Raw genomic sequence first — 55810 nt, 5'->3', positions numbered from 1 at the left:
CCGGGTACCCGTAAGGCTCGTTTGGTTGCTGGTATGCCTGGCCGGCGCCCTGTTGCGGGTAGGCGGGGTAGGCGTCCTGTTGCGGGTGGGCGGGGTAGGCGGGGTAGGCGCCCTGCGTGGACGGCGGCTGCTGGGAAGCCGCGGGCTCGGGATGCTCCCCGTGGCCAGTGGGAGTAGACATGTGGTTCCTCTCATCGGTGCGAAAACGATTTATCGTCCCCACCGAACACCCTATGTCCGGCGGCCGCGGATCAGCCCCGGCCCACCAGCGTGTCGACCTGTTCCAGCAAGGCGTCCATCTCGCCGTCGGCCAATTGGTATTGCTGCGCATCCGGCGAGAAGAAGGTTGCGCTGTAGTAGAGGCCGTCGCCGATCAGCTTCACGGCCTGCGCCAGCGGCCGGCTGCCAAGCGCCTGCTCCAAGGCATCCAGCCAGAGTTCCTGGATCCCGGCAAAGGTCCTCGCCGCGGACGGGTGGCCTTGCTGGACCAGGCGCGCCACGGCCACGATGGCCCGGTCCAGCGGCGAATCGACGAACCTGGACGTGCGCACGTAGTAGCGGGCCGCTCCTTCCGGGGCACTGATGATCTGCTCCGCGTCGGCGGCGGTCAGCGCGGAGAGCCGCTCGCACAGGGCGTCCACCATCGCCTCCTTGGACGGAAAGTGGTACAGCAGCCCGCCCTTCGACACCCCGGCCGCCGCCGCGACGGCGTCCATCGTGGCGGCTCGCTCGCCCTCTTTGATCAGGATGTCCTCGAAGTTGTCGAGGATCCGGTCTCTCGCACTGGCCATTTACCCATCCTAGGACTCCCCCCGCCCGCGGAGTTGCCGCTTTGCAGGTAAACCGTCCAGACGGTACAGTAGATCCGACTTCCCCGATTCCGAAAGACCCTCCATGCTTACCGTCACCCAGCGCGCCGGGCGCCGAGAATGGACCGCCCTGGCGGTCTTGATGCTTCCGGTCCTGCTGGTCGCCGTCGACAACACGGTGCTCAGCTTCGCGCTGCCCGCGATTTCCCTGGCGTTCAGCACCAGCGGCACCACCCTCCTGTGGATCATCGACATCTACCCCCTGGTACTTGCCGGCCTGCTGGTGGCCATGGGCAGCCTGGGCGACCGGTTCGGCAGGCGCCGGATGCTGATGATCGGCGCGGCCGGTTTCGCCGCACTGTCCGCGCTGGCCGCCTTCTCCCCCAGCGCCGAACTGCTGGTTGCCGCACGCGCCGGCCTGGGCATCTTCGGGGCCATGCTGATGCCGGCCACCCTGTCCCTGATCCGGAACATCTTCACGGACCGGGCGCAGCGGCGCCTGGCGATCGCCATCTGGGCCGCCGGCTTCTCCGCCGGCGCCGCCCTCGGCCCGCTGCTGGGCGGCCTGCTGCTGGAACACTTCTGGTGGGGTTCGGTCTTTCTGCTCGCGGTCCCCATGCTGCTGCCCATGCTGGTGCTGACGCCGGCGTTCGTGCCCGAGTCGCGCGATCCCGAGCCCGGCCCTATCGACGCGGCCAGCATCCTGCTCTCCGTCGCCGCCCTGCTCCCCGTGGTCTACGCCATCAAGCAGCTGGCCGGCGGCGGAAATCCCGCCCTTGCGGCAGCAACGTTCACCCTCGGCATCCTGGCCGGCTGGCTGTTCGTCCGCCGCCAGCTGGTCCGCGCGAACCCGATGCTGGATGTCCGGCTATTCCGCCACCGCCCCTTCACCGGCGCCGTGCTGGTCAACCTGTTGGCCGTGTTCTCCCTGGTCGGCTTCCTGTACTTCGTCTCCCAGCATCTCCAGTTGGTCCTCGGCCTCAGCCCGCTGCGGGCCGGCCTGGTACTGCTGCCCGGCCTGGCGGTCACCATAACGGCCGGCCTGCTCGCGGTGCCGCTGGTGCGCCGGATTGCCCCGCACCGGCTGGTGGCCTGCGCCCTGTTGCTGTCCGCGGCGGCCTACGCCCTGGTGGCGTCGTCCCCGGACGCCCCGGCGGTGACCCTGATGGCGGCCTTCGCGCTGCTCGGCGCCGGGGTCGGCGCCTCCGAGACGCTCTCGAACGACCTCATTTTGTCCAGCGTCCCCGCGGCCAAGGCCGGCGCCGCCTCCGCCGTGTCGGAGACGGCCTACGAAGTGGGCTCTGTCTTCGGGACCGCCGTGCTCGGCAGCATCCTGGTCGGTGCCTACCGACGGAACATCGCCCTGCCCGCCGGGCTGGACGCCGAACAGCAGCAAGCCGCCGGCGAGACCCTCGGCGGCGCCATCACCGTTGCCGGGCAGCTGCCCGAACGCACCGGGGCCGCCCTGCTGGATTCCGCGGTCCATGCTTTCGACAGCGGCGTGACCGTCACCGCCGGACTGGCCGCGGTTCTCATGGTCGCGGCAGCCTGGCTCGCCTTCAGAACGCTGCGCGTCCCGCAGCACCAGTGACTCGGGGCGCGGCCGGCGCCCTTGCGCGATACCCCTAGGGGGTATAGATTGGTGGCATAGCCCACCGAGTGAGGAAGCCATGAGCCACACAGCACTGCCTGAGGAAACCGAAACCGTCACCTCCCCCGCCGACGAGCACATCGGGCACGCCTACACGTCGGACAAGGAAGCGTACCTGCGCCGGCTCAAGCGCGTTGAGGGCCAGGTCCGCGGCATCGCCCGCATGGTGGAGGACGACAAGTACTGCATCGACATCCTGACCCAGGTCGCCGCCGTCAACAAGGCCCTGCACGCGGTGAGCGTTGGCCTGCTCGAAGACCATATCGGACACTGCGTCATCGGCGCCGCCAAGGAATCCGAACTCAGCGGCGACCCGCAAATCGTCGAGGACAAGGTCAAGGAAGCCTCGGACGCCATCGGCCGGCTGCTGCGCTGACCTTCCCCGCGAACCCAACCCCAAGGAGACAGTCATGAGCACCACCACCATCAGCATCGACGGCATGACCTGCGGCCACTGCGTGGACGCCGTCACGGAAGAACTGCAGGCCCTCGACGGCGTCCGCGGCGTCAGCATCGAACTCAACAAGGGCGGAATTTCCACGGCGACGGTCAGTTCCGAGGCGGATCTTGACCCGGCCCAGATTGGCGAGGCCGTCGCCGAAGCCGGGTACACCGTCGTCGCGCAGAACGCCTAGCTCCAGATCGCTTCAGGCCAGACGGCCTTTGGCCAGTGCGACGACGGTGCCCTCCGGCCGCCGTCGGCCCCCCTTTTTTCGCGAACCAGCGGACGCGCTGCCCCCGCACCGTCCCACGCAGAATTGAGACAACCAACCGATGTCCTCCCATCCCGGCACCATGGATCCTGAAGCAAAACCGAACCCGACCAGAACCGTCGAACTGGCGATCGAGGGCATGACGTGCGCCTCCTGCGTGAACCGGGTGGAACGCAAGCTCGGCAAGATCGAAGGAGTCCGGGCAAGCGTCAATCTTCCGCTGGAGTCCGCCGTCGTGCTCGTCCCGGACGGCGTCACGAACCAGCAGCTGGTGGACACGGTGAAGGCCACCGGCTACAAGGCCCGGGTGAAGCCGCAGCCGCACTCCGCGCCCGCCCCACGGCACGGGGATAGGGGCCACGGGCGCGACGGGAACCCAGAGGCGGACCACGGCACCGGCCCCGGCGACCAGGACCACCACGACCACTCCGGGGACGCCGGACACGGTGACGACGGCGAGCACGCCGCCCACGCCGATCACGTGGAGGGTGAGGACCACATGGCCCACGGTGGCACCGCCGGCCAGCTGCGTCCGCGCCTCTGGACGGCCGCCGTCCTGACCTTGCCGATCTTCATCATTTCGATGATCCCCGGCGCGCAGTTCCCGCACTGGGGTTGGGTGGCCTTCGCGCTCAGCATCCCGGTGGTGTTCTGGGCGGCCTGGCCGTTCCACCGCGCCGCGGCGATCAACGCCCGGCATTTCGCCTCCACGATGGACACGCTGGTGTCCCTCGGCGTGCTGGCCGCCTTCTTCTTCTCCGCCTGGCAGCTGGTCATGGACCCAATGCTGACCGAACACGTGGGCGGCAACATGTCCGAGCACGAACTGTACTTCGAGGTGGCCGTCGTCGTGGTCACCTTCCTGCTGCTGGGCCGCTACCTGGAAGCCAACGCCAAGCAGCGGGCCGGCGACGCCCTGAAGTCGCTGCTCAACCTGGGCGCGAAGGACGCTACCGTGCTACGGGACGGCGCCGAGGTGAAAGTGGCGGCCGCCGACCTGGTCCCGGGCGACATCATGGTGGTCCGGCCGGGCGAAAAGATCCCCACCGACGGCTACGTGGTGGACGGGCACTCCGCCGTCGACGCGTCGCTGCTCACCGGCGAATCCGTGCCGGTGGAAGTGGATGTGGACGACACGGTCACCGGTGCCACCATCAACACCTCCGGCCGGCTGCTGGTCCGCGCCACCCGGGTCGGCTCGGACACCACGCTGGCGCAAATGGGCCGGCTGGTCAGCCAGGCGCAGGCCGGCAAGGCCCCGATTGCCCGGCTGGCCGACCGGATCAGCTCCGTCTTTGTCCCGGTGGTGCTGGTCATCGCCGTCGTCACTTTCACCCTCTGGATGGTTTTCACCGGCGACCTGCAGGCGGCATTCACCGCGGCCGTCACCGTGCTGGTGATCGCCTGCCCCTGTGCGCTCGGCCTCGCCACGCCTACCGCCCTGCTCACCGGCACCGGCCGGGCGTCGCAGCTGGGCATCCTGATCAAGGGGCCGCAGATCCTCGAGGACACCCGGCACGTGGACACCATCGTGCTGGACAAGACCGGCACCGTGACCACCGGGCGGCAGGCAGTGGAGGGCGTGCTGGCCTTGGCGGACCGCGGCGAAGACGAGGTCCTGCTGCTGGCCGGGGCCGTCGAGGCCGGCTCCGAACACCCGATCGCGCTGGCCATCGTTGAAGCGGCCCGCGAGGTCGCGGCCCGCACCGCCACGCCGTCCGGCGCGACAGCCGGCGAGGATGCGCTGCCCGCCCTCTCCGACTTCCACAGCACGGCGGGCGGCGGAGTCCGCGGCACCATCACCGAACGCGACGGACGCGCGAGCACCGTCGTCGTCGGCCGCAACAACTGGATGGACGAGAACGGCATCGCCCTCACCGACACCCACCGCCGAACCCTGCTGGAGCAGCAGCAGGCCGGGTCCACGGCGGTCTGGGTCGCCGTCGACGGCACCATCGCCGGAATAGTCAGCCTGCAGGACACCGTGAAGGAGAACTCGGCGGCCGCCATCGCACGGTTCAAGAACCTGGGGCTGCACCCCATCCTGCTCACCGGCGACAACGCAGCGGTGGCCGCCGAGGTGGCCGCCGAGGTCGGCATCGCCCCCGGGGACGTCTTCGCCGACGTACTCCCCGAGGAGAAGGTGGCCGCGATCAAGCGGCTGCAGGACGAGGGCAAGACGGTGGCAATGGTGGGCGACGGCGTGAACGACGCCGCCGCGCTGGCCCAGGCCGACCTGGGCATCGCCATGGGCGCCGGCACCGACGTGGCGATCGAGGCCGCGGACCTGACCGTGATGGGCAGCGACCTCGGCCAGGTGGTGCAGTCCATCGAGCTCAGCCGCCGGACGCTCTCCACCATCAAGTCGAACCTGTTCTGGGCCTTCGCCTACAACACGCTCGGGATCCCGGTGGCCGCGCTCGGGCTGCTCAACCCGATGATCGCCGGGGCCGCGATGGCCGCCAGCTCGGTGCTGGTGGTAGCCAACTCCCTGCGCCTGCGCCGCTTCGGACGGTAGCGGGCGGGGGGGGGGCGACAGCCCGCCGGGCGGCACAGCAGCCTCCCGGCGGACCCGCCTCCCCGCGGGCCGCCTCCCGGCGCCGGGCCTAGACGGCGGCCCCGTAGCGGACGGCGGCGCGGGCACGGGCCTTCACGGCTTCTTCCTCACGGTTCTTCGGCGGCGCCGCGGTCACCAGGTCGTCGAGCAGGTGGGCGGTGATGTGCGCGATCTCGTGCACCGCCCGGTTGAAAGCTTCCTCGTTCGCCTTCGACGGCTTGTTGCTGCCGCTGACCTTGCGCACGTACTGCAACGCGGCGGCCTCAATTTCGGCGTTCGTGGCGGCGGGCTCGAAGTTGTGGAGCTGGCGGATATTCCGGCACATGTCGGGCCTCCGGTTCGGATCGTGGATGCTGGCTGGTTCCAGTTTGCTCCCCCGCCGCGGCATCGCACCACCCCGGCAGGGCACCGCCTCCGACTTCCTCGACCACTGGCCCGCCACCCTCGGAAGGAGCACAGTAAGTCGTAGGGAGTCAGACTCGACCGGGGCAACCCGAGCTGGACAGGAGACCATCATGAAAACAGCAGTCCTCGGAACCGGCAGGGTCGGCCAAACCATCGCGGTCCGCCTGGCCGAGCTCGGCCACGCCGTCACCATCGGAACCCGCGATCCCGAAGCCACGCTGTCCAGGACCGAGACAGATGCCATGGGCACCCCGCCCTTCACCGTCTGGGCGGCCGACAACCCCGGCATCGGAGTCACCCGCTTCGCCGACGCCGCAGCCGGGGCCGAGCTGATCATCAACGCCACCAACGGCAGCGCCTCCCTGGACGTGCTGACCCAGGCCGGGGCCGAGAACCTCGACGGCAAAGTCGTGCTCGACATCGCCAACCCCTTGGACCCCAGCACCGGGATGCCCCCGACCCTCTTCGTCAAGGACACTGACTCCCTCGGCGAACAGATTCAGCGCGCCTTCCCGGCCGCGCGCGTCGTGAAGTCCCTCAACACGCTCACCGCCGACCTCCAGGCCCGCCCCGGGCTGATCTCCGACCCCGGAACGGTCTTCGTGTCCGGCAACGACGCCGACGCCAAGAATACGGTCACCGAGCTCCTGAAGGCCTTCGGACATCAGGACGTGATCGACCTCGGCGACATCACTACCGCCCGCGGCGCCGAAATGCTCCTGCCGGCCTGGCTCCGCCTCTGGAGCGCGCTCGGCACGCCCCGCTTCAACTTCAAGATCGTTCGCTAGCCCGCTGGAGATACTTCCGGTTCACCGCCGGTTTAGGGCCGCGCAGCTCATCCGCCCGGACCAGCACCACGCCCGCCACGATCAGAGCGCCGCCGACCAACTGGATGGCCGCGGGCAGCTCGCCCAGCAGCAGCCAGGCCCAGATGACGGCGAAGAGCACCTCGGTCAGCGAGACGAAGGAAGCCACCTTGGTACCGAGCGCCCGGGCGGCCATGATGCCGGTGACATAGGACAACACCGTGGACAGCAGCACCAGCCCGACCAGCGGCACCCACCACTGAGTCTGCCAACCGGCCAGCTCGACGCCGGCCGTGCTGAAGGACATCGGCAGGATCTGCACCGCGCCCAGGACGACGATGGCCACACCGCCCACCAGCAGGCCGCCGGCGGCCAGCACCAGCGGCGGCAGCGAGTCGTTTTGCTTGGCGGTGATGAAGAAGTAGACCACCAGGCAGACGGCGGCGCCCAGCCCCCACAGTACGCCGGCAACGTCCAGCTTGACCGGCCCAAAGACGTCGAGGACGAGCATGAGGCCGGCCACCGCAAGCACGGTACCGGCGATGGTCGCGGGCCGCGGCAGTCGGCGGCTGGTCAGCCAGAGCCACAGCACAATCAGCACGGGCGCCAGGAACTCCAGCAGCAGCGCCACCCCCACTGAGAGGCTGGCAACGGCATTGAAGTAGAAAAGCTGGCAGCCGGCCACGCCGATCAGCCCGAACAGCCCGATGGTCTTCCAGTTTTGCCGCAGTTGGTCCCACCGGCCGCGCAGCATGAACGCGGCGGGCAGGGACAGCACCAGCGCCGCGGCCACCATCCGCACCGCCACCGCCGAGCCCGGCGTCCAGCCGGCCTCAAGAAGCGACTTGGCGAAGGGTCCCGAGAGTCCGAAGATCGCCGAAGAGGCCAGGGCGATGCCGACGCCGGCCACTGCGGAGCCGGGGCGCGGCGGGGCTGTCTGGGTACGCTGTTCGGCGGCGGTGGAGGCCATGACGGATCCTTGGGGAAGTGCGGGTTCGCTCCCGGCGCAGAACAGGTCTGTCAGGAGTCATGAGCGGTATACTACTGACAATATCGCCGCCACTGTCAGGGGTCAATATGGTCTTTGCTCATGACACCGAGCACTCGCTGGTGGATGCGGCCCGGCTGATCAATACGGCCGAGGTCTTCCCGGACACCCTCGCCAGCGTAGCGGATCTCGATGCCCTCGTGGCGGACTTCGGCTTCACCGGCTCGCGCACGCATACGACGGCGGAGCTGGAGGCGGTCCGCGCCCTGCGCCCCGTGCTCAAGGAGGTCTGGTCCGCGACGGAGGACCGCGCCGTCGTCGTTGTCAATACGATCCTGGCCGACGCCGGCGCCATCCCGCAGCTGGTCAAACACGACCAGTGGGACTACCACCTGCATGCCACCAGCCCGGACGCGCCGCTGGAGGTCCGTATGGCCGTGGAGGCGGCGATGGCGCTGGTGGACGTGATCCGCGAGAAGCAGCTGGACCGCCTGCGGACCTGCGCCGCGGACGACTGCACCGCGGTGCTGGTGGACCTGTCGAAGAACCGGTCGAAGCGTTTTTGCGATACCGGCAACTGCGCCAACCGCACACACGTGGCCGCCTATCGGGCCCGCAAGTCGGCCGCCAACGGTTGACCGGAGGACGGTACTAGCGGCTGCCGGCGGAGTAGGGCGGGCCGGGATCGAGGTCGATGACCGTCCGCAGCGGCGGCAGCAGCGAATCTTCCCAGCTGGCGGTGAACACCAGGTCGTCCGGGCCGTTCAGCCGGCTGTTGGATTCGATGACCGGCCCGTGTTCGTAAAGGTACGCTGCCACGTTGAAGGCCAGTTCCACCATCTGGTTCGGATCCTTGTCGCGGAAGTGCACCTGCACGTCCGGCAGGCCCAGCTGGTACATGCCCAGGCTGTCCACCACCATGGCGCCCTCGTCGTTGCTGACCAGGAAGAACCGCATGTTCACCGGGCCCGCCAGCGGGTGGGCCGCCTCAAGCTCCAGGGGATCCCGCCAGTGCGAGTTGTGCAGCCACCGGACCGCCGCCGGCCGCGTCTCGGCGGCCAGCAGGCGCAGCACCCGCTGGAAAGACTCGACCCGCGGCTTGGGTTCGAAGCCGCTGGCCACCACCTCCGTGACCAGGATGCGGTGCGTGCAGCCGGGAACCTGCTGCTCGGCGTCGGGCCAGGACCAGCTTTGGTCCGCGGGGGTTGCCGCCAGCGCCTCGGCCGCGGACAGCGGCCCGCGGGGAACGGCCACTCCGGTGCTCAGCCGGATCGTTTTCACGCCGGAGACGCCGTTGATGTCGAAGGAGTGCGCGGCGTGCGGCAGCAGGGCTACGCCGTCGGAAAAGGAGGCGCCGGGGAATTCCTCCGCCAACCGCGCTTGGAGTTCCTCGCTGAAGAGCAGGGGATCCGACCGGTACCACAGCTCCGCGGCCACCGTGGTCTTGGCCTCGGGCGGTTGTCCGCCGCTGGTCGCCGCGGTGTCGCCGGGATCTGCCGGGACGGGCAGGTGCGGGGAAGGCTGGCCGGAAGTCATGCTGCCATGCTCGTCAGGTCCGGCCGGGCCGGCGCCAGGCATCAGCGGCGCGCGTCGCCGTCGTCGTCGTTCCCCGAGAGGCGGTTGGTGGCCTCGGGGTTCGCGGCGGCCTCCGCCGCCTGCTGTTCTTCCACCTGGGCCCGGCTCTGCGGCGTGCCCGGGGCGGGGACAGTGCCGGCGCCGCCGGGGATCTTCGAGGAGACCCGATGGATCCCGGAGCCCTCGCTGAGGTGGCTCGGGTTCTCCTTGGTGGACATGGTCAGCACCGCCACAATCAGCAGCGAGGCGATGAAGGCGATGCCGGCCGCGGTCACGCCGAGGTCCCAGCGCAGCAGGTTTCCGGACCCGCCGGTGGCAAAGACCATGGTCAGTGCGCCCGCTATCACGGCCAGTACCGCCGAGAAGATCAGCGGGCCCTTGACGGACATCCGTCCTTCGTCCGGACGGCCAGACGCGTTCTTGCCCACGATGATTTCCTCCTGCTGACGGATAAAGCCTGCATCCAGTCTACCGACTGTAGAAGTTGCCGCGCAGGTGCCGGTGGCGGGGACCACACCCGCGGGCTGTATTCAGCCGGCCGCGGGCTGTCTGGCGTCGTGGCGCAGGCTGAGGGCGGCGATCAGCAGGACGACGGCAATGATGATCGCCGCCCCGCCGAGCACCCCCAGCAGCGCATGCGGGCCCAGGTGTGCGAAGAAGGGCAGCGCGAGGCCGAAGCCCACGGACACGGCACCGGTGATCAGCCAGTCGCGGGCCAGCACGGAGCCGGCCTCACCCGTCGCGGGCGGGGCAGCCGCCGGGTTCCCGGGAACCTCGCGGCCGCCGGTCGGGCGGTTGCTCCACCAGAGCATCAGCTCGGCCCCGCCGGCGACCAGCAGCGCCGCGGTGGCCAGCACGGTGAACATCGGCACCGTCTGCAGGGCGCAGGCCAGGATGCCGGCCACCGCGAGTACGGCGGCCTGCAGGAGCAGCAGCTGGCGGTGGGCCGCAGCGGCCGGCTTGCGCGCCAGCAGCCAGACCGCCCCGCCGCTGAGCAGCAGGAACAGCCCGCCGGCCAGTGCCATCACGGTGCGGTCGGGTTCCTGCCAGAAGATGGTGGTGGCGCCAAAGGCGGCGGCCACCAGGGCGCGGATCAGGACCGGCTGCCAGAATACGGCCGCCTGGGTAGTACTCGGGATCGTCACGGTTCAAGCCTAGTGTGCCCCGGTGACCATCCACGCATCGTTGCGGACCCGCCAGCCGAGCGTGACCGCGCGGGCCGCGGTGTAGCCGAGCCCGAAAGCCGCCCACAGCCAGACGAGTCCCGCCGTGCCGGTCAGCCCGGCCGTGGCCACCCACACCAGCAGGGGCGCGTATGCCAGCAAATTCACCACGCCGGCAATCGCCAGGTAGCGCGCGTCGCCGGCGCCGATCAGCACGCCGTCCAGGACGAAGACGAGACCGCAGATCGGCTGGCTCAGCGCCAGCAGCCAGATCGCGGCCGTGAACGCCTGGTGGACGGCCGGGTCGGAGGTGAAGACCCAGCCGAGCACCGGCGCCACCGCCGCCAGCAGCAGGCCGGTCACCACGCCGAATCCCACTCCCCAGACGATCATCCGGCGGGTCAGCGAGTGTGCCAGCGCCTTGTTCGAGGCCCCGAGCTCCTTCCCGATCAGGGCCTGCGCGGCGATGGCGATGGCGTCCAGCGCGAAGGCCAGGAAACTGTACATGGTCATCACCAACTGGTGGCCGGCCAGGCTAACCGGTCCCTGGGAGGTGGCCACAAAGACCGTCGCGAGCAAGGCAATCCGCATGCTCAGGGTCCGGAGCATCAGCCAGGAGCCCACGTGCGTGGTGGCCTTCAGGCCGACCCAGGTGGGCCGCAGCCGCACGCTGTGCCTGACGGCTCCGCGGTAAACGATGACGAGGTAGACCGCCGCCATGGCCCACTGGACCAGGCTGGTGCCCATGGCGGACCCGGCCACCGAGAGCCCCATCCCGTAGACCAGCAGGAAGTTGAGGCCGATGTTGGCCAGGAAGCCGATGCCGGCGACAAGCAGCGGAGTCTTGGTGTCCTGCAGGCCGCGCAACACCCCGGTGGCCGCCAGCACGATCAGCATGCCCGGCAGGCCGGGCATCGACCAGCGCAGGTAGTCCACCGCGAACCCCTGCACCTGCCCGCTGGCCCCCATGGCCGCGGTCAGGTCCGGGGCGAAAGCCCAGCCCGCGGCGGCCAGCACCACGCCGACGACCAGCGCCAGCCAGATGCCGTCCCGCCCGACGCCGTATGCATCCGCCATCCGGCCGGCGCCCAGCAGCCGCGCCACCGCCGGCGTGGTGGAGTAGGCGAGGAAGATCATCAGTCCGACGACGGTCTGCACCACGGTGGCGGCCAGCCCCATTCCGGCCAGTTCCGCCACCCCGAGGTGTCCCACGATGGCCGAATCGGCCGCCAAAAACAGCGGCTCGGCGATCAGGGCGCCGAAGGCGGGGATGGCGAGTGCAAGGATTTGCCGGTTCAGGCTCCGTCCCTGCCGCTGTACGGCTGTCTTCTCCGGGTTCACGCCCACCAGCTTAGGCCCCTTGCAGCCCGGATTCCGGCGTTCGAACCGGCAACGCGGCCCTGGAGCTTTTAGCCACCGTGCATGCATTATGCGTGCACTTGTGCAAGGCTTCCTGGCGCTCCCGTTATCCGGCGCCTCGCGTACGCAGGGCGAGCACCGCCGTCGTACCGGCGATGACCGCGAGCGCGGCGGTAAACGCGACGACGCCGGTCCAGCCGAACCGGCCGAAGAAGAGGCCGCCGGCCCAGCCGAACAGGCTGGAACCGGCGTAGTAGAAGAGGTTGTAGAGGCTGGATGCCTGGGCCGCGCCGACCGTCGCCAGCCGAGGCGTCCAGCCCGAAGCGACCGAATGGGCGGCGAAGAATCCGCCCGTGAACACGAGCAGCCCCAGCAGGATCAACGGAAGCGAGTCGACGAGGGTGACCGCCAGCCCGGCGATGCTGACCAGGATCCCGCCCAGCAGCACGGGCAGCCGGCCGGTCCGCGCCGTCAGGCCGCCGGCCACCCGGGAGCTCACGGTGCCGGCCAGGTAGGCCAGGAACAGCAGGGAGGCCAGCGACGCGGGCAGGGAAAACGGCGGCGCCTCCAACCGGAAGCCCAGGTAGTTGTAGACGGCGACGAATCCGCCCATGAGCAGGAATCCCTGGGCATAGAGCGCCAGTAGCGGCGTCGAGCGCAGGTTCGCCAGGATCCGCTGCCCCAGCCCGGGTCCCTGTCCGCGCACGACCGGCAGGAAACCGCGCGGGGCCGGTGCCAGCCGGACGAACAGCACGGCGGCGAGCGCGGCGGCGGCGCTGACAGCCAGCACGCCGGCGCGCCAATCGGCCCACTCCCCTACCGGCCCGGCGATGAGGCGGCCGGCCAGGCCGCCCACGGTGGTGCCAGCCACGTAGGTGCCGGCCGCGACCGCCGCGTGCAGCCGCTGCACCTCCTCGTTCAGGTAGACCAGTGCGACGGCGGGGATGCCGCCCAGCGCGGCGCCCTCCAGGAAGCGCAGCGCCAGCAGGGCGGGAAAATTCGGCGCCAGCGGCAGCGCCAGGCCCAGGATCACGGCGGCGCTGATCGCCCACGTCATGGTGCGCTTGCGGCCGGCTCGGTCCGCCACCGCGGACCAGGGCATGACGGCCAGGGCCAGGCCGATGGTGGCGGCGGAAAGACTGAGCGCGGCATCGGCCGCGCTGACCTGGAAGGTTCGGGCGATGCCGGGCAGCACCGCCTGCACCGAATACAGTTGGGCGAACGTGGCGAAGCCGCCGAAGAGCAGCGCCAGGAGCATGTTGCGGTATCCCCGGCTGCCTTTCGGGTGGCCTGCCCAAGGTTGTTCCGCGTCGCTCACGCCTTCGATGCTATGCCGGGTGCCACCGCCGGCAGGATTTGCACGGTCCCCTCCCGAGGTTGCAGTCCGCCTCAGCCGCCCCCTAGGCCGGAATGATGCGCACGGGAATGGATTGCCAGCCTCGCAGCGTGTTGTGCAGGAAGGGCACGGGTTCGGCGGTTAACTCGATGGTCTTCACACGTTTGGCCAGGGTGGTCAGCAGCACGTCCATTTCCAGCCGCGAGATAGGCTGGCCGACGCATTGGTGGATTCCCATGCCGAATCCCAAATGACCGCCGGCCTGCCGGTCAATCCGGTACTCGTGGGCGTCGGGTCCCCAGTGCTCCGGATCGCGGTTGGCCGCGCCGACGAAGACCGCCACCTTGGTATCGGCCGCCAGCTCGAGACCGTGCAAGACAGTATCGCGGCTGGTGGTGCGGAAGAAGGACTGGAAGGGTGACTCGTACCGGAAGGCCTCGTCGATGGCGAATTTGGTCAGCCGGGGATTCTCGTGGACCTTGGTCCACTCCCCCGGATGTTGTGCCAGCGCAGCCAGCGTGTTGCCGATCGAGAAGATGGTGGTGTCCAGCCCCGCCGAGAGCATGGCCCGCACGAGCAGCGCAGCCTGGGCTTCGGTGATCTCGCCGCGGTCGGCGTAGTCCCAGATCTGTGCCCCCAAGCTTCCCTCCGCCAGTCGCTCCCGGGCTGTATTGGCCATGGCCCAGTCATTAGTGCCGGCGCCCAGGCGGAAGAACTCCTTGGACCGCTCGTCGTCCGGGCCGAAAGTGCTGAAGTTCATCGCACCGAGCGCGAGCAGGTTCTCGGCCCGCCCCGCGCGGGGAATTCCCACCGCGTCGCCAAATACCCGCAGCGGGAAGACCTGTGCGAAGTCGGTCACGGCGTCGAACTCGCGTAGCTGCAGCACCTGCTCCACCAGCTCGTCGGCGAATTCCTGGAACTGCCCGCGCAGCGCCCGGGTCCCCTTGGGGGAGATCACGCCGGCCATCGCCTGGCGCATGGCGGTGTGGAGGGGCGGGTCGGACTCCATGATGCCCTGCGGACGCCATGACGGTTCGTGGTGCAGGTTTTTCGGCCCCGCGCCGGCACCGGAAATAAAGGTGGCGTGGTCGTCGAGGATGTCCTTACACGCACCGAAACGCGTGAACGCCGGCACACCGTACTTGTCCAGCCACACCCCAGGTCCGGCTTGGCGCATCCGCTCGAACAGCGGATACGGGTCGGTCAGGTTCGCGTCGGAATACGGATCGTCGGAAATGGCGGGGGCTGCTGCCACCGGCAAGTCGGTTGTCATTGGAGGCCTCACTCATCGTTGCGGCAGGGAATGGCCTCAACGTAGCGGTGTTTTGAGACTGAAGCGGAATCCCATTCTCATTCTGTGAGAATGGCAATTGCCGGTGGGGCCAGCCTCGGTGGAGCATCTCTGGAGTGCCCCGGATGCCGGAAGGTTTGTGAGGAGGTTGGGTTGACATCATTCGAGCGCGGACTGGCCATTTTGGCCGAGGTCGCTGCCGACGGCGATGCCACCATCGACGCGGTGGCCACCAAGCTGGGCATCCCGCAAAGCACCGCCTACCGGTACTTCAAAACGCTCAAGGACCGCGGCTTCGTCCAGGAAGACGGGGGGCGCTACCGGCCCGGGCGGGCCCTGCTGGAACTCACCGGGCGGCACCACGTTCAGTCCCACCTCGCAGAGGTGGGCACGGCAGTGCTCAAAGATGTGGTTGATGCGGTGGGCGAGACGGCCGTCTTGATCATCCGGGTAGGCACCCAGGCCATGTGCCTGCGACGGGTCGAGCCGGATAAGTCGCTCAAATACACCTTCGCAATTAACGAAATGCTGCCGCTGCATGCCGGGGCCGGGCAGCGGATCCTGTTGGCATGGGCGCCGCAGGACGTCGTCCGCCAAGTGCTGGACCGCCAGCTGCCGCGGTTCACGGACCACACTCCGACGGCCGAGCAGGTTCAGGCGGCCTTGCCGCAGATCCGCGCCGCGGGCCGCGCCGTCTCACGCGGCGAGCTCGATTCGGGCTCGGTATCCGTAGCAGTGCCGGTCTTCTGCCGCGGCGAGGTGGTTAGTTCGCTCAACGTCGCCGGCCCCGAAAGCCGTTGCGGCACCACAGCCTGGATCAATTCCGCGCTCAATGCCTTGGGCTGCGCCGCCCGGAACCTCACCGAATCGCTCGAGTCCACGACCAGTTTTCAATCAACCAGGGAGATCGCCGATGAACACCCAGACCGTCACTGAAACCCCCGTCGTAGTGGGGATCAGCCGCACTACGCTCGAAGATGTGATCCAGGTGGCGCGGTTCCGCCGGCCGGTGGAGATCTCCGACGAGGCGCTGGCCCGGATGGAACCAAGCCGGGCCTGGCTCGGATCGGTGGTGGAGCAGATGGAAGCCGGCCACCCTACCGCGCCGATCTACAGCATCAATACCGGTTTCGGTTCCCTCGCCGGACGCAGGGCCTTCGACGAGGCTTCCGACACTGCGGAGCTGTCCCGCCGGCTGGTCCTGTCAAACGCCGCCGGCGTCGGCCGCTATGTGGACGAGGAAGTGGTGCGGGCGACCATGTTCATCCGGATCGTGAGCCTGGTTCAGGGCCACTCCGGCATCCGGGCGGAGATCGTCACCACCTTGGCTGAAATGCTCAACCGCGGTGTCTGCCCTGCCATCCCCGAGTACGGCTCGCTGGGTGCCTCGGGGGACCTGATTCCGCTGGCGCACGTGGCCATTGTGATGACCCGCCCGCACACCGGCGAAGACGAGGAACTGGACTCCGGCGAGGCTTTCCTGGACGGCGCCATAACCAGCGGCAAGAACGCGATGGCCGCCGCCGGTTTGGACCGGCTGCCTCTGGGCGCCAAGGACGGCCTGGCACTGCTCAACGGCACCTCCTTCTCCTGCGCCCAGGCGGCTCTTGCCCTGTTCGACGCACAGAACCTGCTGGAAACCGCGCAGATTACGGCCGCCATGACCATCGAGGCGCTGATGGGCTTTGGCGACGCCTTCATCGCCGAACTGCATGAAGCCCGCGGCCAAAAGGGCCAGATCGAGGTGGCCGCCCGAATCCGGGAACTGCTGGCCGGCAGTTCCCTGGTCGATGGCAGCGCCGAGGCCGACCCTGTGCGCCAGCCGCCCCAGGACGCGTACTCGCTGCGCTGCGTGCCGCAGGTCTTCGGCCCGGTCAAGGACACTTTGGAGTTCGCTGCCGGGATCATCGGCAACGAAATCAACGCCGCCACCGACAATCCGCTGATCTTTCCGGCGCTTCCGGCCAGCCGCTCCCTCAAGGCAGTCTCCGGCGGCAACTTCCACGCCGAATACGTGGCCTTCGCCGCGGACTTTATCTCCATTGTGGTCACCGAGATCGGGAACATCACCGAGCGCCGGCTCTTCCGGCTTGACGACGGCACCCTCAACCGCGGGCTGCCGGACATGCTGATCGACAGCGAGCAGACCGGCATGGACTGCGGCTACATGCTTCCGCAGTACCTGGCCGCTGCTCTCGTCTCAGACTCGAAGACCCTCTCTCATCCGGACAGTGTGGATTCGATCCCCACCTGCGCCAACCAGGAGGACCATGTCTCCATGGCCAACAACGCCGGCAGGCACGCCCGGCAGGTCGTGGCGAACATCGAGACTGTGGTGGGGATCGAACTTCTCATGGCCTGCCAGGCCCTGGAACTGCGGTTGGCGAAGCCGGAGACCGCGTCCGCCACGCTGGCACCGGCCAGCCGGGCAGTGCTGGAGATGGTCCGTTCGTCCAGGTCGGCCGACGGCCGGGCGGTGGACCACATCAACAGGGACGTGGTGATGTACCCGCGCGTCCGCACCGCCCGGGAACTCGTCCACGGCGGCGCCGTCGTCACTGCGGTCAATGAGGTGCTGTCCGGCTCGGCCTAGGTTGGGAAGCCGTTCGGCCCGGCGGTGGGAATAGGCCGCCGGAACCGGACTTTATTTCGGAGAGCGGGAATCGCCGTGGATTGTTATTCCTCCCTATAAACCTTTGGTCAATGATGGGAATGCCCGGCGATAACAGGCGTTTTAATGCCTATTATCTTGATTGTTTTGCGCGCCTAAAAACAAGCGTTTACCCCGCCGGCCCGCGCTTCGAAAGCGTTTGCTACTGGGATTTATTGGACGAATAAAAGGGCTTGTATCAGTCTCCACCTTCTCCTTATGCTGTGGGGGCAACCGATAATTACCGGAACGGTTTCGAATATTTACCATTCATTTGCAGCAAGCCATACAACTATTTCAGGAGTGTAGGAAAATGGTATTTTCGACAGTCTCCCCACGTAAGCCCCTTCTGGCGGCATTGGGGCTGTCCGCGGCCCTCGCCTTGGCGGGCTGTGCCGGCAGTGCCGATGCCGGCAGCGGCGGGACCGGGGCAGCCACACCGGCCGCGGCCGCGGGGGCAAAGGCGCCCCTGTTCGGCGAACTGCCTGAGGCCATCCAAGAGGCCGGCAAGATCAACGTCGCCAGCAACGTCGAATACCCCCCGTTCGAGTCCTTCGACACCGATGGCACCACCATCGTCGGCATCGACCGCGAGATCGCCGACGAGCTTGAAAAACAGCTGGGCGTCACGCTGGAATTCAACAACATCGCCTTCGACGCGATCATCCCTGGCTTGGTCTCGGCCCGCTACGACATGGCCATGTCCGCCATGTCCGACACCGTGGAACGGCAGAAGCAGGTGGATTTCGTCGACTACTTCTCCGCCGGCGGCGGCATTATGACCGCCACCGCCAACGCCGAGAGCATTAAGACCCTCGACGACCTGTGCGGCAGGTCGGTCGGTATCGTCAAGGGCACCACCGAGGATGCCGACGCCGCCGAACAGTCGGAGAAGTGCAAGGCAGCCGGCAAGGACCCGCTGCAGGTCACCATCTTCGCCGGCCAGAACCAGGCTGTGCTGGCCGTGCAGAGCGGGCGTGTAGACGCCTTCCTGGTGGATTCCACGTCCGGGTCGGTGATTGCCGCCGAGAGCAACGGCCAACTGGTCCAGGGACCGCGCTACCAGGACTTGGCCTTCGGCATCGTCTTCCCGAAGGACAGCAAGCAGCTGACCGAAGCCGTGCAGAAGGCACTGGTCGCCATGAAGGACGAGGGCAGCTACGGGGAAATCCTGGCCAAGTACGAGATGTCCGACCACGCCATGGACGAGTTCCCGATCAACGGGGTCACCGAGTGACCGGGACCAAGCCGGGCGCGCAGGAGGAGGACCTGACCGTTCTGCCGGCCCGCTACACCGGCCGCTGGGTGGCTGCAGGGCTGGTCTTGGCCGGCGCCGTGCTGGTCGCGTATTCGATGGTCACCAACGAACGCTTCCAGTGGGACGTCGTCGGCCAGTACCTGTTCGCCCCGCCGGTGCTTGCCGGTCTGGGCAAGACCCTGCTGCTGACGGCGGTGTCCATGGCCATCGGCATCGTGCTTGGCATCGCCGTCGCCGTCTGTCGGCTCTCGGCGAATCCGATTCTGTCCTACGCGGCGTGGGCCTATTCCTGGTTTTTCCGCGGCACGCCTCTGATGGTCCAACTGCTGTTCTGGTTCTTCTTGGCCGCGCTGGTGCCCAAGATCGTGATCGGAATCCCGTTCGGTCCCAGCTTCTTCGAGATCGCCACCAACTCCGTCATCTCGCCTTTCACCGCCGCCCTGCTCGGGCTGGCCTTGAACGAGGGCGCCTACATGGGCGAAATCGTCCGCTCCGGCATCCGGGCCATTCCCCAAGGCCAGACCGAGGCCGCCAAGGCCATCGGCATGTCACGCACCCAGACCATGCGCCGGGTGGTGCTGCCCCAGGCCATGCGCGTGATCATCCCGCCGACCGGCAACGAAACCATCGGCATGCTCAAATACACCTCGCTGGTGATCGTCATCGGCTACAGCGAGCTGCTGACTTCGGTCTCGATCATTTACTCGCGCACCTTCCAAACCATCCCGCTGCTGATCGTGGCTGCCATCTGGTACCTGGCCGTCACCGCGGTGCTCTCCGTCGGCCAGTACTACGTCGAACGCCACTTTGAGCGGGGTTTTTCCCCGGTCCGGCCGACCAAGGGTGCCCGTCATAACGAGCCTGCCGGACTGGTGCCGGCAGGTGCCTCCCCCGCCGTCGAACTGGAGACCCTGAAATGAATGATCCGATCGTCAGCGCCCAAGGGGTACGTAAGTCCTTCGGCAACGTCGAGGTGCTCAAGGGCATTAGCCTGGACGTGCAGGCCGGCCAGGTTGCGTGCCTGCTGGGTCCCTCGGGTTCGGGCAAGAGCACCTTCCTGCGCTGTATCAACCATCTGGAGAAGATCGACGGCGGGCAGCTGTGGGTACACGGCGAACGAATCGGTTACCGGCGCACCGGCAACCGTCTGCGCGAAATGAAAGAGCACGAGACCTCCCGGCAGCGGGCGTCGGTGGGCATGGTGTTCCAGCAGTTCAACCTGTTCCCGCACCGTACCGCGCTGGAGAACGTGATCGAGGGCCCCACGATCGTCCAGCGCCGGCCCAAGGCCCGCGCCCTCGAGGAGGGGATGGCCCTGCTGGAGCGGGTGGGCCTTGCGGAGAAGCGCAACCACTACCCGGGCCAGCTCTCCGGCGGCCAACAGCAGCGGGTGGCCATAGCCCGCGCCCTGGCGCTGAAGCCCTCGGTCATGCTCTTCGATGAACCGACTTCGGCACTGGACCCGGAGCTGGTTGGCGAGGTGCTGGAGGTGATGGTGCAGCTCGCGGCGTCGGGCATGACGATGATCGTGGTGACCCATGAAATGGGCTTCGCCAAGGAGGTCGGGGACGTTGTGCACTTCATGGCCGATGGATGCTTGGTCGAAAGCGGTGAGCCCCGCCAGGTGCTGGAGAACCCCCGCGAGGCCCGGACCCAGGCGTTCCTGTCCAAGGTGCTGGCATGAGCGCTGCCCCCTTGCGCTCCGAGGCCGCCCTATGCCCGTGCCGCGGCGCCGGACCGGCTGTGAGGCCCGGCGCCGCGGGGCCTCACGGCAACACCAGGAACCCCGGAAAGGTGTTGCCGTGAAGCTGACCGAGGCCCTGGGCTTGGTCTCGTTCAAGATTCCGCAGGGCTCCCGGAGCGAGCGTGCCCTCGCCCGCTGCCACACCGTCGAGGACCTGCGGCGGCTCGCCGCCCGCCGGTTGCCGGGCTCCGTGCTGGACTACATCGACGGTGGTGCCGACGCCGAGCACAGCCTGGCCGGCAATACCGAGGCCTTCGCCCGACGCCGGTTCACCCCGGTTGTGCTGGCGGACGTCAGTGCCCCGGACACCGCTGCCACCGTCCTGGGCCGGCACGTCGCCGCACCGCTGGGCTTCGCTCCCACCGGCTACACCCGGATGATCAGCCCGGACGGCGAACCCGCCGTTGCCCGAGCGGCGGCCGGGGCGGGGCTGCCCTACGTACTCTCCACCATGGCCACCACAGCGCTCGAGGATTTGGCGGCGGACCCGGCGGCCGACCGCTGGTTCCAGCTCTACGTGTGGAAGGACCGCGCCAGGACCTTCGAACTGGTCCGCCGGGCGGCCGACGCGGGTTACCGCGTCCTGGAAGTGGCCGTGGACACCGCGGTTTCCGGCAATCGGCTGCGGGACGTGCGCAACGGGTTCACCATCCCGCCCCGGCTCACCGCCAACAGCCTGTTGGACATCGGGGCCAAGCCCGGTTACTGGACCAAGATGCTGCGCGCCCCCGGGTTGCAGTTCGCCAACCTCACCGACGGCCCGGCCGAATCCGGCTACACGATCGAGAACATCGGCTCCCAGTTCGACCCGGCAGTCACGTGGGCCGACCTGGCCCAGCTGCGGGCCGCCTGGCCCGGCAAGCTGCTGCTGAAGGGGCCGGTGGGGCCGGCCGACGCGCTCAGGGCCCGTGAGCTGGGGGTGGACGGCGTGCATCTTTCCAACCATGGCGGGCGGCAGCTGGACCAGACGGTTGCCCCGGCCGAGCTGATCGCTCCGGTCCGGCAGGCCGTCGGCGAGGACTTCGCCGTCGTCGTGGATTCCGGCATCCGCCACGGGGCGGACATCGCGACCGCAGTCGCCCTGGGTGCCGATCTGGCCATGGTCGGGCGGCCCTACCTGTGGGCGCTCGCTGCCGCCGGGGAACCCGGCGTCGTCCGCCTGGCCGAGCTGCTGATAGGCCAGTTCCGACGCACGCTGGCGCTGCTGGGGGTCACCAGCACCGCGGAATTGCGCCGGCGCTGCCCCGAGTTGCTCGACCTCGGAGCCGGGACCGCCGCGCCCCAGGTACCGATGCCCGGGCCGATCCCGGCCAGGCCATGAACCGAGAAAGGAACAGGGTGAGCGATCCTCTGGGCAGTCCCCGGCACCCCTTCGCGCCGCCGGACGGCTCCATTGCCCCGAAGCCGCGTCCGGGCATCGCCACGCTGCCGGGATACTCCCGGTCCGCCGGGAAAGCGGCCGTGCGCTGGATCGCCTCGTCCAACGAGTCACCGGTGCCGCCGTCGCCGGCGGTGCAGGCAGCCATCGCCGCCGCAGGAGCTGCGGCCAACCGGTATCCGAGCCTGGCCGGGGATGAACTGGTCGGTGCGGTCGCCGCCCGGCTGGGCCTCGGTCCCGAACAGGTGCTGGCCGGGGCAGGTTCGTTGGCGCTGCTGCAGCTGCTGCTGTCCACGTACACCGGCCCGGGCGACGAGGTCGTCTATGCCTGGCGCAGCTACGAGGCATACCCGATCCTCGCCGGGGTCGCCGGAGCGGCAGCCGTCGAGGTCCCGCTCGACGCCGCCGCCCGGCACGACCTGGACGCCATGGCCGCCGCGATCGGCCCCGCGACCCGCGCCGTGATCGTGTGCAGCCCCAACAACCCCACTGGCACCACTGTCACCGATGCCGAAATGCTGCAGTTCCTGCACCAGGTGCCGCCGCACGTGCTGATCATTTTGGACGAGGCCTACCGCGAATTCTCCCTCCCGAAACACGACGCCGTGTCGCTGCTGGCAGCCTTCCCCAACCTGGTCGTCCTGCGTACCTTTTCCAAGGCCTACGGTCTGGCCGGGCTGCGTGCCGGCTATCTGGCAGGATCCGAAGAGATCACCGCGATGCTCCGGCGCGCCGCCCTGCCGTTCCCCCTCAGCCGGGTGGCTGAGGCGGCCGCGGTGGCTGCCTGGTCCGAACCGGAGCGCACGGCCGCGACCGTGGCGGACATCGTGGCCCAACGGGAAGATCTGACCGCCCAGCTGAGCGGGCGCGGGATCCTCGTTCCGGACAGTGGCGGAAACTTCGTGTGGATTCCCGCCGGCACCCGTTCCCGCGAACTTGAGGCCGCCTGCCTACAGAGGTCCGTGTCAGTCCGGGCCTTCGACGGCGACGGCGTGCGCATCACCCTCGCCGGCCGGGAGGCATCGGCGGCCGTGCTCACCGCCGTCGACGCCGTCCCGGGTTTGGCCACACAGATCCCGGCGCCTGCCGCGCCCTGACCACCAGCCACCGGCATCCGCCGGCCGCTTCATCAAGGAGAAAACTTTATGGAAACCGCACCGCACGACGGCTTCTTCGACGTCGAGGTCACCCGGATCGAGCCCGCCTCCGACTCGGTGGTGGCGCTGCGGCTACAGCATCCCCGGGGCGAGGCTTTGCCTGCGTGGCAGGCCGGCGCGCACGTTGATGTGCTGCTGCCCAACGGACTGCTGCGGCAGTACTCGCTCTGCTCCCGGCCGGAGGACGACTTCTGGCGCCTGGGCGTGCTGCGGGAGCCGGCCGGACGCGGAGGCTCGGCCTGGATCCATGACGAGCTGCGGCCCGGCACCAAGCTGCAGGTGCGCGGCCCGCGGAACAACTTCGCCCTGGAACCGGCCGGCAGCTACCTGTTCATCGCCGGCGGCATCGGCATCACCCCGATCCTGGCCATGGTTCGGCAGGCCGAGGCCGCCGGCTCGGACTGGACGCTGGTCTACCTGGGCCGCAGCCGCACCTCGATGGCCTTCCAGGACGAACTGGCCGCTTACGGCGAGCGCGTCCGCTTCCACGCCGACGACGAGTCCGGCCTCTTCCCGCTCGGACCGCTGCTGGCCGAACTCGACGCCGCCGCCCACGTCTATGCGTGCGGACCCGGTCCGCTGCTGGCCGCGCTGGAACAACTGACCGCGGGCTGGGCGGATCCGGGCCGGTACCACTTCGAGCGCTTTGCTGCCGGTCCCGCCCCCGTGCCGGCCGCGGCGGAAGCAGACAGCGAATTTGTGGTCGAGACCGCTGACGGCACCGAGGTCACCGTCCCCGCCGGCACCACCATCCTGCAGGCCTTGATGGACATTGGCATTCCCGTGCTGAACTCCTGCCGCGAGGGCATCTGCGGCACCTGCGAGACCCCGGTCATTTCCGGCGAGCCCGATCACCGGGACAGCCTGCTCTCGGACGAGGAGCGCGCGGCCGGGGACACCATGATGATCTGCGTCTCGCGCTGCAAGGGCAGGCGCCTCGTATTGGATATCTGAGCCGGCCCCGAGCTTCCGCCCCTCCCTGGCGGGTGTCCAAAACTTGACCATATCCGGAGCGCTCGATGCCTCACGCATTGATGGGGCAGCGGCGCGCTCCGGACGGCCTCACCATTAGACTCGGTGACGAAAGCACGGTTCCACTGTTACCTGCGACGAAAGAGGATCTTCTTGTCCCAGCTCCAGCCCGGCATGTCCGCCCCCGAGTTCACCCTCTCCGACGCCGACGGCAAGAAGGTCTCGCTGTCCGACTACGCCGGCGGGAACGTGGTGGTCTACTTCTACCCCAAGGCCGCCACTCCCGGCTGCACCACCGAGGCCTGCGACTTCCGCGACAGCCTCAACTCCCTGCAGGCCGCCAACTACGACGTCATTGGCATCTCCCCGGACGGCCCCGAGGCCATCCAGGCGTTCAGCGACGCCGAGGGCCTGACGTTCCCGCTGCTCTCCGACCCCGACTTCGCCGTCGCCAAGGCATACGGTTCCTACGGGGACAAGACCTTCGGTGGGAAGGTCTTCACCGGCACGCTCCGCAGCACCTTCGTGATCGGTCCGGACGGAACCATCAAGCACGCCGAGTACGACGTGGACGCCAAGGGCCACGTCGCCCGCCTGCGGGAAACGCTCGGGGTCTAGTCCCGGAAACTTCCCAACCCTCCAAGCACGACGGCGGTGCTTGGCTGGCGCCGTCGTCGCTCCGTTTCGGGCGCCTGCTCCACTAAACAACCGGAGCAGTCGCCCGAAACGGAGCGTGCGCCCGATCCGGAGCGTGTGCCCGAACCGGAGCCGTCAGGCCGGCGTCAGTCGGCAAGCTGCCGACCGCCGCCGCCACCGCCGGTGCGCACCGTCAACCGTGCCGCGGCCGCGGCCCCCAGCACCGCGCAGGAGAACCAGATGGCGCCGCCGGGGCCGAGCGGGGCGGCCACCAGGCCCGCCGCCAGCGGCAGCACGACCTGCCCCACCCGGTTGCCCAGCAGCCGCAGCGCCAGCGCCGATCCCCGGGATTCCGGCCGGACGGCGTGGCTGATCAGCGTCATGGTCAAGGGCTGGCCCAGGCCCAGGAGGAACCCGCCCACAAACAGCGCGGCCGCGGCCACCCAGAAGGGTTCCAGGACGAACGGCGTCACCGCGATCGCCGCGCCGGCGCCCAGCAGGCTGACCACCAGCAATTGGATCCGGGTCCAGCGGTGCACCAGCCATGGCAGCAGGATCCGCGAGATGATCGACGCGCCCGCCCGCACGGCCAGCAGGACGCCCACCCAGAGCGGCGGCACCCCGAGTTCCTCGCCGACCAGCGGCAGGAACGCCACCAGGATGTCGATCACCGAGAGCAGCGCCATGGACGCCAGCATGTTCCAGGCCACGCCGGGCCGCCGCAGGATCTGGCGCACCGGCTCCTTCACCAGCGGTGCCCGCGCCGCACCGCCGTCGTTCTTGCCGCGGCGGAACCGGCGGGCCGCGGCGCCGGGATGCGCGCCGATCAGCATCACGGGCGCCCCGGCTGCGGCGATGCCGGCCGCCAGCAGCAGGGTCAGGTCGATGGCGCCGAGCCAGCTCGGCCCCACTCCCGCGGTCTCGCTGCCCAGCAGCAGCCCGGCCAGCAGCGGGCCGATCAACTGGCCCAGCGAAAACGCGGCGGTGAACCAGCCGAAACCGCTGTCCATCTGGTTCAGCGGCGCATACCGCCCGATGGCGGACTGGCCGGCAATGGTGAACACGAGGTGCCCCACCCCGAGCAGGGCCATGGAGGTCGCGATGACCGCGAACCCCTGCGCCAGGGCCAGCCCCAGCGTGGCCACCGCCAGCAGGGCCGCACCCAACGCGACCATGCCCTTGAGCGACGGAATCCGGTCGCTCACCCGCCCCAGCCACAGCGCCGCCACCACCGGCAGCACGGCGTAAACGGCGGTCACGACGCCGATGACTGCCGCGTCTCCGCCCAGGGCCAGCAGCTTGTAGGAAACCACCGGCCGCGACAGGTTCAGGGACGTCTGGGTCAGCACGGCGGCCGTCATCAGGACCCAAAGCCAGATGCGGGAGCCGGGCTGGTTCGGCGGATGCGTGCTCATGTCCTCGTTCCTGAAGTACGGCCGGCCTCCCCATTCTGCCCCGCACCAGGCCATTCGTCGCAAAACCGTTGCGCAGCCGGTAGCCCGGTGGTCGAATGGGTGGCATGGCTACTGGGGAGACGGTCCTGGCGATCGGGACCAAGAAAGGGCTGTGGCTGGCTACCAGCCGCGACCGGACCAATTGGTCTCTGTCCGGCCCGCACTTTTTGATGAACGAGATCCCCAGCATCGGGATCGACCAGCGCGGCGGCTCGACCCGCTTGCTGGTGGGAGCCCGTTCCGAACACTGGGGCCCCACGATCTTCCGCTCGGAGGACCTTGGCGAGACGTGGACCGAACCGGAGAACGGCGCCATCCGTTTCGGCGACAACGACGGCGCCGCGGTGGAGCGGATCTGGCAGATCCAGCCCGACGCCGCGGACCGGCCGGGCGTTGTCTGGGCCGGCTGCGAACCGATTTCGGTCTGGAAGTCCACCGACGGCGGCGAGCACTTCGAGCTCAACCGCAGCCTGTGGGAACACCCGGACAAGGACCAGTGGGGGGCCGGTTACGGCGGAGCGGCGGTGCATTCGGTGCTGCCGAGCCCCAAGGATCCGGACACCGTGCACGTCGCGATGAGCACCGGGGGCGTCTACCGGACCACCGACGGCGGCGCCAGCTGGCAGGCACGTAACCACGGCATCAGCGCCTACTTCATGCCCGATCCGAATCCCGAGGTGGGCCAGTGCGTCCACAAGATCGCGCGGGATGCCGCCGATCCGTCCACGCTCTTTGCGCAGAACCACCACGGCGTCTACCGCTCGGACGATTCCGGCGACAACTGGCAGTCCATCGCCGACGGGCTGCCCACCGATTTCGGCTTCGTCATGCTCACCCACCCGCGCAGGTCCCGGACCGCGTGGGTGGTCCCGATCAAGGCCGACGGCGAGCGGATCCCGCCGGACGGGCATCTCGCCGTGCACCGGACCGACGACGGCGGCGCCACCTGGGCGCGTTTCGCCACCGGGCTGCCGGACCAGGATTACAACGTGGTGCTGCGCGACGCGGCCGCCGTGGACACCGGCGATCCGGCCGGCGTCTACTTCGGCACGCGCGGCGGCTCGGTGTACGCCAGTGCGGACGAGGGCGAGGTCTTCGTGGAAGTGGCCTCGGGGCTGCCGGATGTCCTGTGCGTCCGTGCGGCCACCCTGTAAGGAGGAATCCCTGTGGTGGGTGTGGCAGAAAAAGCGGTCACCGTCGTCGTGCCCAGCCTGCTGGCCAAGGTAACCGGCGAGCAGCGTGAGCTGACCGTGCCGGCATCCGGCCCGCGATCAGTGGCGGAAATCCTGGACGCCTTGGCCGGCGATTACCCGGTCTTCAACCGCCGGGTCCGCAACGAAACCGGGGCCATCCGCCGCTACGTCAATCTGTATCTCGACGGCGAGGACATCCGCACGCTGCAGGGACCGGCGACGCTCGTGGAACCGGGGCAGGAACTGCTGATTATCCAGTCCGTCGCCGGTGGATAGGATCGACGATTAAGCCGACAATGGTGTACCAATAGCCGCCGCAACTTGGAGGAGGGACCCGATGACCAGCAACAGCCAGCACGAAGCAGACATCACGGAAGCCAACGAGGCGGATGTGCAGGAACAGGCCCTTCCAGTCCACAGTGACGACTTGGAACACGAAGCATCCCCGGAGATAATCTCCACCTGGGAGGCGAACGAGGCGGACCTGCAGGAGCAGCTGGAACCGGTCAAGTCCGACGAGGACGACGAGTATCCGCGCGGGGAAGCCGAGTAGCAGCGGGACCGCTACTCCCCGACCAGTCCGTCCACTGCCTCGCGCAGCAGGTCGGCATGCCCGTTGTGCCGCGAGTACTCCTCGATCATGTGGACCAGGATCCACCGCAGACCGGGAACCCCGGTAGTGGACCCGGCCGACGAGCCGGCCCCGTCAAGGCCCCCGTCGGCCAAGGCTTCAGCGGTCAGGGAGCGGGAGCGTGCCACGGCGGCTTTCCACATGCGGCGGAGCTGTTCCGGTGTGTCTTCACCCGCGGACTGCCAGTCCCAGTCCGGGCTGGCCTTCCAGTCCACAGTGTCCCAGGGTGGCTGCGGGTCCTGCCCATGCAACCGCACGGAGAACCAGTAGTCTTCGACGAACGCCAGATGCTTGAGCATCCCGCCCAACGTCATGCTCGACGGAGCCAGCCGCGCCGCCAACTCCTTGGCACCCAGGCCGGCGCACTTCCATTCGAAAGTGGCGCGGTGGAACTCCAGGAAACCCAACAGGGTCTCCGCCTCCCCCGCCGCCAGCGGAGGGTCGGTGCGGCCTTGCTCGTCCACGTCGCTCATGGTCAGCGAGTCTAGCGGCACTGGAATAATGGCCGCATGCGACTTGCAGTTTTCACGGGATCGGCCAGCGGCAGGGACGACATCTACGCGCGGGAGGCGGAGCGGTTCGCCACGGAACTGGCCTCGCGCGGCATCGGGATCGTGTACGGCGGTGGGCAGGTAGGCCTGATGGGCGTCGTCGCGGACAGTGCGGTGGCAGCCGGCGGCGACGTGGTGGGCGTGATCCCCGAATCGTTGGACAAGACCGAAGTGGGGCACGTCGGGCTGAGCACCCTGCACGTGGTGGACTCCATGCACGAGCGCAAACAAATGATGGCGGACCTGGCCGACGCCTTCGTGGCGCTGCCGGGCGGCATCGGGACGCTGGAGGAGATCTTCGAGGCCTGGACGTGGCTTCAGCTCGGGATCCACGAGAAGCCCGTGGCCTTCCTGAACATCAACGGTTTCTGGGACCAACTGCTGGCGACCATCGACGGCCTGGTCGCAGGCGGCTTCCTAAAGCAGGACTACCGGGATGCGGTCATAGTGGCAGGCTCCGCCGCCGAACTGCTGGACGCCATCGAGGACTGGACGCCGCCGGTGCGCAAGTGGCGGGACCCCGGCGAGCGCAGCCGCATCTAGCGGTTTCAGCGGAATGCAGACAGCGCCCCTCCCGTCCGGGAGAGGCGCTGTCGTGGGCAGCAGACGGCCGGGAGGTCCCGCCGTCGTACCGGGGTAAGACGTTGAAGCCTACGGGAAGAACTTGTCCAGTTCCGCCGGCTTCTGCAGCGTGCCGTACTTCAGGGCGGCGTCGGCGAGCTTCTGCGCCGCCTCCATGTTGAAGTCCTTGCGGAACGTGGGCAGGGCCATCTCCGCGCGGGCGGCTTCGTCGATCTTGGTGTAGGTGCCCACGATCTCCCGGACCTCGTCCGGGTTCTCCTGCGCGTACTCCAGCGAGCGGTTCATCGCGGCCTGGAACTTCTTCACCAGTTCCGGATCGCCGGAAACCGTCTCGCCGGTGGCGAAGTAGCCCGAGATATCCAGGTTCTTGTCGAAGTCGGCGAAGTTGTAGGAGACCACGCGGCCGCCGTCCTCGACGGACTGGGACAGGAACGGGTCCAGGATCCACGCGGCGTCAACCTGACCGTTGGCCAGCGCGGCCGGGGCGTCCGGGAAACCGATCTCGACGAACTTCACGCTCTCGGGGTCGCCGCCGTCGGCCTCGATCACGCTGCGGATCGTGGTGTCGCCGATGTTGGAGAGGGTATTCACGGACACGGTCTTGCCGGCCAGGTCCTTGGGCGACTTGATGTCCGAATCGCCCTTCACCACCACCCCGCCGAAGTCGTGCGAGGTGTCTCCCGAGGTGGAGTTGCCGTTGGCCACCAGCTGGATGTCCAGGCCCTTGTCGTTGGCGACCATGACCGAGACGACGTTGCCGAAGGCGAAGTCGAACCCGCCGCTGACCACGGCGGGGATGGCCGCCGCGCCGCCGGCGACGTTCTGGATGTCCAGGTCCAGGCCCTCTTCTTCGAAGAAACCCTTCGAGTCACCGAGCCACAGCGGTGCGGTGTCCACAATCGGGATCACGCCAACGGTCACCTTGGTCAGGTCGCCGGCGCCGGCGGATTCGTTCCCCCCGGCCTCGTTGCCTCCGCCGCCGCTGGGCGATCCGGATCCACAAGCCGCCAGGCCAAGCGCGGAGACACCGGCCAGCAGCGTCAGGAATGTTCGCTTCATGTCACTTCCTCAGTTCGAAAAAATCAAGTGACAGTGCCCGCGGATCTCCCCCAACCGGAGAGCGCGGTCATTGCGCTGCCACCGGGGACCACTATGTCACGGCTCACACCGCACGCCTGCCGCGCGTTCGAAATGTGACGCGTCACCCACTTGTTGGCGTCACCCCTTGTTCGCGTCACCCCCGCCCCCGCTGGTTCGCGCCACCCACTCTGCTCGTCGTCGCCCCCTTGTTGCCGGGCCCGCCAGCACTCGCCCTCACCGGACGGCGAGTTGCTCCTTGACCTGCTTGCGCAGCACCTTGCCCAGGATCGACTTGGGCAGCTCCTGAACCGCGACGATTTGGCGCGGGACCTTGTACGCGGCCAACCGGCCGCGGCAGTAGTCCCGCAACCCCTGTTCGTCCAGCCGGACGGCGCCTCCGGGGCGAAGCACGACGGCGGCCGCCACCTCCTCGCCGCCCTCCGGGCGCGGAAGGCCGACCGCCGCGGCCTCCACGACGTCGGGGTGTGAGCGGAGGGCGTCTTCGACTTCGGACGGCGAGACGTTGAAGCCGCCGGTGATGATCAGTTCCTTCACCCGGTCGACGATGCGGACGTTGTGCTGCGCGTCCACGGTGACGATGTCGCCGGTGCGCACCCAGCCGCCGTCGAGCAGGACCTCCGCCGTTTCCTCCGGCTTGCCCCAGTACCCCTGGAAGACCTGCGGGCCGCGGATCAGGAGTTCGCCCGGCTGTCCCCGCGCGACGTCGCGCGCCGGGTCCTCCGGGTCAACCACCCGCATCTCCGTGCTGGGGAACGGGACACCGATCGTGCCGTTCTGCCGCGTCGGCGCGAACGGGTTGCCCAGGGCCACCGGCGAGGTCTCCGTCATCCCGTAACCCTCCACCAGCAGGCCGCCGGCGGTCTCCTCCCACAGGTCCACGGTGGCCTGCGGCAGGTTCATGGCACCCGAGATGGCGAACCGCACGGACCCCAAATCCACCCGGCGCTTCCTGGCCTCCCGGGCGGTCCGCTCGTAAATGGGCGGCACCGCGCAGAAGATGGTGGGCGGGGTCTTCTTCGCCGCTGCCAGCACCAGGTCCACGTCAAACTTGGGAAACAGGACCACCCGCGCGCCGATGAGCACCCCGAACGTCAGGTGCAGGGTCATCCCGAAGGCGTGGAACATCGGCAGGATCGCGTACATGACCTCCTTGCCCTCGGACACGCCGTGCATCCACGCGCGGCCCTGCTCCGCGTTGGCCCGCAGGTTCCGGTGCGTCAGCATGGCGCCCTTGGGTTTGCCGGTGGTGCCGGAGGTGTACTGGATGGCCGCCAGGTCGGTCACCGCCGGCCGGGGGTGCGACTTCTTCAGCGGCCTGGCCTGCAGCAGCCTCTCCCACGTCACGGTTCCCTTAACCCGCGTGGTCAGCGCCTTCCGCGCGGTCCTGGCCGCCGGGACGGGCAGCCGCAGGGCCAGGCGCTTGGCCCGGGGCATCGCACGGGCGAGGTCCACTGACACGATCGCCTTAACCTCGATGTCCGGCGGAAACGCCTGCACCTTGGCCACCACGTTGTTCCAGACAACGGCAACCGTCGCCCCGTGGTCCTCGAACTGGTGGCGGAGTTCGCGCTCGGTGTACAGCGGATTATGTTCGACGACGACGGCGCCCAGACGCAGCACGGCGTAGAAGGCCACCACGTGCTGGGGGCAGTTCGGCAGGATCAAGGCCACGCGGCTGCCCGGGCCTACGCCAAGCCGGCGCAGGCCTTCCGCCACCCGGTCGATCTGGCGGCCCAGCTCGCGATAGCTGGTCGTGGCGCCGAAAAAGTCGAGGGCCGTCTTCCTCCGAAACCGGCGGACCGAGTCTTCCAGCATGTGCGACAGGGATTCGGTCGGTACATCGATCTCGGCCGGCACGCCTGGCTGGTAGTTCTGCAGCCACGGGCGATTCTCAACGGTGGACACAGCAGCGGCCCGTCCTCTCACTCGGTTGCTACCAGTCTAGGGCGCGTCTTTTGGGCCCAACCAGCAGCGCCCCGTCCTCCTGACGGAGAACGGGGCGCTGCGGGTCATGCCGGTTACTGCGCGGGCAGCTGCAGAACCTGGTCCACGAAGATCAGGTTCGGATCGGAAACGGTGTCCGCATTGGCGGCGAACAACTCCTGCCATCCGCCCTGAAGGCCCAGGGACTGGGCGATCTTGCCCAGGGTGTCGCCGGGCTGCACGGTGTAGGTTTCGCCGCTGACCGCCGGTGCCTGGACCGCGGGTGCGGCCGGTGCCGGGGCCGGAGCCTGGGCGGCCGGTGCCGGGGCCGGAGCCTGGGCGACCGGGGCCTGCTGGACGGGTGCCTGCTGGATCTGGGCCGACTGGCTGCTCACCTGCGACCCTCCACCGCCGCCGGCCAGTCCCAGCTTGGACGAGCAGGCGGGCCAGGCGCCCCAGCCCTGGCTGTCCAGGACGTTCTCGGCCACGGCAATTTGCTCTGCGCGGCTTGCATCAGCGGCAGAACCGCTGCCGCCGTTAGCCGCCCACGTCCCCGGGGCGAACTGCAGGCCGCCGGAGTAGCCGTTGCCGGTGTTGATGTTCCAGTCGCCGCCGGATTCGCACTGGGCCAGTGCGTCCCAGGTTGCCCCATCGGCGGCGTTCGCGGCCGGTCCGACCAGCGCAACGCTGGCTCCTGTCAGGGCGACGGCGGCGAGGCCGCCACGCAGGGCACGGCTGAGGTTCAGGTTTTTGTTTGGATTCACAATGCTCCGTTGAGGCCGCCTTGTGCTCAGTCCGTCCCCGAACGTCTCCGCACCGCCGTCAGCCACTCGCATAATCGAGGTCATGTGGACGTCTGCCATTCTGACGGCGAAAGGCGTGGGCAGCGTCCGGGCATTCCATGGGTAGTTCATGCCGGAAGTTCCGGCATCCCCTGGCACGGTCATCTCGCCCGCGCACGAACTGCACGTTACCGTAAAGTAACCAACGTTGCAAAACCGTGATCTGCCACGAGCGTGTCGGTGCGCGCGGCGGCTCGAATTACGGCTAGGCGCGCCCGCGCCCCTATGGCCCCTTCCCACTGCCCGGCCCAGCACGTAGCGTGGGGATTCCTATTCGATCGGAAGGTTTTCCCATGGCAGAGAATCCCAGTCCCATTGACATCCAGAAGGCCCTGGGCGGCGTGGACTACCCGGCATCCGCCGCCGACCTGGTGAAGAAGGCGGAACAATCCGGAGCCGGGGACGACGTCCTCTCGGCGCTCAAGAATCTCCCCGACAAGCAGTACGAAAGCCCGGCCGAGGTCAGCAAAGCGGTAGCCGGCAACTAGCGCCCTCGGCCGGCAGCCCTGTCCACCGGCACCACCTCGACGTCGAAGAGGCGGCCGCCGTCGGCCGTCGCGGTCATGTACGTGCAGACCGGCTGGCGGCGGCGGTCCGTGGGCGAACCCGGGTTCAGCAGCCGCAGGCCGCCGGGCGTCGTGGTGTCCCAGGGGATGTGGCTGTGGCCAAACACCAGCACGTCGGCATCGGGGAAGCGAGCTTGGCAGCGCTGTTCGCGCCCCTTTGCCGACCCGGTTTCGTGCACCATGGCGAACCGGACCCCGGCGATCGTCGCCCGGGCAATCTCCGGCAGCCGCGCGCGCAGGTCATCGCCGTCGTTGTTGCCGTACACCCCGACCAGCCGCCGGCTCCGCTCTTCCAGGTCGTTAAGCAGCCCGGCGGTGACCCAATCGCCGGCGTGGAAGACGACGTCGGCCGCCTCCACCGCGTCCCACACCTGGTCCGGGAGGTGCCGCGCCCGCTTCGGCACGTGGGTGTCCGCCAGCAGCAGCAATGAGGTGGCCATACCGGCATCCTCGCATATCGGGTCAGAGGCCGAAGGCCATCCGCAGCCCGAGCGCCAGCATGACGACGGCGATCAACCCGTCGAGCAGGCGCCAGGAGCCGGGCCGGGCGAAGAAGGGCCGCAGCAGCCGGGCGCCGAAGCCGAGGGCGCCGAACCAGATGAGGCTGCCCGCCACGGCGCCGGCGCCGAAATACCAGCGCAGTTCCGGCCCCTGGGTGTTGGCGATGGAACCGAGCAAGAGGACCGTGTCCAGATAGACGTGCGGGTTCAGCCAGGTCAGGGCCAGCGCCGTGGCAGCCGTTGCGGCCAGTCCCCCGCCGGAGCGATTGGCCGAGGCGGTCAGCACTCCCGGCCTGATTGCCCGTTTGGCGGCGAACACCGCGTAGGCCAGCAGGAACGCCGCGCCGCCCAGGCGGATGACGTCCACAACCGCCGGAGCGGCCTGAATCACGGCACCGATGCCGGCAATGCCGGCGGTGATCAGCACTGCATCGGACACCGCGCAGATGAGAACGACGACGCCGATGTGCTCGCCGCGGATGCCCTGGCGCAGCACGAAGGCGTTTTGCGCCCCGATGGCGACGATCAGGGCCAGCCCGGTTCCCAGGCCCAACAAAACGGTGGGAGCAATAGCGGTGGTCACAACAGTCGACGCTACTGACAACCCGAGCATCAGTACAGCTAAAGAAACTTGCGTTACGTAAGCTGGCCTTATGCAGCCCTTCCAATTCGACCACCTGGCGACCTTCGCCGTCGTCGTTCAGGAGGGCAGCTTCGATGCCGCCTCCCGCGTGCTCCACGTCACGCCTTCGGCCGTGTCCCAACGGATCAAGGCGATGGAGCAAGCGGCGGGGCAGGTCCTGTTGCAGCGCACCGCTCCGGTGCGGCCGACTGCGGCCGGAGACGTGGTGCTGCGGCTGGCGCGGCAGGTGCGGGTCCTGCAGGCCGATGCGCAGCGCGAACTCGGCGGCGACGGTGACGGCGTGGCCCTGCCGCTCGTGGTGAACGCGGATTCGCTGGCCACGTGGTTCCTGGGCGCGCTGGCCCGCATGCCGCGCGAGGGGGGCGTGTTTTTCGAAGTCCACCGCGAAGACGAGCAGCATTCGACCTCGTTGCTGCGGGCAGGACGGGTGACGGCGGCGGTGACGGCGACGCCGGAACCGGTCCAGGGCTGCTCGGTGGAGGCCCTCGGCGCGCTGCGCTACCGGGCGGTGGCGAGCCCGGCCTACTTGGAGCACTGGCGGCCAGCCGGGACCGGGCACGACGACCTGGCGTGGCTTGCGGGCGCGCCGGTGCTGGATTTTGACCGCAAGGACGACCTGCAGGAGCGCTTCTACCGGGAACTGACCGGCGTTACGCTAGGAGCGCCGCGGCATTATCTGCCCGCGTCGGCGGAGTTTGCCGCTGCGGTCCGGCTGGGCCTTGGCTGGGCCCTGCTGCCGGAGCAACAGTGCCTGGCGGACGTCCGCGACGGGACGCTGCACGAGCTGGCCCCCGACCTGCCGGTGGACGTGCCGTTGTACTGGCAGCGCTGGAAAATCAGCTCGCCGGTCCTGGACGAACTGACGTCCTGCGTTCGGCTGACTGCCCGGGAACAGCTGCGGCAGCACTAGCCCCCCGCGCCCGGAAATCCCGCGGCGCGCGGTGCCTCCGCCGGCCGCCAAGGGCGCCGTTTTCTCGGCCCCGAGCCCCGGCACCGGTGCCCGGCCCCTACAGTGGAGGGGGAGATCCAGACGAAGGGGCACGATGCAAGACCGCATTCGCAACGCCCGCCTGCTCGAGCGCGTGATGAGCGCGGAGCAGGCGGCCGAACTGATTAAACCCGGCATGACCGTGGCCATGAGCGGCTTCACCGGCGCCGGTTACCCGAAGGCGGTGCCGCAGGCGCTTGCGGCACGGATGGAAACCGCGCACGCGGCCGGGGAGCAGTTCAAGATCCGCGTGCTCACCGGCGCTTCGACGGCCCCCGAGCTGGACGGCGCCCTCGCCAAGGTCGACGGGATGCAGCTGCGCCTGCCCTACCAGTCGGACCCGGCGCTGCGCGAACGGATCAATGCCGGCGACCTGGACTACATCGACATGCACCTCAGCCACGTCGCCCAGCACACCTGGTTCGGGTTTTTCGGCGACGTCGACCTGGCCGTGGTCGAGGCGGTGGGCATCCTCGAGGACGGACGGCTCATCCCGTCCACCTCGGTGGGCAACAACATGACCTGGCTCCGGCAGGCCAGCCAGGTCATCGTGGAGATCAACAACGCCCAGCCGGTGGGTCTCGAGGGCATGCATGACGTCTACTACGGCACCGCCCTGCCGCCGGAGCGCAGGCCGATCCCGCTCGAGCATCCCGATGACCGGATCGGTGAACCCTACCTGCAGGTGGATCCGGACAAGATCGTGGCCGTCGTGCACACCGATGCGCCCGACCGGAACTCCCCCTTCAACCCGCCCGACGACGCGTCGCAGCAGATCGCGGGCCACCTGCTGGACTTCCTGGACCACGAGGTCCGGCGCGGGCGCCTGACCGAGCAGCTGCTCCCGCTGCAGTCCGGCGTCGGCAATATCCCCAACGCCGTGCTGGAGGGCCTGGCGGCCGGCGGCTACCGCGGCCTGACCGCCTACACCGAGGTCATCCAGGACGGCATGCTGCAGCTGCTCAAGGAGGGTGTGCTGCGCATGGCCTCCGCCACGTCCTTCTCGCTCAGCCGCACGGGCCTGGAGGAGTTCAACGCCAACGTCGACTACTACCGCGAGCGCATCATCCTGCGCACCCAGGAGATCTCCAACCACCCCGAGCTGGTCCGCCGACTGGGCTGCATCTCGCTCAACGGGATGATCGAGGCGGACATCTACGGCAACATCAACTCCACGCACGTGGCCGGCACCAAGGTCATGAACGGCATCGGCGGCTCCGGCGACTTCGCCCGGAACAGCTACCTGTCCGTCTTCATGTCCCCCAGCATGGCCAAGGGCGGGAAGGTCTCCAGCATCGTGCCGATGGCCAGCCACGTCGACCACACCGAGCACGACACGATGATCGTGATCACCGAGCAGGGGCTGGCCGACCTGCGCGGCCTCGCGCCGAAGCAGCGGGCGCGCAAGATCATCGAGACCTGCGCGCACCCGGACTACCGCCCGATGCTGCAGGACTACTTCGACCGCGCCTGCCGGGACAGCTTCGGCAAGCACACCCCGCACCTGCTCGGGGAGGCCTTGTCGTGGCACCAGCGCTTCGTGGAGACGGGCAGCATGCTCCCCGCAGAGCAGTAACGGTCCGCATCCCCCACCCAAGGCTGCGAGGCGCAGGCTCAGCGCTGGTAGATTCTGGCGAGCACGGCGTCGAAGACCCGGTCGGGCAGCAGCCGGCGGGCGCCCATGATCGTCCGCGCGCCCCTCCCGACCGGGTACCGGCTGCGCGTGCGCCGCGCGCCCGCCACCCGGGCAATGCGGCGGCCAACGACCTCCGGCCGCGTTCCCGTGCGTTCCGTGTAGGCCCCGCCAATCGCCCGCGCCACTCTCTCCGCCTGCTGCGCATACGCCGTGCCTTCGGAACTCCGCTGCAGACTCTCCACTGCGATGGCGTCCCACTCGGTCAGGATCGGCCCGGGCTCGACGATCACCACGTCGATGCCGAAGGGCTTGAGCTCCACGCGAAGGCAGTCCGACAAACCTTCGACCGCGAATTTCGCCGCGTGGTACCAGCCGCCGAGGGGTTCGTAGAACACGCCGCCGATCGAGGAGACGTTGATGATCCGCCCGCTGCCCTGGGCCCGCATGGCCGGGGCCGCCAGTTGGATAAGCCGCCCCAGCCCGAACAGGTTCACCTCGAACTGCTGCCGGGCGTCCTCCAGCGGCACGTTCTCGATGGCGCCGTAGGAGGCGTACCCGGCATTGTTGACCAGCACGTCCAGCCGTCCCTGCTCCGACAGGATCTGCTCCACCCCGCGCACCATCGACGCGTCGTCGGTCAGGTCCATCTCGAGGACGCGGATCCCGTGCGCTTCCAGCGGGCGCATCCGCTCCACGCGGCGCGCGGCCGCGTAGACGGTGAAGCCGCCGCGTGCCAGTTCCCGGCAGGTGTGTTCCCCAATGCCGGAAGACGCTCCGGTTACCAGTGCCGTTTTGTCCATCGCCATCGCGCCGTCCGCCTCACTTCGTCAATGCCATCGCGACGGCGGTGCCCTGCTCGTCCGGCGACGTCCGGGCGCCGCCGTCGGCACCAAAGACCCGCCGGCAACCGTCGATGGCGCCAGTGTAGCGGCCCCGAGTGGAGAGCAGCGGATGCCGACCCGGCTTGCCCTGTGGCCCTCTGAACGTCCCTTGCGGGCACCCTACCGCGGCCGCTCCCGCCGTCTCGACAAGTGCCGAAGTCCGGAGCACACTGTTGGCAATACGAGGGCTTTACCCCGTTGCATAGTGGCGGCCCAAGGCTGACCCCTCAAGACAGCAGACGCAGCCGGGCCGCCGTCGGGAGGCGGATCATGGATCAAGACGGCGTCGTCCGGCCCACTCGCGCAGATGAGCAGGATTCACCCGTGCCCACCCGCTCGCGGTTGCGGCTGGCCGCAACTCTGCTCTTTGCCGGGGTGCTGGTCTCCTTGCTGGCCGGAATATTCCACCCTGGCGCCGCCAACGCCAATGATCATGCAGCAGCCTTCTCCGAGTACGCGAACAGTGCTTCCTGGACCGGGATTCATGTGGGCCAGTTCGTGGGAATGACAATCCTGATTGCCGGGCTGCTGGTCCTGTTCGCGGCCCTGGACATCCACCGCGGCGCGGCTTCCTGGGTGTCACGGTTTGCCGGCGTCGCCGCGGCAGCGGCGCTGCCGCTTTATGCGGTCCTTCAAGCCGTTGACGGCGTTGCTCTGAAGCAGGCGGTGGATGCCTGGGCAGCCGCGCCGGAGGCGGAGAAGGCCGCCCGCTTCGATGTCGCGGAAGGGATTCGTTGGCTGGAATGGGGCGCCCGCAGTTACCAAAGTCTGTTGCTGGGGCTCTCGTTTGTGCTGTTTGCCGTCGCTATTATCTGGAGCGGCCGGGTATCAAGGTTCGTGGGCTCCTTGCTGGGGCTGACCGGTTTGGCTTACCTGGTGCAGGGCTGGGTCATTGGTGCCGAAGGATTTTCGCCGAATAACGCCCTGCCGACCCTGGTTGGCATCGCGGCGAGCCTCGTCTGGAGTATCTGGCTTTTGATCAGTGCTTGGCGGCGCCGGCCGGCGGCTTCGCGCTGGGCCTGACCGATGTCGATAGCACTCAGACGGCGTGAGGAATTCAGGAAAGGCGGCGGAACTCTCCCGCCGCAAGCTGGACATAGATCGGCAGTGTCATTTGGATCGGTGCAACGCCGACCGGCTCGTCAAGCAACTCGTTGATCGTCGTCTGCCCTTCCAGTTCGGTCGCTTGGTGCCCATCCATGACTCGACCCTACGTGGACAGGCCGCTCCCGGTGCCAAGACACGCGCCATCTGCCGCTTGGCGCCGGCCTGCTCAGCTTCGGTCACGCTCGGGATGTTCATCTACCGTCCCGGTTCTATGGCGACAGTCGCTGCCGGTGGTTAGAGTCTTCGACATGGAAGGGGTTCCGTGGGCAGCACCGTCCGGTTCCTGATCCTGCCGCTGATGCTGTTGGCGCTGCTTGCTCTGCCTGGATCCGTCGCCCCGCGATCGTATCCAAGTGCCATTGCGGGACTCGGAGATTCCATTACCCAAGCCGCAAACACCTGTTGCCGGCCCGGCAACTACCCGGCCAAGTCCTGGTCAACCGGCGACGGGCGGTCCGACGACATCCGCAGCCACTACGAGCGGCTGGCGGCGCTGCACCCCCAGATCAACAACAACAACTTCAACGACTCGGCAAGCGGCGCCCAGGCGGCAGATCTTCCTGGACAGGCGTCCATGGCCGTGGCCCAGAAGGCGGACTACATCACCCTGCTCATCGGAGCCAACGACCTGTGCGCCTCGTCGGCATCAGCGATGACGTCCACCGCCGATTTCGCCAGGCACGTCGCGGCTGCCCTCGATTCGCTGCACCGCGGGCTGCCGCGGGCCCGCATCTACGTCAGCAGCATTCCCGACCTTCATCGCCTGTGGTCCGTTTTGCGCACCGATCAGGAGGCCAGACGGGTCTGGGCGGCCAATGGAACCTGCCCCTCCGTGCTTGGCGCCGAGCTCACCGAGAACCAGCGGCAGGAAGTGGTTGCCCGCGAGCGGGCCTTCAATGAGATCCTCGCGGAGACGTGTGCACGGTACGGGAACTGCCACTGGGACCGGGGCGCCGTGTACGCCTACAAGTTCTCCGCCCACGAGATCAGCACACTGGACTACTTCCACCCCGGCCCCGCCGGCCAGGCCGCACTGGCCGAGCTGACATGGCAAGCCTTCCAGGGACGCCGCTGAACCTGCATGTCAGCCACCGGGCATCCAGCACGGCCCCTACCAGATGAACAAGAGACAACTACCCAAAAGCGCGACCGGATTAGCAACTCTGCTGCTTTTCGTGCGGGGACGCTGGTACTCGTAAGATTTTGAAGTTCTTGTCAGCAACATCCGCCCTGCTTAATGACTCATTTTCTGCGCGTGTTAGCTTGATCACCGTCCTTTCCGGCGGCCCGCCCGGAAAGCTGAACCACCGCTGCTACCTTCCGGAGGCACAATGGGACTCAGCTCCCCCACGCATACAGACGACAGTGCTGTGGCGCCCACACCAGCTGCAGAAACACGACGCGGATCCTTCCCAGGGGCAGTGGCGGGCCGCACCTCCGGCACGGCCGACAACGAACTCAAGCGCGGGCTGAGCAGCCGCCACCTGCAAATGATCGCCATCGGCGGTGCGATCGGCACGGGGCTGTTCGTGGCCTCGGGCGGCACGATTTCCCAAGCGGGTCCCGGCGGAGCCTTGGCCGCCTATGCGTTGGTCGGACTGATGGTGTTCCTGCTGATGCAGTCGCTGGGCGAAATGTCGGCCAAGATTCCGGTCGCCGGTTCCTTCCAGACCTTTGCCACCCGTTTTGTCTCGCCGTCCTTCGGGTTCGCGATCGGCTGGAACTACTGGTTCAACTGGGCCATCACGGTGGCCGCCGAGCTGGTCGCCGCCGGAATCATCATGGACTTTTGGTTCCCGGGAGTCCCGGGCTGGGTGTGGGCCGGGATCTTTCTGCTCGTCTTGACCGGGCTCAACGCCCTCTCCGCCAAGTCCTTCGGGGAGTCGGAGTTCTGGCTCTCCCTGATCAAGGTCGCCGCAGTCGTGCTCTTCCTGATCGCCGGCGTGCTGATGATCTTCGGCATCCTCGGGGATAATTCGCCAGGCCTGAGCAACTGGGAAAACCGCGATGAAGTTTTCCACGGCGGTTGGGTCTCGATCATCTCGGTCTTCATGATCGCCGGGTTCTCCTTCCAGGGCACCGAGCTGGTGGGCGTCGCCGCGGGCGAAGCCAAGAACCCGCGCCGCGAAGTGCCCAAGGCCATCCGCACGGTCTTCTGGCGCATCATGCTCTTCTACATTGGCGCCATCTTCATCATCGGCTGCCTCATCCCGTTCACCGATCCGAGTCTGCTGGCCTCCGGCGAGGCCGATGTCGCAGTATCCCCGTTCACGCTCGTCTTCTCGCGCGCCGGGATTGCCTTCGCGGCGGCTCTGATGAACGCGGTGATCCTGACCGCCATCCTCTCGGCGGGCAACTCCGGACTGTATGCCTCCACGCGCATGCTTTATGCCATGGCCCATGACGGCAAGGCCCCGAAAATCTTCCAACGAACCAATGCGCGCGGCGTGCCGATTCCGGCGCTCCTGGCCACCGCGGCCGTGGGACTCTTCGGGTTCCTCTCAGCGATCGTCGGTCAGGGCGCGGCCTACTCATGGCTGCTGAACATGTCCGGCCTGTGCGGCTTCATCGTGTGGGCGGGAATCGCCATCTCCCACTACCGCTTCAGGCGCGGCTTTTTGGCGCAGGGCAACAAGGTCAGCGACCTGCCGTACAAGGCCTCCCTGTTCCCCATTGGCCCGCTGCTGGCCTTCGCCATGCTGGTCCTGGTCATCGCCGGACAGAACTACGAGGCCGTGCTGGCCGGGCGGGGCATGGAGGTGCTTTCCTCCTACATCGGGCTGCCGGTCTTCATCGCCCTGTGGCTGGCCCACCGCTTCATCACCAAGTCCAAGGTGGTGCCGCTGCTCGAGATGGACCTCCGGTCACCGGAGGACCTCGAGGAGGAACCCGCCGACGCCACACGGTGACCCTGCTGCCCCGGGACTACCCAGGCAGAGCGGGGCGACGGCGGTACCCAAGCGCTGCGGGGCCCCGGCCGTAGCCGCTCGCCACGTTATGGCGGCAACCTGCCCGGTGTCACCCGCTCGGCGCCGGAGCGGGTTCGTCAGCCGGAGCGGGCGCAGGGGCAGGCTCCTGCACGGGGGCGGGTTCGGGTTGCGGCGTGCCGGTGGGCATCGGTGCCGGGGATGTGGTCGCCGTTCCGGGCTCGGGCTCACCGGCGGGTGCCTCTGCCGGTGCTGGTGGCAATCCGCTGCCGGTGTCGGCCGGAGTTGTTGCCTCGGGAGACGAGCCCGAGTCGGCGGTCTCGTCTGTTTCGGACGCCGCGTCCGTGCCTGTGTCGGCGTTGCCGTCAGCCATGGCGGCGTCCTGTTCGATGATGCCGAGGATGCGCATCTTGTAGTCGTTCAGCCGGGCCTGGATTTGGTCCAGGGGAACGTCTTCGAGCGACCGGCCGTAGGCCGCGATCTCTTCCCACAGGGTCGCCAATTTCTCCATGCCTGCGTCGCTGAGCGGGCCGTCGAGGGTGAGGACAAGCTGGCTGGCGAGGGCGTAGGTGAGGCACTCGACGCAGTTGTAGTTGGCCGCGGCCGAAAGGTTTTGGGGGACGACGACGTCGGCCTGGCCGAGGATCAGGACAACCTGGAAGCCGACGGCGACGGCGGTGCAGTCCCGGCAGGAAGCGAAGGCGTAGGCCTCGTTCGTGGCGTCTACCGGCCCGTCTTCGGCCCACACCAGGGCGAAGGCGACGTCGTAGACCACGGATCCGTCCTCAACGTTGACGGCCAGGGCCTGGTTTCCGTCCTCCTCGGGGGCCAGCGGCCGGTCGAACGGGAAGACCCAGGCCGGCGGTGTGCCGGCGCCAGCTTCAGTAACGGTGGTGCCGGAACCGCCGTCGTGCTGTAAATTCTCGGCTGTGTCCGTCGCAGCGGTCTCCTGGTGCCCGGCCTGCAGCTCGCGGGGAACGAGGACCATCGCCAGTTGCGGTTCCTCCGCCATGGGCAGGTCGGTGCCTGAGGGCCAGGCCGCCACCGTTTGTCCTGCGCCGCCTTCGGCCAGCCCTGCCTGTGACACCGGGGCGAAGGAAGCCGCCGCATCGAACAGGGTTCCGCGTTCGTAGGGCTGCACCGGGCGGTAGGCGCCGTCGTCGGGCCACCAGGCCCAGGCCAGGCCGGCCAGAACGGCTGCGGCGGCGGCCATGGCGGTCACCCGCCGGAGCGGCCGGCCACGGGTTTTCGCCCAGGCCGCCGTGCCAAGCTGGCGGGCCAGGCGCAGCAGGATGTAGGCGATCCCGAGAACGGGAAGCGCGACGGCGGTGATCGCCAGGACACGCACGGCCATGCCGGCGACATCGCCGTCCGAACCGGCGTCGGCCAGCAGCCTTTGCTGGTCCATGATGCTGGCCCAGGCCGTCCCCAGGACCCGGGGAAGCGAGACCACCATCATGGCCAGGCAAAACAGGAGCAGCGGCACCGTGACCAGGACCCAGGCGGTCACGACGGCCCTGGCCCAGGGCTTGAGCAGCTTGGGTTCGGGGTCGGACCACCGCCAGGGCAGCAGCCCCAGCAGGGTGGGCTTGATCCGTTGGAACAGGTCGGGAACCCCGGTGGCGTCGGCGAGGATGTGGTAGCCGTCGAAGCGGACCAGGGGCAGCAGTTGGCGCACCATCTGCAGGATCTGGGTCACCACCACCAGCAGCAGGGCGTCGAAGCCGGTGAGCCACCAGACGCCTATCGTGCCCACCACGACGATGGCGTTGAAGTACAGGCCGCCCAGGTCCGTGCGGAGCCGGCCGCCGCGTCCCAGGCGGTAGGAGTCGGTGACATCGGTGTAGAAGGCCGGCCAGATCAGGTACAGGCCCACGCCCATGGCTCCCGGCGTCGCGCCGCCGCGGCGCGCCCCGGCGGCATGGCCGAACTCGTGGAAGCCGGCCGAGAGGATGGTGATGGCGAACACCAGGAGCAGCAGGCCGGGATTGGCGAAGGCCTGGTGCGTTGCCGAACCGAGGCCCTTGACCATGAGCACCCACCAGCACGCCGCCAGGAAGGCCAGGGTCACGGGCAGGGCGATCAGCGGATGGAACAGGACGGCGAACGGAGCCGTCAGCTTCCGGGTCAGCGCGGGGTCGGTGACCGTGTAGCGGAAGCGCATGCCCAGCAGCGGGCTCGCCTTTTTGACGTCGGGCTGCGAGCCGTCGGCGAGCCGCAGCAGGCCCAGCGGCAGCAGCTGTTTGTCGATCAGGGTCTGCACGTTTCCGGCAGTGATTAGCCTGCCGGACTTCTCACCGGCGTGCTCGGCAATCTGGTCGAGGCTCCGGGAGCCGTCGACGCCCTCCAGAATGGCATACAGGAGCGGGGTGAGCTGGAGCGTCTGGCCGTCCGCGCGCCGGACCAGCGCGGGCGGCTCCCGGTAGCCGGATCCCCGTGCAGGTCCGAGGAGCTGCACGCCGTCGGCCAGCGCCGGGACGTCAATCAAAGGGGCAGCCGACCGGCCGCCGGGCAGCGGGTCACTCGTGGCCGGCGGCCGGCTCGGACTGATGCTCATTCAGGGACTATTGTTCGAGGTCGGACTGCTGGCCGGCGCTGGCCTGGGCGCTGCCGTCAATCTGCTGGTTGATGATGGCGTCCTGCTGCGCCACCGCGACGGCGTTGCTGTCGATCGAGCCGATATTCGCCGCCACCGCGGCGTCGATCGGCGCGGCAACGTTGGCGTTGGCGGCCACGGCGCCGTTGATCGGGGCGGCGATATCGGCGTCCGCGGCCAGATCGACGTTGACGTTGAGCAGGTTCCCGTCGAGGGTCGACCCGAGGCCTTCCGTGACGGATCCGGTGTCGGGCAGGGTGCCGTCCGGCAGGGTCCCGTCCGGCAGCAGCGCCGGAGCAGTTTCCTCCTGCCCGGTGGCGCCCTGGGCAAGGCCGGAATCGCCGACGGCGGCGCCCGTCCCGGCAGCGGAACCGGCCGTTGCCCCGGTGTCCTCCAGGGTGTCATTGCCCTGGTCGATGGTGCTGTCCTGGGTCGACTCGGCGGTCGCGTCGGCGGTGATGCCCTGATTGATGATGACCCCCTGGTCGGACAGGGCCTGCGCCGTGGAGCCGGACGAGAGGAGGTTGGCCGAGGCGGCGGCATCGATGGGGGCCGCCACGTTGGCGTTCGCCGCGACGGCCAGGTCGATCGGCGCGGCCGCATCGATGGCCAGGTCGAGATCGGCATTCAGATCCAGGATGGACGCGACTTCCTTGTCCGGCAGCGCGGTCCCGGACTGGGATTCGAGTTCCTCCGGCGATAGCGGCGTGCGTCCCATGTCGTTGCTCATCAAAATCTCCGTCTCCGGCGCAAAGCGCCATTCGTTCCAACCCGTTGTCGAAACCTGTCGATTCTTGTCAACGGCCCGGCGGTACCGGCGCCTCGGTCATCAGCCTTCCTCTCGACGACATCAACGCAAAGCATACTGATGAATCCATTCATTGTGTAGGCGCCGACGTTCGGCCGCACGCGCAGAGGCGGACGCGGCCCTGGATGTGCGGGGACGGCGAGTGACTGCCGGCTGGACCTTCGGAGAGCGGCGGCCGGCGGGACGCGACCTTGAATTGGCGGCCGGCGCAACCCTGGAGCGGCAACGGGGCCCGATGTTTGGCGGCGTGAATTTGGGCTCTTACCGGCACTGTGTGTAGGGTGTGAGGCGAATCACCCACAACTGAATGCCTTTCGAACCGTGGCGGGAGAGTCCTCTCCGCACACCATCCGGGCAGGCGCCGTAGGAGCAAATCCTCCCCAGGAATCTCTCAGGCCCATGTACCGCCGCGGCTAGGCAACTCTGGAAAGCAGCCAGGCAGCAGCCTGGCTCACCGACGGTGCAAGCGGAACACACTCCGCGGAATCTCTCAGGTCAAATACAGAGCGGGGAGGAACCCAATCCCAGCCGAGCCCTCGGGCCGGCCCAATCTTGGAGTTCCTCATGACTTCTGACCTGCAGCGGCGCGTCCTCCGCAGCCATCGCTCAAAGACTTGGTTGCCGGCCCTGGCCCCACCTTAATTCCCGCCCCGTCGTTCCCGGTGCCCGCGCCCTGATCCTCGAGCCAAGGAGTCCGGGGATCTGGCGACCAGCGACCGCTTCAGCGAAGCCATGATCGCCGTCCGCACGTGCTTCCGCCCCGAAGCGTCAAGGCGAACAAAACGGGTGCACTACAGGGGCCGAGGCGACCTCCTCTCATCTCCTCAACAAAAAGCGTGTTTAAGAAAGGCATCACAGTGAGCAAAGTCAACGCCGAACTACGATACTCCGCGGAGCACGAGTGGGTGGCCGCCGACGGTTCCGGCCCGTCCAGGATCGGCGTTTCTGCCGTGGCAACCGAGGCGCTGGGCGACATCGTGTACGTGGATCTCCCCGAGGTCGGTACCGTCGTGACGGCCGGCGAGACCTGCGGTGAAATCGAGTCCACCAAATCCGTTTCGGACCTCTACTCCCCGGTGACCGGTGAGGTCATCGAAGTCAACGGCGACGCCGTGGCCGACCCCGCCGTGATCAACGATGACCCCTACGGTGCCGGCTGGCTGTTCACCGTCCAGGTGTCGGAGGAGGGCCCGCTGCTTTCCGCCGAGGAGTACGCCTCCGCCAACGGTGGTGAAGTAGCGTGAGCGCGGCAATGACGGCGGTCGCCAGCACCAGCCTGAACGCGGACCTGGGTGTCCTCGATCCGGAAATTGCCGCCCAGATCGACAACGAGCTGCGCCGCCAACAGTCCGGGCTGGAAATGATCGCCTCCGAGAACCACACCCCCGTCGCCGTCATGCAGGCCCAGGGCTCGGTGCTAACCAACAAATACGCCGAGGGTTACCCGGGGCGCCGGTACTACGGCGGCTGCGAGCACGTCGACGTGATCGAGCAGCTGGCCATCGACCGGGTCAAGGATCTGTTCGGCGCCGGCTTCGCCAACGTCCAGCCGCACTCCGGCGCGCAGGCCAACGCCTCGGTAATGCACGCCCTGATCAAGCCCGGCGACACCATCCTGGGACTGAACCTGGCCCACGGCGGACACCTGACCCACGGCATGAAGATCAACTTCTCCGGCAGGCTCTACAACGTGGCCGCCTATGGCGTCTCCGAGGAGGACCACCGGGTCGACATGGCCGAGGTGGAGCGGCTGGCGCACGAGCACCAGCCGCAGCTGATCATCGCCGGCTGGTCCGCCTACCCGCGCGAGCTCGACTTCGCGGAATTCCGCCGGATCGCCGACGACGTCGGGGCGTACCTGATGGTGGACATGGCACACATCGCCGGCCTGGTGGCCGCCGGCCTGCACGCCAGCCCGGTGCCGCACGCCCACGTGGTCACGTCCACCACGCACAAGACGCTGGCGGGTCCGCGCGGCGGCATCATCCTGACCAACGAGGCGGACATCGCCAAGAAGATCAATTCCGCGGTGTTCCCCGGCCAGCAGGGCGGGCCGCTCGAACATGTCATCGCGGGCAAGGCCGTGGCGTTCAAGGTTGCCGCCTCCGAGGAATTCGCCGACCGCCAGCAGCGTACGCTGGCGGGCGCACGGATCCTGGCCGAGCGGCTGTCGCAGCAGGACGTTGCGGAGAAGGGCATCACGGTGCTGACCGGCGGCACGGACGTGCACCTGGTCCTGGTTGACCTGCGCAATTCGGAGCTGGACGGCCAGCAGGGCGAGGACCTTCTGGCCGCCATCGACATCACGGTGAACCGCAACGCGGTGCCGTTCGACCCGCGGCCGCCCATGGTCACCTCCGGCCTGCGCATCGGCACGCCGGCGCTGGCCACCCGCGGCTTCGGCGACGAGGCGTTCCGCGAGGTCGCGGACATCATTGCCGAGGCCCTCATCGCCGGGCCGGCCAATGCCCTGTCCGGCCTGAAGGACCGGGTGGAGGCGCTGGCCCAGGCGCATCCGCTCTACCCGGACCTGGCACCGGTTTCCACGCCCACCGAAGGGCGCTGAGGAGCATCATGGCCGTCGGCGTCTTCGACCTCTTTACCGTGGGCATCGGTCCGTCCAGTTCGCACACCGTCGGTCCGATGCGGGCGGCCGCGGTCTTTGCCGGGGAACTGATGTCAACGGGTGTGCTGGACCGGGTCGCCGGACTGCGGGTGGACCTGTACGGATCCCTCGCGGCCACCGGCCGCGGCCACGGCACGTTCACGGCGGTGATGCTCGGGCTGGAAGGTTTCCAGCCCGAGCAGATCCTGCCCGACGACGTCGAATCCCGCCTGGCGGAGATGGCCTCGACCGGCGAGTTGCAGTTGTGCGCGCGGGTCGAAGGCTCGGCCGGGCGGGTCCTGGCCTACCGGGTCGAGGACATGGTGCAGCATCCGCTCACCGTGCTGCCCCGGCACACCAACGGGATGAAATTCCAGGTGACCGACGACGCCGGCGCGGTCCTTCACGAGGCGACGTTCTTTTCCGTGGGCGGCGGCTTCGTGGTCCGCGACGGCGAGGAAGAAGCGGCGGCCCGGGAGCCGGATGCCGCCCAGGCGACGCTCCCCTACCCCTTCCGGACGGCGGCGGTACTGCTCGAACACTGCCGCAACACCGGCCTGGGCATCAGCGACATCATGATGCTCAACGAGAAGGCCTCGCGCTCCGAGGCGGAGATCCGTGCCGGCCTGATCCACATCTGGCAGGTGATGGAGGAATGCAAGGACTCCGCCATCAAGCGCGAAGGTGTCCTGCCCGGCGGGCTGAACGTCCGACGCCGGGCCCCGGCCTGGCATGAGCGGCTGCGCAAGGAAGACAAGGACCGGGACCCCAAGTACTGGCAGGAATGGGTCAACCTGGTGGCCCTGGCCGTGAACGAGGAGAACGCCTCGGGCGGCCGCGTCGTCACCGCACCGACCAACGGGGCGGCCGGCATCATCCCCGCGGTCATGTTCTACGCCACGCACTACGCGCCGGGCATGGACAAGGCGACGCAGGCGGACAAGGAAGACGTCATCGTGAAGTTCCTGCTGGCTGCCGCCGCCGTCGGGGTCCTCTACAAGGAGCAGGCCTCCATCTCCGGCGCCGAGGTCGGCTGCCAGGGCGAGGTGGGCTCCGCGTCCTCCATGGCCGCAGCGGGACTGGCCGAGGTGATGGGCGGCAGTCCCGCGCAGGTGGAAAACGCCGCCGAGATCGCCATGGAGCACAACCTGGGGCTGACCTGCGACCCGATCGGCGGCCTGGTGCAGATCCCCTGCATCGAGCGCAACGCCATCGGCGCCGCCAAAGCCGTGAACGCGGCCAAGATGGCGCTCTGGGGAGACGGCACGCACCGCGTCTCGCTGGACGAAGTCATCATCACGATGCGCGAAACCGGCAAGGACATGAGCTCCAAGTACAAGGAAACCGCGATGGGAGGCCTGGCCGTCAACGTCGTCGAGTGCTAGCCGCGCCCCGGTCCGGCGAAGCCCCGCGGGCGGCTGTATTGCCCCGTATTCACTGTCCCTTTTCGGTGTGGCCCTTGATGTCGATCAGGTGCTCCTCCATGGCATCGAAGGCCCCGTCTCCGTCACGCGCCAAAACAGCCTCAAAAATGCGGCCGTGCCACATCACAGAGCTCCTAACGCGTTCCAGCGTCAGGAATTCGTCGGCACGCGAGGGGGCCATCAGGTCGTTGGACATCGCCAGCAATTCGGTCAGCAGCGGGTTCAGGGAGAGCCGGGCCAGTTCCGCGTGGAAATCCAGATCGAGTTTTCTTAATTCCGCGTTTGAGGGCTGGGAGCGGGCCGCCTCTTTGGTGGCCGCATCGAGGATCGACCGCAATTTGGACACCTGGCCACGCGCCCTGATGGCCGCCCGCTTGGCGATCCCCGGCTCGATGACAAGGCGGAGATCCATGACGTGATTCATCGGGTCACCGGCACCGCTGCTACCGGTCAGCGACGAGGAGCCGAAGGCCAAGAGCGGTTCGTCGGCTACGTAGGTTCCGCTGCCGGGGCGGCGATACAGCAGGCCGACAGCCTCGAGCTCGCGCAGGGCTTCCCGCACGGTATTCCTGGACAAGCGGTAATTCTCGGCAATTTCCCGTTCGCTCGGGAGTTTAGCTCCGGGGCTCAGGGTGCCGTCCTCAATCCGGGTGCGAATTGCCTCGGCAAGAACGTCTACGCGATCGCTGAATACCAATAAGGGCTCCTGCCTCAGGCTGCGCATATTCGTCCTCTCGATGGGTACCGGTGAGCGGGTGTCCCCCTGACCGCAAAGTTCCGGCAATTAAAAGTGTATTTCCCGGCGTCACACCTTGTGGATTAGTGACTCACCTCACTATGCTACCCAAAGTGGTCCAACCACCCTACCGGTTCTGTGAACTAGCAGAGGAAGCCCCCGCAATGAATCAAGCAGCAATCTCGACGCCGCACCATCTGGCCACGGAGGCCGGGTGGGCCGTTCTCCAGGAAGGCGGAAGCGCGGTCGACGCCGCCATCGCCGCTGCCGCCGTCCTGTCCGTCGTCTACCCGCACAACTGTTCCATCGGTGGCGATTTGGTCGCGCTGGTGAAGGAACCCGATGCAGAGCCCGAGTGCGTGCTTGCCGTAGGCCGAGCCCCCGGTGCCGGCCGCCTGGCGGACATGAGGGATCGGTTTGGCGAGAAGATGCCGGCCCGGGGACCGGCGACCCTCACGGTTCCCGGAGCCCCCGCGGGCTGGCAGCACCTGCACGAGCGGTACGGGCGGCTGGATCCCTCGACCCTGCTCGAAAGGGCGGCGGAACTCGCCGGCGGCTATCAGCTGTCCCGGTCGGTGACGATGGCAGCGGTCAAAGCAGCAGCTGCCGGAGGAATAAGTGCCGAACTGGTCTCCTCGTTGTTTGGTTCCTCGTTTGAGCCGGGCAAGCGCGTGTCGAACCCGGCGCTGGCGGAAACGCTGCGCCGCATGGGTTCGGCTGGGTTTCAGGAGTTCTACCGGGGCACGACGGGCGAGTCACTGCTCTCGTTCATGCAAGGCCACCGCGCCGAATTCAGTGCCGACGACTTCGCATCGGTCGTTCCGGTCACGGCCGCGCCGCTGTCCCATCGCGGCGAAAGCCACACCGTGTACACCAGCCCGCCGCCCACCCAGGGCTTCGCGCTGATCCGGCTGCTGGAGAACCTGTCTGCGACCACGGGCCATGCGGTGACATCGCCGGATGTCGTCGAGGCCATGCAGGTCAATGCCCGGATCTGCAACCACCTCCGGGACAACATCCTCAGTGAAGACTCCGAACCGTACTTCTACCGCGATTACGGCCTGGAGGACCTGCCCTCATCCGAAACCCCCGCACTGGCCTCGGCCCGGGCCGACGGAGACACGATCGGAATTTCGTGCGTCGACAGCACGGGACTGAGCGTGTCCTGGATTCAGAGCCTGTACTCGTCCTTCGGCTCGTACCTGATGGATCCGGCTACCGGCGTTATCCTGCAGTGCCGGGGCTCAATGTTCTCGCTGAACGACTCGCAGCCGAACGCCTTCCGGGGCGGAGCCATGCCGCCGCACACGCTGATGCCGGTCATGGTGACCGATGAGCAGCAACGCATCCGCTACATTCAGTCGACCATGGGCGGCAAGGCCCAGCCGCAGATCCACGCCCAGGTATTGCTGAGGCAGTGGGCGGGCGAATCGCCGGCGTCTGCGCTGCTGGGCCCGCGCTGGATGATCGTGCAGGACGACCAGGGTGCCGATGTGGCCGTCATTGAACAGTCCGTGGATGCCGGGGCGCGGGAGCAGTTGGCCGCGAGCCTCGGCCGGACCCGCATGGAGCCGGACTTCACCGACGGGCTGGGGCACATGCAGCTGGTCACGGTGGATTCCGCCGGCGCTCCGGTGGCGGCCAGCGATCCCCGATCGGACGGATCCGGACGCTACGGACCGCTCGGATGACGCTGACGGAAAAGCGTCCGGCAAAGAGTGCCCGGCGCGGCTGGCTGCTTCCCGATCCGCTCCTCTTGACGGTGCTCTCGTTCGGCACGGGCTTCCTGGATGCCCTGACCTACCTCGGACTGGACCGCATTTTCGGTGCCAACATGACCGGAAACCTGATTCTGGTGGGGATCGGACTGAGCGGGGACTGGGCCGAATTGATCCACCCGCTGGTCGCCCTCCTCGCGTTCTGCGTCGGATGCATGGTGGCGGGCCTGTGCAACAGGCTGCTGGAGGCAAAGAAGCGGGGATCACCGGCCCCGCGGATGCTGTTCCTCACCACCGGGGTGCTCCTGGCCGTGAGCACCGCCCTCGCTTTCATAAATGGGGGCGGATCTTTGGGACTGGTCATCACCGCCCTCATCGGGGTGGCCATGGGTTGCCAGAGCCTCGCCGCGAGACTTCTGGCGGTCCCCGAGATTAACACCGTGGTCGTCACCTCCACCCTCTCGCAATTCTTCGCCGAGGCCGGAGCGGGCCGAACCTGGCGCAAACGGCGTGTTTCGGCGCGCCAGCTGGCAGCCGTGGGAAGCATGCTGGGCGGCGCCATCGTCGGTGCGGCCGTCGTACCCTTTGCCGGCCTCACGGCCCTCGCCGTTCCCACCGCCCTGGTTCTCCTGATGGCTCTTTTCTGCCGGCGGCTGGAACCCCAGGCGTCCTGACACCTGCCCGCTGCGAGCCCGATCGAGAAAGGGGAAAGATCCAGAGGCTGCCCTGACGGAACAAGCCTCACGTCGATTGCACCAATTCTTCCAAGAACAGGAAATCCAAATGTCTGAGTACAACGCGCCAACCGGAGCGGTGAACCACGCCGACCGGATTGACGACGACGGCGGCAAGCCCGCCAAATGGAAAATTGTCGGCCCCGGGCTCGTCGTAGCGGCCACCGGCGTGGGGGCAGGGGACATGGTCGCCACCCTGGTGGCCGGCACCCAATTCGGTTACCAGCTCTTCTGGGCCGTCATCGTCGGTGTCATCATGAAGATCGTTCTGGTCGAAGGCGCCGGACGCTACACCCTGGCTACCGGCAAGACCATCTTCGAAGGCTGGCTGACGCTCGGCCGCTGGACCACCTGGTACTTCGGCCCGTACATCATCATCTGGGGCTTCGTCTACGGCGCCACCGCCACCTCCGCGGCAGCGCTGCCGTTGGCCGCCATGTTCCCGGTGCTCCCGCTGTGGGCGTGGGCCATCCTGAACAGCCTGGCCGGCTTCGTCATGATCTGGTTCGGCAAATATGCCACCTTCGAGAAAATCACCGCAGTGCTGGTCGGCATCATGTTCGTCACCGTCGTGGGCCTGGCCATCATTGCCGTTCCCAACATCCCCGAAATGCTCAAGGGGCTGATCCCCTCGATCCCGGCCGAAGGCGGCCTCCTGTCCACCCTGGCCCTCGCCGGCGGCGTCGGCGGCACCATCACGCTGGCAGCCTACGGCTACTGGCTGCGTGAAAAGGGCTGGTACACCCCAAAGTGGATGCGTGTCATGCGCATCGATAACTCCATGGCCTACGTCATGACCGGCATCTTCGTCATTGCCATGCTGATCGTCGGCGCGGAGGTCGTCCGCTCGGCCGGAGTCTCCATCAGCGGGAGCGATGAAGGCCTGCTGGATCTGGGCAACGTCCTCAACGATCGCTACGGCGAGGTCGTCGGCACAACCTTCCTGATCGGCTTCTGGGCGGCGTCGTTCTCCTCCATCATTGGCGTCTGGAACGGTGTGTCCCTGATGTTTGCCGACTTCTGGGGCCACATGCGCAAGAAGCCCTCCGGCCATCCGGACACCCGTATTGGGGGCAAGTACTTCAAGTTCTATGTGCTCTGGCTGACCTTCCCGCCCATGCTGCTGTTCATCATGGGCAAGCCGATCGCGCTGATCCTGGCCTACGGCGTCCTCGGCTCGCTGTTCATGCCGTTCCTTGCCCTGACCCTGCTCGGCCTGCTCAACGGCAGCCGCGTGCCCAAGGCGTGGGCCAACCGCCTGCATACCAACATCGCGCTGGGCATCTGTGCCCTGCTGTTCGGCGTCCTCGGTATCCAGCAGTTGGTCAAGTCAATCGCCCCGCTCTTCGGCGGCTGACACCAGGGTGGGGTGACTCAGCGGCTGCACAGCCCCGCCGCAGCGTCCGGCAGCGTAGCTGGCCTGGCCACCACTGCGGTCCCGAGGCAAGGACGCCTCGGCAGCCATGTAGAGAAGTTATAGGTACGGAAGGCCCGCAACGTCGCGGGCCTTCCGTCTCCCTTTGGTGATGCTCCGGCAGCTGGTTGTTCGGATCGCAACCGCTGTTTGCCGGTCAGGCCAGCCAGCGACGCCAGCGTGACTGCTCCGGTTCCGGCGTTGGTTCCGGCTCCGGCTCCTCGCCCAAGGCCAGCGCGGCCTCGACGATGTCGTCCTCGGTGAGCGTCATGACGGCCTCACGATCGAGCGCATCGAGACTTCGTTCCTCGTCCAGCGACAGCCGCAGCGCCTGGCGGTTGAGCGACTGCTCGAACAGCGTGCGGGCGAACCGTGCGTTGCCGGAGTCCTCGCCCGCGTGGAGCCCGGTGAAAATGCGGCGCAGCATCTGGTCCGCACCCGACTCCAGCGTGTACTCGTGTTGGGCCAGCATCTGGTGGAAGATCGTCTGGAGTTCGTCGATGGAGTAGTCGGGGAACGTGATCTCACGGGCGAATCGAGAGCGCAGTCCGGGGTTCGAGAGCAGGAAGGACTCCATCAGCTGCGGGTACCCGGCCACGATCACGACCAGGCGGTGGCGGTAGTCCTCCATCCGCTTGAGCAGGACCTCGATCGCCTCGGGGCCGAAGTCCGCCCGGCCGTCCTCCGGGGCCAGCGCGTAGGCCTCATCGATGAACAGAACGCCGTCCAGCGCACGCCGGATCACCCGGTCCGTCTTGATGGCGGTGGCGCCGACGTACTGCCCCACCAGGCCGGAACGGTCGACCTCGACCAGGTGGCCTTTCTGCAGTAGACCGACGGCGCGGTACATCTCGGCCAGGAGTCGCGCCACGGTGGTCTTGCCCGTGCCCGGGTTTCCGAGGAACACCAGATGCTGTGATGTGGCCACTTCCGGCAGGCCGTGCGCCTTACGGCGGGCCTGGACCTGGAGCAATGCGACGAGGGCCCGCACCTGTTCCTTCACGGTCCCCAGTCCGATCAGCGTATCGAGCTCGGCCTGCACCTCGGACAGCGGCCGGGCCGGCCCGGGCCTCGCACCGATGCGATCGCCGACCAGGTCGTCGACGCGCTCCGAACCGTGCAGCTTGAGCTGATCGGCCAGATGACCGATGGTTTCGCGCAGGTCGTCGAGCGGATTGCGGCTGGGAGCCATGCACCCACTGTAGTACCCGGTCCCGGCCGGGGTGGGGTCGGCCTCACTAGTATCACCACTCTTTGGCCGCTGGCAGCGATCACGCAAGCCGGTCCGCTATCCCGGCAGGCATGAGGGAGAGCGCATGCATGGGCCTGAATGAATTAGAGGCTGGTGCCTTAAGTTCAAGCCCTATCGGGTGGCTAACCCGTTTGAGCATCCTCCAACGCTCCACTCCCCTGATGGCAGTCTCCACTCAGCATTGGCCCCAGTCGACATAATCACGTTCATCGGCCCTTAAAAACGGGCAGAGGGAGTGGCTGCTCAAGGGCTCCACGACCTGGAGCAGAGTGCTGGTCTGGACTCAGCGCGTGAAGGTGCGCGCCGGGGCGGCCCAGGGTAGTTGAAAGCCGATTTGGAAGCATCGCTGGTCGCGATCTTTAGATGACCCTGGCATACTCCCTCGGCGAAATCCCATCGCGCCGCTAGTCGGACTGGTCCAGTCAATGATTGCCCCGTTATCAGGGGACCTGCAGGATCTGGGTTCAGGCGAGTTTGGTTACCTGGTAAGTGTGGCCGGCCGCACGGAGTCGCTGCATGAGCACGTTGCCGAGTGCAGTGGCCGGTGTTA

The 55810-nt window shown here is 68.0% G+C and carries 54 protein-coding genes and 1 riboswitch (1 of these 55 cut by a window edge); of the genes, 31 read left to right on the top strand and 23 right to left on the bottom strand.

Going from position 1 to position 55810, the window contains the following annotated elements; translation table 11 throughout:
- Positions 1-181, bottom strand: the 5' end (the start) of a protein-coding gene (locus tag AC5RW2_RS22145) for a DUF4190 domain-containing protein (protein WP_494074580.1). 308 nt of this gene lie to the left of the window's left edge; only the first 181 of its 489 coding nucleotides appear in the window; its start codon is at positions 179-181; the stop codon falls past the left edge of the window.
- 70 nt (positions 182-251) lie between these two features.
- Positions 252-791, bottom strand: coding sequence for a TetR/AcrR family transcriptional regulator (locus AC5RW2_RS22140; protein WP_494001080.1), 540 nt, complete (start codon positions 789-791; stop codon positions 252-254).
- A gap of 103 nt (positions 792-894) precedes the next feature.
- Between AC5RW2_RS22140 and AC5RW2_RS22135 the strand changes: the two genes are divergently transcribed.
- The 4 genes from AC5RW2_RS22135 (at position 895) to AC5RW2_RS22120 (ending at position 5691) form a co-directional block, all read left to right on the top strand.
- Positions 895-2400, top strand: a complete 1506-nt coding sequence (locus AC5RW2_RS22135) for an MFS transporter (RefSeq protein ID WP_494074579.1) — start codon at positions 895-897, stop codon at positions 2398-2400.
- A 79-nt stretch (positions 2401-2479) separates the two neighbouring features.
- Positions 2480-2836, top strand: coding sequence for a metal-sensitive transcriptional regulator (locus tag AC5RW2_RS22130; protein ID WP_494074578.1), 357 nt, complete (start codon positions 2480-2482; stop codon positions 2834-2836).
- 34 nt (positions 2837-2870) lie between these two features.
- On the top strand, positions 2871-3095 hold the full coding sequence (locus AC5RW2_RS22125) for a heavy-metal-associated domain-containing protein (protein WP_494001083.1): 225 nt from the start codon (positions 2871-2873) through the stop codon (positions 3093-3095).
- A 160-nt stretch (positions 3096-3255) separates the two neighbouring features.
- Positions 3256-5691 carry a heavy metal translocating P-type ATPase gene (locus AC5RW2_RS22120; RefSeq protein ID WP_494074577.1) on the top strand — a complete coding sequence of 812 codons (2436 nt, stop codon included), beginning with the start codon at positions 3256-3258 and terminating at the stop codon, positions 5689-5691.
- Between the two features lie 88 nt (positions 5692-5779).
- Here AC5RW2_RS22120 and AC5RW2_RS22115 read toward each other — a convergent pair whose 3' ends face one another.
- Positions 5780-6055: a DUF2277 domain-containing protein gene (locus tag AC5RW2_RS22115; RefSeq protein WP_494013570.1), complete on the bottom strand. Its 276-nt coding sequence runs from the start codon at positions 6053-6055 to the stop codon at positions 5780-5782.
- Between the two features lie 190 nt (positions 6056-6245).
- Here AC5RW2_RS22115 and AC5RW2_RS22110 point away from each other — a divergent pair, with 190 nt between their 5' ends.
- The gene (locus tag AC5RW2_RS22110) at positions 6246-6923 is read left to right on the top strand and encodes an NADPH-dependent F420 reductase (protein ID WP_494074576.1); all 678 of its coding nucleotides are present in this window, start codon (positions 6246-6248) and stop codon (positions 6921-6923) included.
- Here AC5RW2_RS22110 and AC5RW2_RS22105 read toward each other — a convergent pair.
- The gene (locus AC5RW2_RS22105; RefSeq protein WP_494001087.1) at positions 6907-7911 is read right to left on the bottom strand and encodes an EamA family transporter; all 1005 of its coding nucleotides are present in this window, start codon (positions 7909-7911) and stop codon (positions 6907-6909) included. The two genes, AC5RW2_RS22110 and AC5RW2_RS22105, sit on opposite strands and share 17 nt — an antisense overlap.
- Positions 7912-8018: 107 nt before the next feature.
- Between AC5RW2_RS22105 and AC5RW2_RS22100 the strand changes: the two genes are divergently transcribed.
- Positions 8019-8567, top strand: coding sequence for a CGNR zinc finger domain-containing protein (locus AC5RW2_RS22100; protein ID WP_494024100.1), 549 nt, complete (start codon positions 8019-8021; stop codon positions 8565-8567).
- Between the two features lie 13 nt (positions 8568-8580).
- Here AC5RW2_RS22100 and AC5RW2_RS22095 read toward each other — a convergent pair whose 3' ends face one another.
- The 6 genes from AC5RW2_RS22095 to AC5RW2_RS22070 form a co-directional block, all read right to left on the bottom strand.
- Positions 8581-9465 carry a DUF4261 domain-containing protein gene (locus tag AC5RW2_RS22095; protein ID WP_494074575.1) on the bottom strand — a complete coding sequence of 295 codons (885 nt, stop codon included), beginning with the start codon at positions 9463-9465 and terminating at the stop codon, positions 8581-8583.
- 41 nt (positions 9466-9506) lie between these two features.
- Positions 9507-9932 (bottom strand): hypothetical protein, encoded by a 426-nt coding sequence (locus AC5RW2_RS22090; RefSeq protein WP_494013566.1) that lies wholly within the window; start codon positions 9930-9932, stop codon positions 9507-9509.
- A 102-nt stretch (positions 9933-10034) separates the two neighbouring features.
- A complete protein-coding gene (locus tag AC5RW2_RS22085; RefSeq protein WP_494074574.1) occupies positions 10035-10649 on the bottom strand; it encodes a hypothetical protein in 615 nt (204 codons plus the stop codon).
- Between the two features lie 9 nt (positions 10650-10658).
- Positions 10659-12014: an MATE family efflux transporter gene (locus AC5RW2_RS22080; protein ID WP_494074573.1), complete on the bottom strand. Its 1356-nt coding sequence runs from the start codon at positions 12012-12014 to the stop codon at positions 10659-10661.
- Positions 12015-12132: 118 nt separating this feature from the next.
- On the bottom strand, positions 12133-13284 hold the full coding sequence (locus tag AC5RW2_RS22075; protein WP_494074683.1) for an MFS transporter: 1152 nt from the start codon (positions 13282-13284) through the stop codon (positions 12133-12135).
- A gap of 142 nt (positions 13285-13426) precedes the next feature.
- Positions 13427-14635 (bottom strand): cytochrome P450, encoded by a 1209-nt coding sequence (locus tag AC5RW2_RS22070; protein WP_494074572.1) that lies wholly within the window; start codon positions 14633-14635, stop codon positions 13427-13429.
- A 171-nt stretch (positions 14636-14806) separates the two neighbouring features.
- Between AC5RW2_RS22070 and AC5RW2_RS22065 the strand changes: the two genes are divergently transcribed.
- The 9 genes from AC5RW2_RS22065 (at position 14807) to bcp (ending at position 24430) form a co-directional block, all read left to right on the top strand.
- Positions 14807-15589 carry an IclR family transcriptional regulator gene (locus tag AC5RW2_RS22065; protein ID WP_494001095.1) on the top strand — a complete coding sequence of 261 codons (783 nt, stop codon included), beginning with the start codon at positions 14807-14809 and terminating at the stop codon, positions 15587-15589.
- Positions 15567-17246 carry an HAL/PAL/TAL family ammonia-lyase gene (locus tag AC5RW2_RS22060; protein WP_494074571.1) on the top strand — a complete coding sequence of 560 codons (1680 nt, stop codon included), beginning with the start codon at positions 15567-15569 and terminating at the stop codon, positions 17244-17246. Before AC5RW2_RS22065 ends, AC5RW2_RS22060 begins: the two co-directional genes overlap by 23 nt.
- Positions 17247-17616: 370 nt before the next feature.
- A complete protein-coding gene (locus tag AC5RW2_RS22055) occupies positions 17617-18540 on the top strand; it encodes an ABC transporter substrate-binding protein (protein WP_494074570.1) in 924 nt (307 codons plus the stop codon).
- Entirely contained in the window at positions 18537-19481 is a 945-nt protein-coding gene (locus AC5RW2_RS22050) for an amino acid ABC transporter permease (RefSeq protein WP_494025082.1), read from the top strand. The genes AC5RW2_RS22055 and AC5RW2_RS22050 overlap by 4 nt, the downstream gene beginning before the upstream one ends.
- Positions 19478-20245, top strand: coding sequence for an amino acid ABC transporter ATP-binding protein (locus AC5RW2_RS22045; RefSeq protein ID WP_494024091.1), 768 nt, complete (start codon positions 19478-19480; stop codon positions 20243-20245). Before AC5RW2_RS22050 ends, AC5RW2_RS22045 begins: the two co-directional genes overlap by 4 nt.
- A 118-nt stretch (positions 20246-20363) precedes the next feature.
- Entirely contained in the window at positions 20364-21626 is a 1263-nt protein-coding gene (locus AC5RW2_RS22040; protein ID WP_494074569.1) for an alpha-hydroxy acid oxidase, read from the top strand.
- Positions 21627-21643: 17 nt separating this feature from the next.
- On the top strand, positions 21644-22780 hold the full coding sequence (locus AC5RW2_RS22035) for a histidinol-phosphate transaminase (RefSeq protein ID WP_494074568.1): 1137 nt from the start codon (positions 21644-21646) through the stop codon (positions 22778-22780).
- A gap of 48 nt (positions 22781-22828) precedes the next feature.
- Positions 22829-23794 (top strand): PDR/VanB family oxidoreductase, encoded by a 966-nt coding sequence (locus AC5RW2_RS22030; RefSeq protein ID WP_494074567.1) that lies wholly within the window; start codon positions 22829-22831, stop codon positions 23792-23794.
- Positions 23795-23965: 171 nt separating this feature from the next.
- Positions 23966-24430 carry a thioredoxin-dependent thiol peroxidase gene (gene bcp, locus AC5RW2_RS22025; protein ID WP_494074566.1) on the top strand — a complete coding sequence of 155 codons (465 nt, stop codon included), beginning with the start codon at positions 23966-23968 and terminating at the stop codon, positions 24428-24430.
- 164 nt (positions 24431-24594) lie between these two features.
- On the opposite strand, the gene AC5RW2_RS22020 is transcribed toward bcp, so the two are convergent.
- On the bottom strand, positions 24595-25863 hold the full coding sequence (locus AC5RW2_RS22020; protein WP_494074565.1) for an MFS transporter: 1269 nt from the start codon (positions 25861-25863) through the stop codon (positions 24595-24597).
- Between the two features lie 95 nt (positions 25864-25958).
- Here AC5RW2_RS22020 and AC5RW2_RS22015 point away from each other — a divergent pair, with 95 nt between their 5' ends.
- The 3 genes from AC5RW2_RS22015 to AC5RW2_RS22005 all read left to right on the top strand — a co-directional run bounded on the left by AC5RW2_RS22015 (position 25959) and on the right by AC5RW2_RS22005 (position 27648).
- Complete coding sequence (locus AC5RW2_RS22015) at positions 25959-27056, top strand: WD40/YVTN/BNR-like repeat-containing protein (RefSeq protein WP_494001100.1); 1098 nt, start codon at positions 25959-25961, stop codon at positions 27054-27056.
- A gap of 15 nt (positions 27057-27071) precedes the next feature.
- Positions 27072-27371 (top strand): MoaD/ThiS family protein, encoded by a 300-nt coding sequence (locus tag AC5RW2_RS22010; protein WP_494074564.1) that lies wholly within the window; start codon positions 27072-27074, stop codon positions 27369-27371.
- A gap of 61 nt (positions 27372-27432) precedes the next feature.
- Positions 27433-27648 carry an Rv3202a family protein gene (locus tag AC5RW2_RS22005; RefSeq protein ID WP_494024084.1) on the top strand — a complete coding sequence of 72 codons (216 nt, stop codon included), beginning with the start codon at positions 27433-27435 and terminating at the stop codon, positions 27646-27648.
- Positions 27649-27659: 11 nt separating this feature from the next.
- Here the strand turns inward: AC5RW2_RS22005 and AC5RW2_RS22000 are convergent, their stop codons facing one another.
- Complete coding sequence (locus AC5RW2_RS22000; RefSeq protein WP_494074563.1) at positions 27660-28199, bottom strand: DinB family protein; 540 nt, start codon at positions 28197-28199, stop codon at positions 27660-27662.
- Between the two features lie 36 nt (positions 28200-28235).
- Here AC5RW2_RS22000 and AC5RW2_RS21995 point away from each other — a divergent pair, with 36 nt between their 5' ends.
- Entirely contained in the window at positions 28236-28820 is a 585-nt protein-coding gene (locus tag AC5RW2_RS21995) for an LOG family protein (protein ID WP_494001103.1), read from the top strand.
- A 108-nt stretch (positions 28821-28928) separates the two neighbouring features.
- On the opposite strand, the gene AC5RW2_RS21990 is transcribed toward AC5RW2_RS21995, so the two are convergent.
- From AC5RW2_RS21990 to AC5RW2_RS21980, 3 genes are all read right to left on the bottom strand, one after another.
- Positions 28929-29918, bottom strand: coding sequence for an ABC transporter substrate-binding protein (locus tag AC5RW2_RS21990; RefSeq protein WP_494074562.1), 990 nt, complete (start codon positions 29916-29918; stop codon positions 28929-28931).
- Between the two features lie 255 nt (positions 29919-30173).
- Positions 30174-31865, bottom strand: coding sequence for a long-chain-fatty-acid--CoA ligase (locus AC5RW2_RS21985; protein ID WP_494074561.1), 1692 nt, complete (start codon positions 31863-31865; stop codon positions 30174-30176).
- Between the two features lie 113 nt (positions 31866-31978).
- The gene (locus AC5RW2_RS21980; protein ID WP_494074560.1) at positions 31979-32647 is read right to left on the bottom strand and encodes a transglycosylase family protein; all 669 of its coding nucleotides are present in this window, start codon (positions 32645-32647) and stop codon (positions 31979-31981) included.
- 371 nt (positions 32648-33018) lie between these two features.
- Between AC5RW2_RS21980 and AC5RW2_RS21975 the strand changes: the two genes are divergently transcribed.
- Positions 33019-33213, top strand: a complete 195-nt coding sequence (locus AC5RW2_RS21975) for a DUF2795 domain-containing protein (RefSeq protein ID WP_493979809.1) — start codon at positions 33019-33021, stop codon at positions 33211-33213.
- On the opposite strand, the gene AC5RW2_RS21970 is transcribed toward AC5RW2_RS21975, so the two are convergent.
- The gene (locus tag AC5RW2_RS21970; protein WP_494074559.1) at positions 33210-33731 is read right to left on the bottom strand and encodes a metallophosphoesterase family protein; all 522 of its coding nucleotides are present in this window, start codon (positions 33729-33731) and stop codon (positions 33210-33212) included. The genes AC5RW2_RS21975 and AC5RW2_RS21970 overlap by 4 nt on opposite strands.
- 22 nt (positions 33732-33753) lie before the next feature.
- Positions 33754-34404: a LysE/ArgO family amino acid transporter gene (locus tag AC5RW2_RS21965; protein ID WP_494001108.1), complete on the bottom strand. Its 651-nt coding sequence runs from the start codon at positions 34402-34404 to the stop codon at positions 33754-33756.
- Between the two features lie 40 nt (positions 34405-34444).
- On the opposite strand from AC5RW2_RS21965, the gene AC5RW2_RS21960 reads away from it, so the two are divergent.
- Positions 34445-35344 carry a LysR family transcriptional regulator ArgP gene (locus AC5RW2_RS21960; protein WP_494074558.1) on the top strand — a complete coding sequence of 300 codons (900 nt, stop codon included), beginning with the start codon at positions 34445-34447 and terminating at the stop codon, positions 35342-35344.
- 133 nt (positions 35345-35477) lie between these two features.
- Positions 35478-36998, top strand: coding sequence for a succinyl-CoA:acetate CoA-transferase ScpC (gene scpC / locus AC5RW2_RS21955; protein ID WP_494074557.1), 1521 nt, complete (start codon positions 35478-35480; stop codon positions 36996-36998).
- 38 nt (positions 36999-37036) lie between these two features.
- On the opposite strand, the gene AC5RW2_RS21950 is transcribed toward scpC, so the two are convergent.
- Complete coding sequence (locus tag AC5RW2_RS21950; RefSeq protein ID WP_494074682.1) at positions 37037-37858, bottom strand: oxidoreductase; 822 nt, start codon at positions 37856-37858, stop codon at positions 37037-37039.
- A 423-nt stretch (positions 37859-38281) separates the two neighbouring features.
- On the opposite strand from AC5RW2_RS21950, the gene AC5RW2_RS21945 reads away from it, so the two are divergent.
- Positions 38282-38962: a hypothetical protein gene (locus AC5RW2_RS21945; protein WP_494074556.1), complete on the top strand. Its 681-nt coding sequence runs from the start codon at positions 38282-38284 to the stop codon at positions 38960-38962.
- A 34-nt stretch (positions 38963-38996) separates the two neighbouring features.
- Here the strand turns inward: AC5RW2_RS21945 and AC5RW2_RS21940 are convergent, their stop codons facing one another.
- Positions 38997-39140, bottom strand: coding sequence for a hypothetical protein (locus AC5RW2_RS21940; RefSeq protein WP_494001112.1), 144 nt, complete (start codon positions 39138-39140; stop codon positions 38997-38999).
- Positions 39141-39308: 168 nt separating this feature from the next.
- Between AC5RW2_RS21940 and AC5RW2_RS21935 the strand changes: the two genes are divergently transcribed.
- Both AC5RW2_RS21935 and AC5RW2_RS21930 read left to right on the top strand, forming a co-directional pair.
- Positions 39309-40121 carry an SGNH/GDSL hydrolase family protein gene (locus AC5RW2_RS21935; protein WP_494074555.1) on the top strand — a complete coding sequence of 271 codons (813 nt, stop codon included), beginning with the start codon at positions 39309-39311 and terminating at the stop codon, positions 40119-40121.
- A 256-nt stretch (positions 40122-40377) separates the two neighbouring features.
- Positions 40378-41955, top strand: a complete 1578-nt coding sequence (locus AC5RW2_RS21930) for an amino acid permease (protein ID WP_494074554.1) — start codon at positions 40378-40380, stop codon at positions 41953-41955.
- Between the two features lie 109 nt (positions 41956-42064).
- Here the strand turns inward: AC5RW2_RS21930 and AC5RW2_RS21925 are convergent, their stop codons facing one another.
- Together AC5RW2_RS21925 and AC5RW2_RS21920 are read right to left on the bottom strand one after the other, a co-directional pair.
- Positions 42065-44530, bottom strand: coding sequence for a zinc metalloprotease (locus AC5RW2_RS21925; protein WP_494074553.1), 2466 nt, complete (start codon positions 44528-44530; stop codon positions 42065-42067).
- A gap of 7 nt (positions 44531-44537) precedes the next feature.
- Positions 44538-45299, bottom strand: a complete 762-nt coding sequence (locus AC5RW2_RS21920; protein WP_494074552.1) for a peptidoglycan-binding protein — start codon at positions 45297-45299, stop codon at positions 44538-44540.
- Positions 45300-45692: 393 nt separating this feature from the next.
- Positions 45693-45794: riboswitch (glycine riboswitch) on the top strand.
- Positions 45795-46234: 440 nt separating this feature from the next.
- On the opposite strand from AC5RW2_RS21920, the gene gcvH reads away from it, so the two are divergent.
- From gcvH to AC5RW2_RS21905, 3 genes are read left to right on the top strand one after another with little or no spacing between them, the layout of a single operon-like run.
- A complete protein-coding gene (gene gcvH, locus AC5RW2_RS21915) occupies positions 46235-46621 on the top strand; it encodes a glycine cleavage system protein GcvH (protein WP_493989946.1) in 387 nt (128 codons plus the stop codon).
- 8 nt (positions 46622-46629) lie between these two features.
- Positions 46630-47943, top strand: a complete 1314-nt coding sequence (glyA, locus tag AC5RW2_RS21910; protein ID WP_494074681.1) for a serine hydroxymethyltransferase — start codon at positions 46630-46632, stop codon at positions 47941-47943.
- Positions 47944-47951: 8 nt separating this feature from the next.
- Positions 47952-49367, top strand: coding sequence for an L-serine ammonia-lyase (locus tag AC5RW2_RS21905; protein ID WP_494074551.1), 1416 nt, complete (start codon positions 47952-47954; stop codon positions 49365-49367).
- 49 nt (positions 49368-49416) lie between these two features.
- On the opposite strand, the gene AC5RW2_RS21900 is transcribed toward AC5RW2_RS21905, so the two are convergent.
- Positions 49417-50130 (bottom strand): FadR/GntR family transcriptional regulator, encoded by a 714-nt coding sequence (locus tag AC5RW2_RS21900; protein WP_494074550.1) that lies wholly within the window; start codon positions 50128-50130, stop codon positions 49417-49419.
- 176 nt (positions 50131-50306) lie between these two features.
- On the opposite strand from AC5RW2_RS21900, the gene AC5RW2_RS21895 reads away from it, so the two are divergent.
- The 3 genes from AC5RW2_RS21895 to AC5RW2_RS21885 all read left to right on the top strand — a co-directional run bounded on the left by AC5RW2_RS21895 (position 50307) and on the right by AC5RW2_RS21885 (position 53951).
- Positions 50307-51833 (top strand): gamma-glutamyltransferase, encoded by a 1527-nt coding sequence (locus AC5RW2_RS21895; RefSeq protein ID WP_494074549.1) that lies wholly within the window; start codon positions 50307-50309, stop codon positions 51831-51833.
- Entirely contained in the window at positions 51830-52534 is a 705-nt protein-coding gene (locus AC5RW2_RS21890) for a YoaK family protein (RefSeq protein ID WP_494074548.1), read from the top strand. Before AC5RW2_RS21895 ends, AC5RW2_RS21890 begins: the two co-directional genes overlap by 4 nt.
- A 109-nt stretch (positions 52535-52643) precedes the next feature.
- On the top strand, positions 52644-53951 hold the full coding sequence (locus AC5RW2_RS21885) for an Nramp family divalent metal transporter (RefSeq protein WP_494074547.1): 1308 nt from the start codon (positions 52644-52646) through the stop codon (positions 53949-53951).
- A gap of 214 nt (positions 53952-54165) precedes the next feature.
- Here AC5RW2_RS21885 and AC5RW2_RS21880 read toward each other — a convergent pair whose 3' ends face one another.
- Positions 54166-55200 (bottom strand): AAA family ATPase, encoded by a 1035-nt coding sequence (locus tag AC5RW2_RS21880; protein ID WP_494074546.1) that lies wholly within the window; start codon positions 55198-55200, stop codon positions 54166-54168.
- Between the last annotated feature and the right edge of the window lie 610 nt (positions 55201-55810).

It is taken from the genome of Arthrobacter sp. B0316-1-20, from assembly GCF_059091865.1.
Note: the sequence above shows the minus strand (reverse complement) of the source record. Positions and strands in the feature narration are given on the sequence as shown.

Bases quoted from the DNA above. Each gene is read 5' to 3' on its own strand.
- AC5RW2_RS21885 (WP_494074547.1), top strand. From the start codon at position 52,644: ATGTCTGAGTACAACGCGCCAACCGGAGCGGTGAACCACGCCGACCGG.
- AC5RW2_RS21940 (WP_494001112.1), bottom strand. From the start codon at position 39,140: ATGGATGGGCACCAAGCGACCGAACTGGAAGGGCAGACGACGATCAAC.
- AC5RW2_RS22100 (WP_494024100.1), top strand. From the start codon at position 8,019: ATGGTCTTTGCTCATGACACCGAGCACTCGCTGGTGGATGCGGCCCGG.
- AC5RW2_RS22105 (WP_494001087.1), bottom strand. From the start codon at position 7,911: ATGGCCTCCACCGCCGCCGAACAGCGTACCCAGACAGCCCCGCCGCGC.
- AC5RW2_RS22120 (WP_494074577.1), top strand. From the start codon at position 3,256: ATGGATCCTGAAGCAAAACCGAACCCGACCAGAACCGTCGAACTGGCG.
- glyA (WP_494074681.1), top strand. From the start codon at position 46,630: ATGACGGCGGTCGCCAGCACCAGCCTGAACGCGGACCTGGGTGTCCTC.
- AC5RW2_RS22005 (WP_494024084.1), top strand. From the start codon at position 27,433: ATGACCAGCAACAGCCAGCACGAAGCAGACATCACGGAAGCCAACGAG.
- AC5RW2_RS21975 (WP_493979809.1), top strand. From the start codon at position 33,019: ATGGCAGAGAATCCCAGTCCCATTGACATCCAGAAGGCCCTGGGCGGC.
- AC5RW2_RS22060 (WP_494074571.1), top strand. From the start codon at position 15,567: ATGAACACCCAGACCGTCACTGAAACCCCCGTCGTAGTGGGGATCAGC.
- AC5RW2_RS22095 (WP_494074575.1), bottom strand. From the start codon at position 9,465: ATGACTTCCGGCCAGCCTTCCCCGCACCTGCCCGTCCCGGCAGATCCC.
- AC5RW2_RS21970 (WP_494074559.1), bottom strand. From the start codon at position 33,731: ATGGCCACCTCATTGCTGCTGCTGGCGGACACCCACGTGCCGAAGCGG.
- AC5RW2_RS22070 (WP_494074572.1), bottom strand. From the start codon at position 14,635: ATGACAACCGACTTGCCGGTGGCAGCAGCCCCCGCCATTTCCGACGAT.
- AC5RW2_RS22020 (WP_494074565.1), bottom strand. From the start codon at position 25,863: ATGAGCACGCATCCGCCGAACCAGCCCGGCTCCCGCATCTGGCTTTGG.
- AC5RW2_RS21950 (WP_494074682.1), bottom strand. From the start codon at position 37,858: ATGGACAAAACGGCACTGGTAACCGGAGCGTCTTCCGGCATTGGGGAA.
- AC5RW2_RS22115 (WP_494013570.1), bottom strand. From the start codon at position 6,055: ATGTGCCGGAATATCCGCCAGCTCCACAACTTCGAGCCCGCCGCCACG.
- AC5RW2_RS21925 (WP_494074553.1), bottom strand. From the start codon at position 44,530: ATGAGCATCAGTCCGAGCCGGCCGCCGGCCACGAGTGACCCGCTGCCC.
- AC5RW2_RS21920 (WP_494074552.1), bottom strand. From the start codon at position 45,299: ATGAGCAACGACATGGGACGCACGCCGCTATCGCCGGAGGAACTCGAA.
- AC5RW2_RS22015 (WP_494001100.1), top strand. From the start codon at position 25,959: ATGGGTGGCATGGCTACTGGGGAGACGGTCCTGGCGATCGGGACCAAG.
- AC5RW2_RS22000 (WP_494074563.1), bottom strand. From the start codon at position 28,199: ATGAGCGACGTGGACGAGCAAGGCCGCACCGACCCTCCGCTGGCGGCG.
- AC5RW2_RS21895 (WP_494074549.1), top strand. From the start codon at position 50,307: ATGAATCAAGCAGCAATCTCGACGCCGCACCATCTGGCCACGGAGGCC.
- AC5RW2_RS22045 (WP_494024091.1), top strand. From the start codon at position 19,478: ATGAATGATCCGATCGTCAGCGCCCAAGGGGTACGTAAGTCCTTCGGC.
- AC5RW2_RS22140 (WP_494001080.1), bottom strand. From the start codon at position 791: ATGGCCAGTGCGAGAGACCGGATCCTCGACAACTTCGAGGACATCCTG.
- AC5RW2_RS22110 (WP_494074576.1), top strand. From the start codon at position 6,246: ATGAAAACAGCAGTCCTCGGAACCGGCAGGGTCGGCCAAACCATCGCG.
- AC5RW2_RS21880 (WP_494074546.1), bottom strand. From the start codon at position 55,200: ATGGCTCCCAGCCGCAATCCGCTCGACGACCTGCGCGAAACCATCGGT.
- AC5RW2_RS21930 (WP_494074554.1), top strand. From the start codon at position 40,378: ATGGGACTCAGCTCCCCCACGCATACAGACGACAGTGCTGTGGCGCCC.
- AC5RW2_RS21965 (WP_494001108.1), bottom strand. From the start codon at position 34,404: ATGCTCGGGTTGTCAGTAGCGTCGACTGTTGTGACCACCGCTATTGCT.
- AC5RW2_RS21990 (WP_494074562.1), bottom strand. From the start codon at position 29,918: ATGAAGCGAACATTCCTGACGCTGCTGGCCGGTGTCTCCGCGCTTGGC.
- AC5RW2_RS21995 (WP_494001103.1), top strand. From the start codon at position 28,236: ATGCGACTTGCAGTTTTCACGGGATCGGCCAGCGGCAGGGACGACATC.
- scpC (WP_494074557.1), top strand. From the start codon at position 35,478: ATGCAAGACCGCATTCGCAACGCCCGCCTGCTCGAGCGCGTGATGAGC.
- AC5RW2_RS21960 (WP_494074558.1), top strand. From the start codon at position 34,445: ATGCAGCCCTTCCAATTCGACCACCTGGCGACCTTCGCCGTCGTCGTT.
- AC5RW2_RS22135 (WP_494074579.1), top strand. From the start codon at position 895: ATGCTTACCGTCACCCAGCGCGCCGGGCGCCGAGAATGGACCGCCCTG.
- AC5RW2_RS21900 (WP_494074550.1), bottom strand. From the start codon at position 50,130: ATGCGCAGCCTGAGGCAGGAGCCCTTATTGGTATTCAGCGATCGCGTA.
- AC5RW2_RS22055 (WP_494074570.1), top strand. From the start codon at position 17,617: ATGGTATTTTCGACAGTCTCCCCACGTAAGCCCCTTCTGGCGGCATTG.
- AC5RW2_RS21890 (WP_494074548.1), top strand. From the start codon at position 51,830: ATGACGCTGACGGAAAAGCGTCCGGCAAAGAGTGCCCGGCGCGGCTGG.
- AC5RW2_RS22030 (WP_494074567.1), top strand. From the start codon at position 22,829: ATGGAAACCGCACCGCACGACGGCTTCTTCGACGTCGAGGTCACCCGG.
- AC5RW2_RS22075 (WP_494074683.1), bottom strand. From the start codon at position 13,284: ATGCTCCTGGCGCTGCTCTTCGGCGGCTTCGCCACGTTCGCCCAACTG.
- AC5RW2_RS22125 (WP_494001083.1), top strand. From the start codon at position 2,871: ATGAGCACCACCACCATCAGCATCGACGGCATGACCTGCGGCCACTGC.
- AC5RW2_RS22130 (WP_494074578.1), top strand. From the start codon at position 2,480: ATGAGCCACACAGCACTGCCTGAGGAAACCGAAACCGTCACCTCCCCC.
- AC5RW2_RS21905 (WP_494074551.1), top strand. From the start codon at position 47,952: ATGGCCGTCGGCGTCTTCGACCTCTTTACCGTGGGCATCGGTCCGTCC.